This is a genomic window from Streptomyces sp. NPDC029014 (assembly GCF_055564695.1).
Genome location: NZ_JBVHVT010000030.1, coordinates 41,225 through 93,658 on the forward strand (window position 1 = coordinate 41,225; position 52,434 = coordinate 93,658).

The window sequence follows — 52,434 nt, forward strand, 5'->3', positions numbered from 1 at the left end:
ACCGGGACGGCCGACGGGCCGGGACGGCCGACGGGCCGGGACGGCCGACGGGCCGGGACGGCCGACGGGCCGGGACGGCCGACGGGCCGGGACGGCCGACGGGCCGGGACGGCGGCTGTGGAAGGGGCCGTGGGCCTGGCCGCTGCGGGTGCAGCCGCCAGGCCCGGCTACTTCTCCGTGACGCCCGCCGAGTCGAACGTGGCGACCTCGTGCATCGCGCGGGCCGCGCTCTGGACCAGCGGGAGGGCGAGCAGCGCGCCCGTGCCCTCGCCGAGGCGGAGGTCCAGGTCGACCAGCGGGCGCAGGCCGAGCTTGTTCAGGGCGGCGACGTGTCCGGGCTCCGCGCTGCGGTGGCCGGCGATGCACGCCGAGAGGGACTCGGGGGCGATGGCCCGGGCCACCAGGGCGGCCGCGCCGGCGCTGACGCCGTCGAGGATCACCGGCGTGCGCAGCGACGCACCGCCGAGGATCATGCCGACGATCGCCGCGTGCTCCAGGCCGCCGATGGCCGAGAGGACGCCGATCGGGTCCGCCGGGTCGGGCTGGTGGAGTTCGAGGGCGCGCCGGACCACGTCGACCTTGCGGGCGTGCGTCTCGTCGTTGATGCCGGTGCCGCGGCCCGTCACCTCCGACGGGTCGGTGCCGGTGAACACGGAGATCAGGGCGGCGGAGACCGTGGTGTTCGCGATGCCCATCTCGCCGGTCAGCAGGGCCTTGTTGCCGGCGGCGACGAGGTCGCGGGCCGTCTCGATGCCGACCTCGATGGCCGCGACCGCTTCCTCGCGGGTCATGGCCGGGCCGGCCGTGAGGTCGGCGGTGCCGGGGCGGACCTTGCGGGGCAGCAGGCCGGTGGTGGGCGGCAGCTCGCCGGCGACGCCGACGTCGATCACGCAGACCTCGGCGCCGACCTGGTTGGCGAACGCGTTGCAGACCGCGCCGCCGCCCAGGAAGTTGGCCACCATCTGCGTGGTGACCTCCTGGGGCCAGGGGGTGACTCCCTGGGCGTGGACGCCGTGGTCGCCCGCGAAGATCGCGACGGCCGCGGGCTCCGGGATCGGCGGCGGGCAGACCCGGGACAGGCCGGCCAGCTGCGCCGAGATGATCTCCAGCATGCCGAGGGCGCCGGCGGGCTTCGTCATGCGCTTCTGGCGCTCCCAGGCCTCGCCCAGCGCCTTCGCGTCGAGCGGGCGGATGCTGGCGACGGTCTCGGAGAGCAGGTCGTGCGGTTCCTCGCCGGGCAGCGCGCGGCGCCCGTACGTCTCCTCGTGCACGACCCACGCCAGCGGCCGGCGCTGCGACCAGCCGGCCTGCGCCAGTTCGGGCTCGTCCGGGAACTCGTCGACGTAGCCGACGCACAGGTAGGCGACGACTTCGAGGTGCTCGGGGAGGCCGAGCTCGCGCACCATCTCGCGCTCGTCGAAGAAGCTGACCCAGCCGACGCCGAGGCCTTCGGCGCGCGCGGCGAGCCAGAGGTTCTCGACGGCGAGGGCGGAGGAGTACGGGGCCATCTGCGGCTGGGTGTGCCGGCCGAGGGTGTGGCGGCCGCCGCGGGTGGGGTCGGCGGTGACGACGATGTTGACCGGGGTGTCGAGGATGGCCTCGATCTTCAGTTCCTTGAACTGCTTCGCCCGGCCCTTGGGCAGCGACTTCGCGTAGGCCTCGCGCTGGCGCTGGGCGAGTTCGTGCATCGCCCGGCGGGTCTCGGCGGAGCGGATGACGACGAAGTCCCAGGGCTGGGAGTGGCCGACGCTGGGCGCGTGGTGGGCGGCTTCGAGGACGCGCAGCAGCACCTCGTGCGGGATCGGGTCGGTGCGGAAGCCGTTGCGGATGTCGCGGCGCTCGCGCATGACGCGCAGCACGGCCTCGCGCTCGGCGTCGGCATAGCCGGGGGCTGCCTCGCCCGGGGACGGCTCAACGAGCCCGTCCTCGGCGGCCTGCTCCTCGGCGGCCTGCTCGTCAGTGGCCTGCCCCTCGGCGGCGGGCTCGGCAGCGGCGGACTGCTCGACCGCCGCGGCCTCGTCGCCCGAACCCTCGGCGGGGGCTGCGGCCGGCTCCTCGGCCGCAGCCGCATCGGTCGCAGCCGCATCCGCGTCCGCAGCAGCGGCGACGGGCTCGGCTCCGGCCTGCTGGGTCACGCCCTCCTCGGGCGCGGGAACGGCCACGGGCTCGGGCTGCGCCGCTGCTTCGGCCTGGACGGGGGCGGCGGGCTCCGCACCAGCGGCAGCATCGGCCGCCACCACGACGGCTTCGGCGGCGGCGGGCTGCACGGCGTCCGCGGGCTGGGCGGGGGCTGCGTCGGCGGGGGCGGCCTCGGCGGGCCCCGCCGGGGCCGCGACCGGGACCTCGGCCCCGGGCTGCTCGGCCGCGGCGACGGGCTCGGCCTGCGACTGCGGCTGCGGCTCGGCCTGGGGCGCCTGCGGGGCCTCGGGGCTCTCGACGGCCTCGGGGGCCACCGGCACCTCGACGGCCTCGGGGGCGGCTGCCTGCTCCGGCGCGGGCACGACGGTGGCCTCGGCCGCCGGTACGGCTTCCGGCGCGGGCGCGGCGACCGCCTCGGCAGCGGGGGTCTGCGGCGCGGCCGCGACGGCGACGTCGTCAGCGGGGGCAGGGACAGCGGCAGGGGCCGGCTCCGCCGCGGCGGCGGGCTGCGGCTGCTCCGCGGGTACGGGCTGCGGCTGCTCGGGCTGGGCCGGAGCCGCGTCGGCGGCGGCCGCCTGCTCGGGCCCGGCGGCGACCACGGGCTGACCGGACTGAGCGGGATCGACGGGCTGGGCGGCAACAACGGGCTGGTCGGCGGCCACAGGCTGACCGGCCTCGACGGGCTGGCCGTCGGCGGCAACAGACTGACCGGCGGCTTCGACCGGCTGGCCGTCGCCCGCGGCAACCTGACCGTTCTCTACGGCCTGGGCCAGCTGGGGCTCGCCCTGAACAGGCGGAACGGGCTGAACAGGCGGAACGGGCTGAGCGGCCTGGACGGGCTGTTCCGGCTGGTCGGTCTGGGGCGCGGACTGGCCGGCCTGGGCGGGAACGACGGCCTCGGCGGCGGCGACCGGCTGCGGCGTCGCGGGGGCCTGCTCGGCCGCCCACGGGGCGCCGGCCTGCGGCGGGATCTCGCCGAGCTGCGGCCCGGCGGGTACGCCGCCTTCCGCGCGCGGCACGTCGAGGTACTCGGGACCGAGGGTCGGCGGCCCGGCCTGGGCCATCGGCACCGGCATCGGCTGCGACGTGGGCATCGGCGTCGGCACCGGGGTCACGGGCGTGCCGGCCGGGGGCGTGGCGGTGGCGACCGGGGCGCCGGGGGCGGCCTGCATCGGCGCCGTCTGGGGCATGGGAGCCATCGGGGCGGCCGGCCCGCGGTCGGCGAGGGAGCGGACGATGCCGGCGCCGTTGGTGGCTTCGGGGACGGGCGGACCCATGTGCAGCGGCCGGCGGGCGTGGGCCGCGGGCGCGACCGGGGGGACGGGGCCCAGCGGGGAGGCCGGGGCGCCCGTGGGCGGCGGCACGAGGCCGCCGAGGTTCAGGGCGCCGGAGTCGCGGCCGCCGGCCTCGTGGGCGCCGAGGCTGTACGCGGCCTCGCCGGCGGCCGGGTCGGGGAAGCCGGGGGCGGGCTGGCCCGGGTCGGGGAAGCCGGGGGCGGTGTGGCCGGGGTCCACGTAGCCGGTCTGCGCCATGGCCTGCGCCTGGGCCTGGGCCATGGCCTGTGCCTGGGGGTCGGCGTAGTCGGCGTACTCGGCGTAGGGCGCGTCGCCGTACGAGGTTTCGACGGGGTAGGCGGGCGCCGGCGGGACGATCTGCGGGTCGCTCCAGGCTCCGCCCTGGCCGTGTCCGCTCGGCATCAGCAGCAGTTCCTCGTCCTCCGGCTCGGCCGGGTTGTCCACGAGGTCCTGGAAGGCGTAGCCCCCCGGGACGGGAGCGGGGACGGAGCCCGGGTGCGGGACCGCAGCGGGAATGCCCTGCTGATCCACCATGCCCGCGTTGCCCGCGTTGTCCGGGAGCCCCTCGCCCGGTACCTGGCCGGTGTCAGTCATGCGTACCCCTCGCCCATCGTGTTGCCTCTTCGATCGCCCGGCGCCCACATGACCCAACGAGCGGAGTTGCCGTGGGACGCGTGCGTCGTGCGTACGCCCCGTGCGACAACCAGTAAGCATTGTCGCGCCCGTTCGCCACCATGGCGGCCATTACCGCCATGGTCTGCTGTGGACTGCGCCACGTCGCGCGTCTTGTCGTGCCGCCGCCCCAGGACGTGCCCGAGACGTTCCGGGGACGTACCCGGGACGTTCCAGGCACCTACCCGAGACGTACCAGGGCAGTACCAGGGCAGTACGACGATCGGCCAGCCTACCGCGGGCTCAGGCCTGGCGGTTCACCGGGCGCTCGGCTGCCAGGAGGAACACGACGGTACGGTCCTGTTCGCTCCAGGAGCGGGTGTCCAGCCCGACGGACTGCAGCAGGGCGCATTCGACGGTGTAGCCGCCCTCGGCCAGGACGCGTCCGATGGCTTCCGCTTCGTCGCGGGTGGAGGCGTGGCTGACGATCCGCTCGGGGCGCCGGTCTGCGACGGCCGCGACGACCGCGGCTCCCCCGCCGCCGACGCGGACGACGTCCGGTTCGGGGAGGTCCTCCAGGACGTGGGGGGCGCGTCCGGCGACGACTTGGAGCTGTACGGCGCGGGCGCGGGCGGCTGCGCCGGCGCGTTCGCAGGCGCGCGGGTCGGCGTCGACGGCGATGACGGCGGCGCCGAAGGCGGCGGCTTCCACGGCGAAAGCGCCGGAGCCGGAGCCGATGTCCCAGACGAGGTCGCCGGTGCGCGGGCCGAGCCGGGCGAGCTGGGCGGCGCGCAGCGGGGCGGATTCCCCTTCGGTGGCGTGGGGCAGGGGGTGGGCCCAGCCGCGTTCGGTGGTGCGGGCGGGGTTCAGGCCGAGCAGCCAGGGCGGGTCAGCGGCGATGGTGCGGCCGCCGATGACGATGACGACGTTGGGGTTGCGCCAGGTGTGGTCGGGGGCCTTGTCGGAGGTGACGACGGTGACCTGTTCGCGGTCGGTGCCGAGTTCCTCGCAGATGACGAAGGTGCGGTGGACGGGGCCGAGGAGCAGGGCGAGTTCGGCGGGGCCGGCGCCGGGCGAGGTGAGGACGGCGACCTTGCCGTGGGCGCGGCAGACGTTGACGGCGCGGCGCAGGGTGCGCGGGTGGGCGACGACGACCTGGGCGTCGTCCCAGGGCATGCCGGCGCGGGCGAAGGCGGCGGCGACCGACGAGACGGCGGGGACGACTTCGACCTCGAGTCCGTGCTCGGGGGCGCGCAGGGTGCGGACGGCGCCGAAGAAGCCGGGGTCGCCGTCGGCGAAGACGACGGCGCTGCCGCGGTGGCGGGCGATGCGGCGGGCGGCGAGGTCGAGGCTGCCGAGGCGGATCCGTTCGGCGGCGGGCGGGACCTCGGGGAGTGCGAGGTGGTGGGCGGCGCCGGCCACGAGGGTGGCGGCGGAGAGCGCGGACCGGGCGGCCGCGGTCAGGGGGGAGCCGTCCCAGCCGATCACCGTGACCCGGTCGGCCATCGTCGTCTGTCTCCTGCTGCGGTGGGGGGCGGGCGAAGTGTCGTCGGGGGGACGGGCAGGTCGAGAGTACCCGGCCGGCGGTTCAGTTCCAGTCGGCGCAGACGCGGTGGCCGCCTGCGTCGGCCCGGTGCACGACGGCGTGTCCGTAGCCCTCCTGGCCGGCGTAGTCGTCGGCGTCCTCCAGGTCCTCGGGGAGGAGGCTCCAGACGATGAGGTCGGTGCGGGTGCCGGCCCAGGTGCCGTCGGTGTTCTGGGCGCGCACTATCCACGCGTTGCGCAGGACGCCCTCGCTGATGCAGCCGATCTTCTGGGCGACCTGCTGGGAGGCGGTGTTGTCGGCGGCGGTGCGGATTTCGAGGCGTTCGAAGCGCTGGTCGTGGAAGAGCCATTGGGCGACGGCGAGTACCGATTCGCTGGCGTAGCCCTCGCCGCGGGCCCAGGGGGCGGTGACGTAGCCGACCTCGGTGGTGCGGGTGCGCCAGTCGGTGTTCTTCAGGTGCACGCTGCCGACGAGGCGCTGGGTGAGGAACTCGGAGACGGCGAAGGCGATGCCGCGGCCTTCGGTGCGCTCGGTGTGGGAGTGGCGGGTGGCCCAGGCGTGGGCGTCGGCGTGGGTGTAGGGGTGGGGCAGGGAGGTCCAGGCGGTGACCTGCTCGTCGTTCATCATCTCGGCGAGCGCGGTGACGTCTTCCAGTTCGAAGGGGCGCAGCACCAGCCGGTCCGTGCTGATGGTGACGTCCGGGAAGGTGGTAGTCATGCGCAGCTCCATGCCTGAGAGGTGGGGCGACCGTGGTGCGGGACCGAGTGTGCGGGGCGCCGTCGTGCGGGCCGTTCAGCCACAGCATGCAGCATCGCCCGACGGATGTGCATGGCCGCCCCTGCCCGGAAGCGGGCAGGCCGCGGCCCCGCGCGCCGGGGAGGGCGTGCGGGGCCGTGTGCACTGGTGGCGCGGGGCGCGCCGGGTGCGGTGGGTACCGCGGGTCAGGAGGTCGGGGTGCCGGCGGCGGGGACGACCGAGCCCTGGTACTTGTCCTCGATGAACTTCTTGACCTCGGGGGAGCCGAGGAGGCGGGCGAGCTTCTCGATCCGCGGGTCCTTCTCGTTGCCGGCCTTGACCGCGAGGAAGTTGGCGTACGGGTTGCCCTCGGCCTTCTCCAGGGCCAGGGCGTCCTTGGCGGGCGAGAGCTTGGCTTCGAGGGCGTAGTTGCCGTTGATGACGGCGGCGTCGACGTCGTTCAGGGCGCGCGGGACGGTGGCGGCCTCCAGCTCCTTGAACTCCAGGCCCTTCTTGTCGGTGATGTCGGACAGCTTGGCGCTGGTGCCGACGCCTTCCTTGAGGGTGATCAGGTTGTTCGCGGCGAGGAGCTGGAGGGCGCGGCCCTCGTTGGTGGTGTCGTTGGGGACGGCGACGGTCTGGCCGGGCTTGAGGTCGGCGAGGGCCTTGACCTTCTTGGAGTAGAGGCCGAGGGGCTCCAGGTGCACGTTCACGACGGGCACGATGTGGGTGCCGTTCTTCTTGTTGAAGTCGTCGAGGTACGGCTTGTGCTGGAAGTAGTTGGCGCCGACCTGGCCCTGCTCGGTGGCGGTGTTGGGCAGGACGTAGTCCGTGAACTCCTTGACCTCCAGCTTGAGGCCTTCCTTGGCCGCGAGCTTGTCCTTGACGAAGTTCAGGATGTCGGCGTGCGGGCTCGGGGAGGCCGCGACGACGAGGGGCTTGGTCTCGTCGGCCTTGCCGTCGCCGCTCGCGGAGGAGGGGTCCGAGGAGCTGCCGCAGGCGGTGAGGCCGAGGGCGAGCGCGGCGGAGGCGGCGGCGATGGCGGTGAGCTTGGTGTTCTTACGCACGAAGAGTGCCTTTCATGTGGTGCAAGTGCGCAGGGGGTGCGCGGGTCTTGCGGGTGGTGGCCCAAGCACGACAAGTGCGGGCTCTGTGGGGTGGGGGGTCGTGGGGGTGAGGGGTGGGGGGCGTGGGGGCCGTGAGGGCCGTGGGGGCCGCGTGGGAGTGGGGGGTGGCGGGTCCCCGGGTGGCGGCCGGGCGGTCAGGCCGTGCGGCCCCGGCGGGCGAGGAGGCGGACCAGGACGTCACCGGCGAGCTGGATCACCGTGACGACGGCGATCAGGATCACGACGGTGGCGATCATGAATCCGGTCTCGAAGCGCTGGAAGCCGTAGGTGACGGCCTTGGAGCCGAGGCCCTCGCCGCCGACCGCGCCGGCCATGGCGGAGTAGCCGACGAGGGTGATCAGGGTGGTGGTGACGCCGGCCACCAGCGAGGGCAGGGCCTGCGGGAGGAGCACCTTGCCGACGATGGTGGGGATGCCGCCGCCCATGGACTCGACGGCTTCGACGAGACCGTGGTCCACCTCGCGGACGGCCGTCTCGACGAGGCGGGCGAAGAAGGGGACGGCGCCGATGGCGAGCGGGACGATCATCGCGGTGGGGCCGATGAAGGTGCCGACGACGGCGGTGGTGACCGGGATCAGGGCGATCAGCAGGATGATGAACGGCAGCGAGCGGCCGATGTTCACGATCACGCCGATGGCCTTGTTGAGCGGCTGGTTCTGCAGGAGGCCGCCCTTGTCCGTGAGGACGAGGAGGATCCCGAGGGGCAGTCCGCCGAGGACGGTGACCAGGGTGGACCACAGGACCATGTAGAGGGTGTCGTACGTGCCCTGGGTGAGCAGGGGCTGCATCTCGGACCAGGTCACTGGGCACCATCCTTGACGAGCTGGGCGAGCTCGGCGTCTACGTCTGTGTCTTCGGCGGCTGCGTCTTCGGCGGCCGCGGCTGCGGCCACGGGGGTGTCGGCGTCGTCGACGACCTCGATCTGGAGGCCCTGCTCGCGCAGGAAGCCCACCGGGACGACGTTGTCCTCGTACCGGCCCGGGAGTTCGATGCGCATGCGACCGATCTGGCGGCCGGCGACGGTGTCCATGGCGGCGCCGAGGATCGAGATGTCGATGTTGTAGGTGCGCGACAGCTGGGAGATGACCGGCTGGGTCGCGGACTCGCCGTGGAAGGTGACGTCGACGACGGTGCGGTCCGGGCCGGTGGCCTCGCCGCTGACCGGGAAGAGTTCGGCGGCGAGTTCGGAGCCGGGGGTGGCGAGCAGTTCGGCGACGGTGCCGGTCTCGACGACCCGGCCCCGCTTCATGAGGGCGGCGGAGTCGCAGATCGTCTTGACGACGTCCATCTCGTGCGTGATGAGCAGGACGGTCAGGCCGAGCTGGCGGTTGAGGTCGCGCAGCAGCTGGAGGATGGAGCGGGTGGTCTCGGGGTCCAGGGCGCTGGTGGCCTCGTCGGAGAGGAGCACCTTGGGGTCGCCGGCGAGGGCGCGGGCGATGCCGACGCGCTGCTTCTGGCCGCCGGAGAGCTGGCCGGGGTAGGCCTTGGCCTTGTCGGCGAGGCCGACGAGGTCGAGGAGTTCGAGGGCCTTGCGGGAACGTTCGCCGCGGGGGTGGCCGAGGATCTCCAGGGGGAGCTCGATGTTGGCCTGGACGGTGCGCGAGGACAGCAGGTTGAAGTGCTGGAAGACCATGCCGATGCGGCTGCGGGCCTCGCGCAGCTCGCGGCCGGCGCGGCGGCCGCGGCCGGCCAGGGCCGTGAGGTCGACCCCGTCCACGGTCACGGTGCCCGAGGTGGGGCGCTCCAGCAGGTTGACGCAGCGGATGAGGGAGGACTTGCCGGCTCCGCTCTGGCCGATGACTCCGAAGACCTCGCCCTCGCGGACGTGGAGGTCGACGCCGTCGAGGGCGGTGACCTCGCGGCCGCGGGACTGGTAGACCTTGGTGAGGCCCGATGTGGTGATCACAGGAATTCCGTCGCTGTCGAGTGCGCGGCGCAGGCTGGTGCCGGCCGGGCACGGGGCAAACATCTGGGGACGCGATACGGGTCGAACCGGAAGTTTTCGGCGGTTTCCACGCATGCGCGGGGCGGGAGCTATCCGTTCCGTTTCCTGCCGCTGCGGTGCAGCGGCGGGCCGGACGGGCTCGGCCGGTCTCGCTTCGGGGCGCGAGACGGGAGGAGAGGGGCCCTCAGAAGGCGCACATTCGACACATACAACGAGCACCGGGCGTCATCGTCGCCTCGGTCGCAAGGGTGCGGCTGCTCGTCGTGGTCATGGGCCCCAGTAAAGCAGACATGCCCCTTCTGCGATCAAAACTGTCCGCATAGCGGACATTATTCGGCCGCATACCGGACGGGCCGGTACATCCCAGCCCCTGCCCGACGCACCGCTCCGACCCGCTGACCTGCACGGATCCTCGGCGTCCCGGACCCGCGGCAGGACCCGCGCCGGGCCCGCCGGCGGGCCGCCCTGTGGTCAAGACCACTGCCGGGGACGGGCGGGGGCCGGGTGCGGGGCACGGGGGCGGGCACGGGGGGGCACGGGGGCGGGCGCAGTGCCCCGGGCGGCCCGTAATACGCTCCCTGCATGCTCGACGCCCTGACGGTCGCCCTCGGCGCGGCCGCCCTCGCCCTCGCCGCCTGGTGCGGCTTCGCCGCGCTGCGGGACCAGCCGACCAAGGACTGGCACTTCATCGGCATGGGCGTGGTGAGCCTGCTGGCCCTCGCCCAGCTGGTGGTCGGCGTGGTCATGCTGGCCTCGGGCGGGAAGCCCGACGAGGGCTCGGTGATCTTCGTGGCCTATCTGCTGGGCGCCTTCGCCGCGGTCCCGGCCGCAGGGCTGCTCTCGCTGACCGAGCGGACCAAATGGGGTTCGGTGACGGTGGCCGCCGGCGCGGTCGTCCTCGCCGTGCTCGAAGTACGGCTCTACGACATCTGGGGGACCCCCGGTGCCTGACACCGACACGACCACCGGGCCGGCCGACGGCGGCGCCCCCGCGGCGCGCAAGCGGCTGGTCTCCGGACCGGGGCTGCTGCTGGTCTGGGTCTACGGCGTGATCACGGTCGGCGCGGTCTCGCGCTCCGTCTACCAGATCTCCACCGAGTTCGACCGGGCGCCGCTGCCGTACACGCTGACCGGTCTGGCCGCCCTGGTCTACTGCTTCATCACGTACTCGCTGGTGCGCGGCGGGGAGACCGCCCGCAGGGCGGCGCGACTGTGCTGCGCCGCCGAGCTCGCCGGCGTGCTGGTCGTGGGGACGTGGACGCTGGTGCGCCCCGAGGCCTTCCCCGACTCCACCGTGTGGTCGCAGTTCGGGATGGGGTACCTGTTCATCCCGGTGGTCCTGCCGGTCACCGGGATGCTCTGGCTGCGCGTCAGGCGCTGACCGCGAAGTCGGCGGCGCCCGCGTCCTTCTCCAGGATCAGCAGCTGCACGCCGTCGCTGGCGGTGCGTCCGCCGACCTGTACGTAGCCGGCGTTGTGGTAGAGGCGCAGGTTGGACTCGCTCTTGTGGCCGGTGTGCAGCCGGAAGCGGGCCGGGGCCCCGTCGCGGGCCGCGAGGGCCTCCTCGACGGCGCGCAGCAGCCGGGCGCCGAGGCCGTGGCCCTGCATGCGGGGGTGCACGCAGAGCTTGGCGATCCGGCCGGTGCCCTCCTCGTCGATGCTGCCGCGCACGGCTCCGACCACCTCGTCGCCGAGCCGGGCGACGAGCACGGTGCCGGACGCGAGCTCCGTCCTGAGGGAGTCCAGGGACTGGGTGAGCGGCTGGATGCGGTAGTTGCCGTACAGCTCGGCCTCGCGCTGGAAGGCCAGGTACTGGAGTTTGAGGATCTGCTCGCCGTCCTCGTCCACCGCCGCCGAAATGGTCACGCTCATGCCCATATGCGCACGCCTCCTGCTCACCTGGTAGCCCGTTGGTCTACCGCTCCCTTCCCCGAAGGCGAGGAGCCGCAACCTCCGCCGCGAGCATTCTGCGCAGACATCCCAGGCAGCGGGAACGGACCGGCCCCAAACTTCCTTGTGAGATACCCAACTCCCCTGCGATTTCACGGTATGTCAAGTCTCTGGGCGAGAGAAGTGCCTGCATCAGCTCCGGACAGCGCCCGGGCAATCGGGCGACCGCCGATCGGAGGGCCCGCTTCTCCTCCCGGTGCAGCAGGGCCTCTTCGGGTGCGGCGCCGGCGTTCCCGGGGCGGCAGCCGTACGGGATCTCCCGGCGGGCGCGCCGCCGGGCGACGCGGGCCTCGGCGCGCACGGCCCGGCGCAGCCAGCGGGCCGGCTCGGCGGGAGCGGGGCCGTGTTCCAGCAGCCTGACCCAGACGGCCTGTTCCAGGTCGGCCGCGTCCACGCCGGTGCCCGGGGCTTCTGCGGCCGCCTCGGCGGAGAGCAGCGGGCCCAGTTCGTTCAGCAGATCGGAGTCCTTCAGCAGGTCCATGCCGGGCGGGACGCGCGGGGCGTGCCGGGCGGTTTCCCCGCCCGGCACAGCTCACCCGAAGGCGGTGTTCCGGTTGTTGGTCGACGCCTGCGGCTAGCGGCCGCGGCCGGGGCGGAAGGCCTCCGCCGCGAGCAGCCCGGTGTCCGGGTTGTCGGTGAAGATGCCGTCGATGCCCTGCTCGAAGTAGGTCCGGAAGGCGCCGAAGGCGTCGCCGTACGCGGCCGGGTCGGTGCCCTTGCGGTACTCGGCGGGCAGGAAGTTGTTCTCGTTGCGCGCGGTGTAGGGGTGCAGCACCAGGCCCTGCGCGTGGGCGTCCTTGACCAGGGTGGTCGGGGTGCCGAGCCGGCCGGCCGCGTCGCGGGGCAGGATCAGGTCCAGGGTGGGGCCGATGCCCTGGGCGAAGCGGGCGATCCACTTCAGCCCCTCGGGCTTGACCAGGTCCGCGACCGTACGGGGGTCCTTGGCCTGTTCGAAGTCCCAGGGGCGGGTGTTCGCGGCCCCGAGCAGGACCACGCGCGGCGCCGACACCAGCCGGCCGAGGCGCTGGATGCTGGACGGTTCGAAGGACTGCAGGAACACCGGGGCGCCCCGGCCGTCGCGGCCGTAGCGGCGCAGGAGCCGGGCGAGCGGCTCCTCCAGGCCGAGGCCGAGGGAGCGGAAGTAGCTGGGGTGCTTGGTCTCGACGTGCAGCCAGACGCGCCTGCCGCGGCGCCTGCCCTCCCGGTCGGCCCAGCGCAGCACCTCCTCGAAGGTGGGCACGTCCCAGCGGCCGTCGTAGAGGGTGCCCCGCTGGCGCAGGGCGGGGATGCGCTCCTTGGCGCGGAGGGTCTTCAGCTCGGCGAGGGTGAAGTCCTCGGTGAACCAGCCGGTGACGGCGACCCCGTCGACGGTCTTGGTGGTCCGCCGGGAGGCGAACTCGGGGTGGTCGGCGACGTCCGTGGTGCCGCCGATCTCGTTCTCGTGACGGCACACCAGGTGGCCGTCGCGCGTGGGCACGAGGTCCTGCTCGACCACGTCGGCGCCCAGGTCGAGGGCGAGGGCGTACGAGCCGAGGGTGTGCTCGGGCCGGTAGCCGCTGGCCCCGCGGTGGCCGATGACCAGCGGGACGGGCAGGTCCTCGTACCCGCCGCCGTGGCGCGCCTGCCCGGCTGCCGCCGCATCCGCGGACCCGCCCGGCTCGGCGGGCTCCGCCGCCTGCGCGGCTCCCGTGCCGAGCCCGGCCATGCCGGTGCCCGCCGCCAGGACGGCCGCCCCCAGGACCGTGCGCCGTGCTGCCCCACCCTGCGTCATGAGTGCCACTCCCGTCGTCTGAGGGCCCCGGCGCCCGGTCCGGCGGTCCGGCGGCCCGGCGGCCCGGATCGGACTGCCGATCGTAGGCAGGAGCCGGTGGCGGACAGGGGGGTACCGGCCGAACATGGCGCGAACGTGCGTCAACACGAGGTTTCGACCTCGTGAACCCGATGTGCGAGCGCACCTGACCCACGAGTATCGTCCTCACCTGCACGACCGCCGTGTCGTGCGAAGCCGCTTCTCGATGCCGGAGGGCTCACGTTGTTCCGTACCGCGCTCATCAAGGCCACTGTCGGACCGGTCATGCGCATGATGTTCCGCACCCGTGTGGAGGGCATCGAGAACATCCCCGGCTCCGGCCCGGTGATCCTGGCAGGCAACCACCTGACCTTCATCGACTCCATGATCATGCCGCTGATGTGCGACCGCACGGTCCACTTCATCGGCAAGGACGAGTACGTGACCGGCAAGGGCATCAAGGGCCGCGCCATGGCATGGTTCTTCACCGGCGCCGGCATGATCCCCGTGGACCGGGACGGTGCCAACGGCGGCGTCGCCGCCCTGATGACCGGCCGCCGGATCCTGGAGGAGGGCAAGATCTTCGGGATCTACCCGGAGGGCACCCGCTCCCCCGACGGCCGTCTCTACCGCGGCCGCACCGGCATCGCCCGCCTGACCCTGATGACCGGCGCCCCCGTGGTCCCGTTCGCGATCGTCGGCACGGACAAGCTCCAGCCCGGCGGCAAGGGCATGCCCCGCCCGGGCCGGGTCACCATCCGCTTCGGCGCGCCGATGGAGTTCTCCCGCTACGAGGGCATGGACCGCGACCGGTACGTGCTGCGCGCCGTCACCGACTCGGTGATGGCCGAGGTCATGCGGCTGTCGGGGCAGGAGTACGTGGACATGTACGCCACGAAGGCGAAGGCCGCCTGACCCCCGCCCGGCCCGCGGGCCCTGCCCGGGGCCGTACCGCGGCCCGGCCCCGGGCCGCGGTACGGCCTACTGCCGCTGGAGCGAGCGGCTGACGCCCGCCGCGGTCGTCGTGGCGAGCACCCAGCCGGTCACGATCAGCAGGTACGACAGCCACTGGCCCCAGCCGCGGGGCGCGAAGGCCTGCTCCTGGCCGAAGCCGATGATCGGCAACAGCAGGTCGAGGGTGTAGAACACCGGGTTGAACTCGGGAGCCTCGCCCGCCTTCAGCGGCGGGGGCGGCCGCAACCCGTACGCGAGCGAGCCCGTCAGCAGCAGGGCCAGCAGCCAGCCCGCCGCGCGCAGCGGCCGGAACCCGTAGCCCACGGTGGCGTCCTGGAGCAGCCCCCACAGGCGGGTGTGCCGGGGCAGGGTGCGCCGGTGCCGGCGCAGCTTGGCGAGCTGCACGGTCCGGGCGGCGGCCTCGTCGCCGGTCGTGCGGTAGGCCGCGGCGAGCTGCTCGTAGGCGTACGGCAGGTAGCCGGACTCCTCGCGCTCCAGGGCGGGCAGCCGCTCCCCGGGCGGCAGGTGCGGGGCGAGGGTGCGGTAGGTCAGGCCGTCGATGCGGATCCGGTCGGGCCAGGTCCCGGGTTCGACGTGCAGCAGGTCGAGGGTGGAGCGGCGCAGGTTCACCGCGCCCTGCACCGGCTCGCAGCGGTTCAGCCAGAGCTCGCCGATGGTGCAGCTGGAGGCGCGCAGGGCGGTCTCGCCGGGGGCGTGGAATCGGGCCCGGGCGAAGTAGGCCTGGCCGGGGATGCGGGAGCCGGTGAGGTTGACCATGCCGCGGGCGTCGAGCCGGTGGGCGCGCAGGTCGGTGCCGACGGTGAGGGTCTCCGCGTGCAGGGCGATGCCGCCGGGGGCGTGGAGGCGGGCGTCGTCGAGCTGGATCTGGCCCTTGACGGTGGCGCCGTTGATGCGGGTCTGGCCGTGCACGGTGAGGCCCATGGCGATGACGTCGGTGCCGATGTCGGCATGGTTGAGCTGGAGCGGGGGCCCGTCCGCCGCCTCGGCGGCGTCGGGGGTGCCGGAGGCGTCGGGGGTGCCGGGATCGCCCGGGGCGTCGGGGGTGCCGGAGGCGTCGGGGGTGCCGATCACGGCCCGTTCGAGGAAGAGCCCGCCGGATATCCGCGCGCCCTGGAGGCGCAGGCGTCCGGTGATGCGGCAGCCGGTGAGCCGGAGGACGAGGTCGACGCGGAGGTTGGCGGCCATCAGACCGGGCAGGACCGAGTCGGACAGGACGAGGGCGCGGAGCTGTGCCCCGTACAGGACGGGGGTGCGTTCGAACCAGCAGGCCTGGAGGCGGATGCCGTGCTCGATGGTCGCGTACATCCAGTCGATCGTGCCGGTGATGCGGGCGCCCTTGACCGTGAGGCCGGAGACCAGACCCTCGGCGGTGCTCCTGCTGAGCAGGAGTGCGGTGAGCACCTCGGCGCGCAGGGTCCGCTCGGGGCCCCGGTCCGCGCCGTCGGCGGCGTCCTCGTCCGGGTGTTCCCGGAAGTCGACGCCCTCGCCGCGCGGGAAGGCCTCCCAGACGCGGCGTTCGGCGGGGGTCAGGTCGTTGATCTCCATCGCGGGGATGGTGCCGCGCACGCCGACGGAGTGTCAACTGCGTGCACGACACCACCCATTGGGGGTACGGATCAGTGGTGGGCGGCGGCGCCCTCCTGCAGCTTCTGCCCCTTGAGCAGGAACCAGGCGGCCACGGCGGTGGTCAGCAGGACCAGGGCGCTGACGCCGGAGGCGTAGTGCAGGCCGTCCACGAAGGCGTCCCGGGCGGAGTCCAGCAGCGCGTGGCCGGTCTGCGGGTCCAGGGCGCCGGAGGTTTCGACGGCGCCGCCCAGCGATTCGTGCGCGGCGTGGGCGAGCGGCACGGGCACCCCGGCGGGGGCGGTGAAGCCCTGGTAGACGCCGGTGACGATGGATCCGAGGAGGGCGATGCCGAGGGCGGCGCCCAGCTCGTACGCGGTCTCGGAGACGGCCGAGGCGGCGCCGGCCTGCTCCTTGGGAACGCTGGAGAGGATCACGTCGGCGGTGACGGTGAAGGAGAAGCCCGCACCGAGGCCGACGACGAGCAGGGACGCGCCGAGCAGCGGGTAGCCGCTGTCCTGCCGGACCAGGGTGAGCGCGCCCAGGGCCAGGCCTATCGCGCCGAGGCCGCCTGCCACGACGGACCGGACGGAGAACCGGCGGGCCCACTGGCCCGCGACCAGTCCGGTGACGACCGCCCCGATGGCGGCGGGCAGTTCGGCGAGGCCGGCCTCCAGCGGCTCGCGGCCCTGGACCAGCTGGAGGAACTGGGACAGGAAGAACAGCAGGCCGGAGAGGCCGAAGACGGTGAGGAGGTCGGCGACGACCGCGCCGGAGAAGCCGCGGTCCTTGAACAGCCGCATGTCGAGCAGCGGCGCTGGCAGCGTGAACTGGCGGCGCACGAACGCGTACAGGGCGCCCGCACCGATCACGACGGCGAGGCCGGCGTCCCAGGTGGGGCCGTGGGTGGCGGCTTCCTTGACGGCGTAGACGACGCCGATGACGCCGACGAGGGAGAGGGCGACGCTGACCAGGTCCCAGGGCCCGGCGACCGGGTTCTTCGACTCGGGCAGGAGCTTGATGCCGACGAGGACCAGGACGATCATCACGGGCAGGTTGATGAGGAAGACTGAGCCCCAGTAGAAGTGCTGGAGCAGCGCCCCGCCGACGACGGGGCCGACGGCCGCGCCCGCGGAGGCGGTGGCGCCCCAGATGCCGATGGCGAGGCTGCGCTCGCGCGGGTCGGTGAAGATGTTCCGGATCAGCGCGAGGGTGGACGGCATGAGGGTCGCGCCGGCCACGCCGAGCAGGGCCCGGGCCACGATCATCATCTCGGGGCTGGTGGCGTAGGCGGTGAGGACGGACACGGCGCCGAACGCGGTCGCACCCGTCAGGAGGAGCTTCTTGCGGCCGATGCGGTCGCCGAGGGAGCCCATGGAGACGAGCAGGCCGGCGATGACGAAGGAGTAGATGTCGCCGATCCAGAGCAGCTGGGTGCCGGACGGTTCGAGGTCTTCGGAGAGGGACGGGGTGGCGAGGCCGAGGACGGTGGCGTCGACGGCGACGAGGAGGACGGCCAGTACCAGCACGGCCAGCGCGAGCCAGCGCCCGCGGCTGCCGCCCGCGCCGGTCTCCACCCCCGTCCGGGGCTTCAGCTGCTCGGTTGCGGTCATGTCCTATCACTCCGTTGCGCGCCACCGAGCAAGAGCTCGATGATCATGTGTTGGAAGTCCTTGGAGGCCACGCGACCGTCCATGACGGCCCAGGCGCAGGTGCCGATGAGCCCGTAGAGGGCCTCGGTGAGCCAGGCGGGGCTCAGGTCGATCCGGATGTCGCCCTCGGCCTGGCCGCGCCGGAACAGTGCGCTGACGCGGGCGTCGAGCCGGGCCCATCCCTCGTTGACCTGGTCGCCTTCGAACAGCTGGTTCTCGGTGACGAGGAAGGCCAGCAGCTCGGCGTTGTCCTCGCTCTCGGCGACGAGCCGACGCAGCGCCTCCGGCGCGGTGCCCTCGTCGAGGCGCGCCCGGTCGAAGGCGTCCTCGAACTCGCGGATGCCGAGTTCCTCCAGGGCCCGTACGAGGGCGTCGCGCCCGGCGAAGTGCCGGTGGAGGGTCGCGCGGCCGATTCCGGCGGCGCGGGCGACCTCGTCCATCGTGGCGGTCGACTTGCGGGAGAGCAGGGCTGCGGCGTCGCGGAGCACCTGGTCACGATCCATGGCCATGAGACAACGATACACCAAATGAGACGTTGGTGTCTCATTTTAATGCGGTGCCCTCCGGCACCGGGGAACGGAAGACTGCACCGATGACGACGAAGCCCCTGCTCCTGATCGACGTGGACGGCCCGCTGAACCCGTACGCGGCACAGGCCGAGCGCCGCCCCGAGGGGTACACCACCCACCGGATGCGGCCGACGGGCTGGTCGCTCTCCGAGAGCCGACGGCCCCTGCGCGTCTGGCTGAACCCCTCGCACGGCGCGGAGCTGCTCGCGCTGGCGGACGCGTACGAGCTGGTCTGGGCGACGACCTGGAAGGACGAGGCGAACGACTGGATAGGCCCGCAGCTCGGCCTGCCGCGGCTGCCCTTCGTCGACTGGCCGCAGATGCACGGCCGGGCGCCGCGCGGGACGTTCTGGAAGACGCAGTACGTGCTGGAGTACGCGGGCGGGCGCGCGTTCGCCTGGATCGACGACGACATCACGGACCTGGACCGCGAGTACGTCGACCAGCGCCACCCCTTCCGGACCCTTTTGATGCGGATCGACGAACGGATCGGGCTGACCCGGCCGGACTTCGACAGGCTCGCCGACTGGGCGGCGTGACGGCGCGGCGGCTTTGACCGTGATCATCGGCCTATCTAGCATGCCCATGCCACTCCCGCCGACCTGCCGCCGACGAAAGCGACCCATGCGCATCCAGCGGATCCTCGCCACGACCGCCGCCCTCACCTGCTTCGCCACCCTCTCCGCATGCAAGGGAGGCGGCCAGGCGGCCCCACCGGGCGCACCCGCCTCCTCCGCCTCGGCCTCCGCCGGCGCGGCCGAGGGCGCGCCCACCGAAGGCCCGCTCGTCAAGGCGCAGCAGTACATGCGCCAGTGGGCCGGGTGCGAGAACCTGAGCGCGAAGGCCGACGACCCGAGGGTTCCGAGCGGCGACTTCCCCAAGGTCGGGCAGTGGTCGGTGACGGAGATCGGCGTCTGCAGCAACACCTCCGAGAAGAGCGACATCGTCATCGCCGTCCCCCGGGACATGAAGGAGTTCCAGGCGGGCTACAAGAAGTACGTCATGGACAGGATCTCCGGCGGCGACGGGGCGTACGGGCTCTTCAGCAACGTCATCGTCGGCAAGGGCTTCGTCGCCTTCCCCACCCTGCCGAAGACCTCCATGGCCCTGGTCCGCTCCGACATGCGCGTCCTCGTCTGCAACCCGAGCGGCAGGACACCGGACGGGTACAAGTTCGAGAAGCCCCTCGTGGAGGGCTGCGGCCTCACCGACTTCGTCTCCGCCGAGGACGGCACGGGCAGCCCGAACTTCGAAATGCCGCAGAACCCCTCCGGAGGGGACGGGAAGCTCGGCCAGCCGAAGAACGGCAGCCTCGGCCTCCCCCGCGCGGGCAGCATCGCCGAACTGCGCAAGCTCGTCGGCAACAGCCTGGACTGCCAGAAGAACTTCTCCACCGATCCCGGGGCGGTGGCCATCGAGTCGATCGACTACCAGCCGGTGATCAAGGGCAACGCGCTGGACTGGGGCGTGACGGGCCGCGCCCTGTGCGGGCAGCCGGCCGGCGAGCGGCGCGCCCACGACCTGAGCTGGCTCGACACCGTCGGGGACATGAAGAAGCTCCAGACCAGGGCCAAGGCCGCGCAGCAGGCCGACCTGAAGGACGACGGCAAGCTGCGGGCGACGGGGAGCCTGCTGCTCGTCGGCGAGAACATCGCGGTCGAGACCAACAGCCCGTCGTCCCGGTTCGGTCTCTACCAGTTGCAGTTCCTCTACCTGAACTGCACGCCCGGCTTCTCCGCCCCGTCCGGGTACCGGCTGGAGAAGTCACAGGTCGAGGGGTGCGTCCTGACCAACTACGAGCCGGACCACCCGCTGCGCTGAGCGGGCTGCGCACCCGCGCGGCGGAGGACGGACGCACCGGAGCGGCACGCGCGACGGAGGGGCGGACGGAGCACCGGGCTCCGTCCGCCCCTCCGGGCTTCCCGCGGCGTGCGGACGTACATGCCCCGGGCCGTGAGGCGTACGGGGGTGCGGGCCGCAGGGCCGCGGGCGTACGGGGGCGGCAGCGTGCGGAGGCGGCTGCCGCGGTCGGGCTACTGCTTGTGCAGGGCCCAGGCGTGCTGGATCACCAGGTCCGCCTTGAGCTCGGTGAGCTGGAGGGCCACCGCCGAGGGGGCGGTGCCGCCGCGGCCGTTGCGCGAGGCCAGCGCGCCGGGGACGTTCAGGACCGTCCGGACCTCGGGCGTCAGGTGCTCGGAGATCTTCCCGAACTGCTCGTCGGTGAGCTCGTCGAGCTCGATGCCGAGCCCCTCGCACTCCTTGACGCACTCGCCGGCCACCTCGTGCGCCACCCGGAACGGCACGCCCTGCTTGACCAGCCACTCCGCGATGTCCGTGGCGAGGGAGAAGCCGGCCGGAGCCAGTTCCTCCATGCGCTCCCGGTTGACGGTGAGCGTCGCCATCATCCCGGTGAAGGCCGGGAGCAGGACCTCGAGGGTGTCGCAGGAGTCGAAGACCGGCTCCTTGTCCTCCTGGAGGTCCCGGTTGTAGGCGAGCGGGAGGGCCTTGAGGGTGGCGAGCAGGCCGGCCAGGTTGCCGATGAGCCGGCCGGACTTGCCGCGCGCCAGCTCGGCGATGTCCGGGTTCTTCTTCTGCGGCATGATCGAGGAGCCGGTGGAGAAGGCGTCGTGCAGGGTCACGAAGGAGAACTCCTTCGTGTTCCAGATGATCACCTCCTCCGCGATCCTGGACAGGTTGATCCCGATCATGGCGGTGATGAAGGCGAACTCGGCGACGAAGTCGCGGGAGGCCGTGCCGTCGATCGAGTTGCCGACCGAGCCGCGCTCGAAGCCGAGGTCGGCGGCGACCGCCTCCGGGTCCAGCCCCAGCGAGGATCCGGCGAGGGCGCCGGATCCGTACGGGGAGACCGCGGTGCGGGTGTCCCACTGGCGCAGCCGCTCGGCGTCCCGGGACAGCGACTGGACGTGGGCGAGCACGTGGTGCGCGAAGAGCACCGGCTGGGCGTGCTGGAGGTGGGTGCGGCCGGGCATGGCCACGTCCGGGTGGGTCTCGGCGAGGCCGACCAGCGCGTCCTGGAGCTCGGCGATCAGGCCGCCGATGATCCGGGCGTGGTCGCGCAGGTACATCCGGAAGAGGGTGGCCACCTGGTCGTTGCGGGACCGGCCGGCGCGCAGCTTGCCGCCGAGCTCGGCACCGAGCCGCTCCAGCAGGCCGCGCTCCAGGGCGGTGTGCACGTCCTCGTCGGCGATGGTGCCGGTGAACGAGCCGTCGGCGACGTCCGCCTCCAGCCGGTCGAGGCCGGCGATCATGCGGTCGAGCTCGTCGGCGGTGAGCAGCCCGGCCTTGTGCAGCACGCGGGCGTGGGCGCGGGAGCCGGCGATGTCGTAGGGGGCGAGGCGCCAGTCGAAGTGGACGGACGCGGAAAGCTTCGCCAGGGCCTCGGCGGGGCCGTCGGCGAACCGGCCGCCCCAGAGCCGGACGTCACCGTTGTTGCTGCTCACTGCTGATGCTCCTCGATCGCTGCATGGCTTCGGGTGGGGAACGGCCTCCCCGCCGCGCAGGTAACGGGGAGGCCGGCCGTCACGGGGTGCCCGCGCCGCGGGCACCGGGGTCAGCCCAGGTCGCGCTTGGCAGCGATCTTCGCGGAGAGGGCGAAGATGTCGATGAAGCCCTGGGCCTTGGACTGGTCGAAGGTGTCGCCGGTGTCGTAGGTGGCGAGGTTGAAGTCGTACAGCGACTCGTCCGACTTCCGGCCGGTGACGACGGCGCGGCCGCCGTGCAGGGTCATCCGGATGTCACCGGTGACGTGCTGGTTGGCCTCGTTGATGAAGCCGTCCAGCGCCCGCTTGAGCGGGGAGAACCACAGGCCGTCGTAGACGAGCTCGCCCCAGCGCTGCTCGACCTGCCGCTTGTAGCGGGCCAGCTCGCGCTCGACGGTGACGTTCTCCAGCTCCTGGTGGGCGGTGATCAGCGCGATCGCACCCGGGGCCTCGTAGACCTCGCGGGACTTGATGCCGACGAGGCGGTCCTCGACCATGTCGATCCGGCCGATGCCCTGGGCGCCGGCCCGCTCGTTGAGCTGCTGGATGGCCTGGAGGACGGTGACGGGCCGGCCGTCGATGGCGACCGGGACGCCCTCCTTGAAGGAGATGACGACCTCGTCGGGCTCGCGCGGGGTGGCCGGGTTGGAGGTGTACTCGTAGATGTCCTCGATCGGCGCGTTCCAGATGTCCTCGAGGAAGCCCGTCTCGACGGCGCGGCCGAAGACGTTCTGGTCGATGGAGTACGGGGACTTCTTGGTGGTGGCGATCGGCAGGTTCTTCGCCTCGCAGAAGGCGATGGCCTTGTCCCGGGTCATCGCGTAGTCGCGGACCGGGGCGATGCACTTGAGGTCGGGGCCGAGGGCCTGGATGCCGGCCTCGAAGCGGACCTGGTCGTTGCCCTTGCCGGTGCAGCCGTGGGCGACGATGCCGGCGCCGTGCTTCTTCGCGGCGGCGACCAGGTGCTTGACGATGGTGGGGCGGGAGAGCGCCGAGACCAGCGGGTAGCGGTCCATGTAGAGGGCGTTCGCCTTGATCGCCGGAAGGCAGTACTCGTCGGCGAACTCGTCCTTGGCGTCCGCGACCTCGGCTTCGACGGCACCGCAGGCGAGCGCGCGCTTGCGGATGACGTCCAGGTCCTCGCCGCCCTGGCCGACGTCCACGGCAACGGCGATGACCTCGGCGCCCGTCTCCTCGGCGATCCAGCCGATGGCGACGGAGGTGTCCAGGCCGCCCGAGTAGGCGAGTACGACGCGCTCGGTCACGGGTTTCTCCTTACGGTGCATTCCAGCGATGGGCATAACTATGCACTGCTCCGTATGTTTCGTCAATCGGCCGGATGGGCGTGCGTCTGACCAGCGGAAATATCGGCGGTGCCTTCCGCCACCCACCGAGTACGCTCCCGCTGCCGGGCGGCGGATCCCGCCACGGCGGGGCACAGGTCGGGCCGGGAGGGCACGTGACGGAGAGACGGGCGTGGGACGCGGAGGCGGGGCGCACCGCGGCGCAGGCGCTGCTGTACGGCGGCGAGGCCCCGGTCGGCGGGGTGCTGCAGAACCGCGGCCCGGAGGCCTGGCTCGCCTTCGACGCGCACGTACGCAGGACACTCGCCGGCCGGACCGGCGCGGGCTGGGCCGGCGCTGCGGGACCGGGCGGACCGGGCGCGGTGGAGCCGGGCGGGCCCGGTTCCGCCGGGCTCAGCGAGCCGGGCGGGCCGGTGCGCCGGCGCCGCGGGCTGCTGCGCCGCACCGCCCGGCCCGTCGGGACACCGCTGGAGGTGCTGCTGTGCCACCCCGACGGCCGGGTGCGGGAGGATGCGCTCGGTGCGGGGCACGCCCCGCTGCCGCTGCCGCTGCCGCTCGTGGTGGTCCGCTGCACCGACCGGGTCCCGCAGGTCCGTGCGCAGGCCCGCCGGGTGCTGGTCAGGGCGCTGGCCGCCGACGCCCGGTACACGGTCTCCACCGGGGTCCCGCTCGTCCTGCGGCTCGCCGGACGGGAGCAGGGAGCCTGGGCGGTCGAGCTGTTCGAAGCCGCCCTGCGGCTCCGGCCGCCGCGCCTCGGACAGTGGTGGGAGGTCGGCCTGCTCACGGGCCCGCCGTCCCGCAAGGAGGCGGACGGGATACTGGCCGGACTGCGCCGCGCGGCGCATCTGCCGACCCGCCGCTTCGCCGCCCGCATCAGCCTCGCCCGTGGTGTCCTGGACCTGCCGGAGCTGGCCCGGCACGCCGGCGCCGAACGCGATCCGGCGACGGCACGGATGTGGACCGACGCCGCCCTCAAGGCACTCGCGGCGGCACGAGCCGGCACCCCGGCGGCCCACGCGGCGATCGACGCACTGCTCGGCAGCCCCCTGCCCGGGGTGCGCGCGGCCGGGGTCACCGCCCTGCGCGCGGCCGGGCGGACCGCCGAGGCCGACCGGTACCTCGCCGACCGCTCCGCCCCGGTCCGGGCCTGCGCGCGGTGGCTCGTCGGCCAGGACGGCGGTGACCCGCACGCCCGCTACCGCCGGCTGGTCACCGACCCGGCCGGCCCGTCCCCGTACGCGGTGGCCGGCCTCGCCGAATGCGGCCGCGCCGACGACGTACCGCTGCTGCGGGAGCTGCTCGGGCACCCCGTCGGCCGGGTGCGCGCCGCCGCGCTGGCCGGACTGCGGCAGTTGGGCGCCGTCCCCGACGACACCGAACTGCTGGCGCTGCTGGACGACCCGGCCCCGTCCGTGGCCCGCGAGGCCTGCCTGGCCCTGCTCCCGGTGGCCGGCCGGCTGGACCCCGGCCCGCTGGTCGCCCGCTGCACCCCGCAGGCAGGCCTGCACGTCCGCCGGGCGGCCTTCCGGGTGTTGCGGGCGCGGGGCGGGATCGAGGTGCTGCGGGCCGCGGTGGCCCTGTCCTCGGACTGGGAACCGAGGCTGCGCGGGGTGGCGCGGGGGACCGTACGCGGCTGGGACTGGCGGCTCGCCCGGTTCGCCGGGCAAGCGGACCCGGCGGAGCTCGCCGCCCTGCTCCGCAGGTCCGCGCACCTGTTCAGCGCGGCAGAGCTGGCGGACCGACGGGCCCACCTGCGGTAGGCCGAATGAAATCCCGTTCCCCGGGAAGGCGTTCGGCCCGGGACAATGGCCCCATGGGAAAGCTATACGAACGCATGGACGGCCGGCTGCGCACCTTCATCGAGGAGCAGCCGGTCTTCTTCACCGCGACGGCCCCGCTGACGGCGGACGGCCACGTCAACCTGTCCCCCAAGGGCCGCAAGGGGACCCTCGTCGTCATCGACGACCTGACGCTCGCCTACCTCGACTTCGGCGGCAGCGGCGCCGAGACCATCGCCCACGTCCGGGAGAACGGCCGGATCACCCTGATGTGGTGCGCGTTCGACGGCCGGCCGACCATCGTGCGGGTGCACGGCCGGGCCGAGGCCGTCTTCCGTGACGACCCGCGCTGGGGCGAGCTGATCGGCCGGTTCGCACAGGCCGACGGGCCGAGCGCGCGGGCGGTCATCGTCGTGCACGCGAAGCGGATCTCCGACTCCTGCGGGTTCGCCGTCCCGTTCATGGAGTACGGGGGCGAGCGCTCGCTCCATGCGGAGTACTTCGGCCGCCAGACGGACGAGGAGTTCGCCGCGTACTGCGAGCGGAAGGAGTACGTCGGGGTGAGTGTCGACGGCCTGCCTGCGCTTCCCCTGCCCCTTCCTCCGCGTACCGTCTGACATGTGCTGCGTACCGCTCTCGCCACCGGCTCACTGATCGTCACCGCCCTGCTCCCCCAGAACAGTCCGACGCTGCCGGACCAGCTCGCCGACACCGGCGGCGGCAGCCAGCTCATCACCGCCGTCGCACCCGCCCCCGGTTCCACCACCGGGCGGGTGGTCTGGTGGGAGCTGTTGGCGGGGCACTGGATCGAGAAGGGCAGCGCCGATGCCCGGTTCGGATCCAAGGGCCTGACGGACGGCGCGACCCGCGTCCAGGGCACGAACACCACCCCGACCGGCCTGTACGCCCTCCCGTACGCCTTCGGCATCCGGCGGGCCCCGGCCGGGACGGAGTACACGTACCGGCGGGTGAAGGCCAACTCCTGGTGGTGCCAGGACATCGCCTCGACCAGCTACAACCGCTGGGTGGAGCCGTTGCCGGCGGACTGCGCGCCCGGCGAGTCCGAGCACCTGGTGGCGTACGCGCGGCAGTACGCGCACGCCATGGTCATCGCCTACAACTACGACCAACCGGTCCGCGGCCGCGGGGCGGGCATCTTCCTGCACGTCAACGGCAGGGGCGCGACGGCGGGCTGCGTGTCTGTCCCGGCGGAGGCGATGCGCGCGATCCTCCGCTGGGCCGATCCGGTGCGCAAGCCGCACATCGCGATCGGCACGGCGTCCGGCGACCTGGCGATCACCCGCTACTGACGGCCGTCCGGCGCCCGGACTGCCGGACCGTACCGGTCCCGCGGTCCGGGCCGGAGGCGTCAGCCTTCCTTCTGGGCCAGGCGGAGCAGGTGGTCGGCGAGGGCCTGGCCGCCCGCCGGGTCGCGGCTGATGAGCATCAGCGTGTCGTCGCCGGCGATGGTGCCGAGGACGTCGTGCAGTTCGGCCTGGTCGATCGCCGAGGCGAGGAACTGCGCGGCACCCGGCGGGGTGCGCAGGACGACGAGGTTCGCGGAGGCCTCCGCCGAGATCAGCAGTTCACCGGAGAGGCGCCGCATGCGCTCCTCCTTCGCCGACTCGCCGAGCGGGGCCTGCGGGGTACGGAAGCCGCCCTCGCTGGGCACCGCGTAGATCAGCTCGCCGCCGGTGTTGCGGATCTTCACCGCGCCCAGTTCGTCGAGGTCGCGGGAGAGCGTCGCCTGGGTGACGCTCAGTCCGTCGTCGGCGAGCAGCTTGGCCAGCTGGCTCTGGGAGCGGACCGGCTGCCGGTTCAGGATGTCCACGATCCGGCGGTGGCGGGCGGTGCGCGTCTGGGGAACGGAAGGACCTCCACCGGCATCCGCCTGGGAGGACCCCCACTGCTCGTTGTCCTGCGCCTGGCTCATCGTCGTCTCATTCCCCGGTTCGTCCGTCCCCGTTGGCTGCGTCGAGGATGCCGGGCAGGGCCTGGAGGAACGCGTCCGCCTCGGCCTCGGTGAGCACGTACGGGGGCATGAGCCGTACGACGTCGGGGGCGGGCGCGTTGACCAGGAAGCCGGCGTCCTGGGCCGCCTGCTGCACCTGCGGTGCGTACGGCCCGGTCAGCACGATACCCAGGAGGAGGCCCTCACCACGGACATGGGAGACCAGCGGGTGGCCGCTGCCGCCGCCGAGGCCCTCGATTCCGGAGCGCAGCCGCTCGCCGCGGGCCTTGACCTCGTCGAGGAGTCCGTCGGCGGCGATGGTGTCGAGGACGGCGAGGCCGGCGGCGCAGGCGACCGGGTTCCCGCCGAAGGTGGTGCCGTGCTGGCCGGGCTGCAGGAGGTCCGCGGCCGGCCCGAAGGCGGCCACGGCGCCGATCGGGAGACCGCCGCCGAGGCCCTTCGCGAGTGTGACGAGGTCGGGGTCGACGCCCTCGTGGGCCTGGTGCTCGAACCAGTGGCCGCAGCGCCCGATGCCGGTCTGCACCTCGTCGAGGACGAGGAGGGTGCCGGTGGCACGGGTGATCTCGCGGGCGGCCTTGAGGTAGCCGGGGGGCGGGACGACGACGCCGTTCTCGCCCTGGATCGGCTCGATGACGACGAGTGCGGTCTCCTCGGTGACGGCGGCCCGCAGGGCCTCGGCGTCGCCGTACGGGACGTGCGTGACGTCGCCGGGCAGCGGGCGGAACGGGCCCTGCTTCGCGGGCTGGCCGGTGAGCGCGAGTGCGCCCATGGTGCGGCCGTGGAAGCCGCCCTCGGTGGCGACCATGTGGGTCCGCCCGGTCAGCCGGCCGATCTTGAAGGCGGCTTCGAGCGCCTCGGCGCCGGAGTTGCAGAAGAAAATCCGGCCGGGGCGGCCGAAGAGCTGGAGCAGCCGCTCGCCGAGGGCGAGGACGGGCTCGGATGCGTAGAGGTTGGAGACGTGGCCGAGGGTGGAGACCTGGGCGGTCACGGCGGAGACGATCGCGGGGTGGGCGTGGCCGAGGGCGTTGACGGCGATCCCGCCGACGAGGTCGGTGTACTGCTTGCCGTCGGCGTCCCAGACCTGGGCGCCTTCGCCGCGGACGAGGGCCACGGCGGGCGTGCCGTAGTTGTTCGTGAGCGCGGCCTGCCAGCGCGCCGCGTACTCCTGATTGGCGGTCATGACGTCCTCCCTCCCGGGGTGGTGAGCGGCTTCGGGTCCGGCACGACCATCGTGCCGATCCCTTCGTCGGTGAAGATCTCCAGCAGGATCGAGTGCTGGACGCGCCCGTCGATCACCCGGGCGGTGCGCACCCCGTTGCGCACGGCGTGCAGGCAGCCCTCCATCTTGGGGACCATGCCGCTGGACAGTTCGGGCAGCAGCTCTTCCAGCTGGCTGACGGTGAGCCGGCTGATCACCTCGTCGCTGTGCGGCCAGTCGGCGTAGAGGCCCTCGACGTCGGTGAGGACCATCAGCGTCTCGGCTCCGAGCGCGGCGGCGAGCGCGGCGGCGGCGGTGTCGGCGTTGACGTTGTAGACGTGCCCGTCGTCGGCGCTGCGCGCGATGGAGGAGATCACCGGGATGCGGCCGTCGGCGAGCAGGGCCTCGATGGCGCCGGTGTCGATGGCGGTGATCTCGCCGACCCGGCCGATGTCCACCTGCTCCCCGTCGATCTCGGGCATGTGCCGGACCGCGGAGATGGTCTGGGCGTCCTCGCCGGTCATGCCGACGGCGAGCGGGCCGTGCTGGTTGAGCAGGCCCACCAGCTCGCGCTGGACGCGGCCGGCGAGCACCATCCGGACGACGTCCATGGCTTCCGGGGTGGTCACCCTCAGGCCGGCCTTGAACTCGCTGACCAGGCCCTCCTTGTCGAGCTGGGCGTTGATCTGAGGGCCGCCCCCGTGCACGACGACCGGGCGGATCCCGGCGTGCCGGAGGAAGACCACGTCCTGTGCGAAGGCGGCCTTGAGCTCGTCGTCGACCATGGCGTTGCCGCCGAACTTGATGACGACCGTCTTGCCGTGGTGGCGGGTCAGCCAGGGCAGCGCTTCGATGAGGATCTGCGCCTTCGGGAGGGCGGTGTGCTTCCGCGCGGGGCCGGTCATGAGCTGTAGGCGCTGTTCTCGTGGACGTACTCGGCGGTCAGGTCGTTGGCCCAGATGACGGCGGACTCCTCGCCGTGGGACAGGTCGGCGGTGATGCGCACCTCGCGGTCCTTCATGCTGACCAGGTCGCGGTCCTCGCCGACCGAGCCGTTCCTGCAGACCCACACGCCGTTGATGGCGACGTTCAGCCGGTCGGGGTCGAAGGCGGCCCCGGTGGTGCCGATGGCGGAGAGCACCCGGCCCCAGTTGGGGTCCTCGCCGTGGATGGCGCACTTGAGGAGGTTGTTGCGGGCGATGGACCGGCCGACCTCGACGGCGTCGGCCTCGCTGGCCGCGCCGACGACCTCGATGCGGATGTCCTTGCTCGCGCCCTCGGCGTCGCCGATGAGCTGGCGGGCGAGGTCGTCGCAGACGGTCCGCACGGCCTCGGCGAAGTCCTCGTACGCCGGAACCTGCGCGGAGGCTCCGGAGGCGAGCAGCAGCACGGTGTCGTTGGTGGACATGCAGCCGTCGGAGTCGACCCGGTCGAAGGTGGTGCGGGTGGCGGAGCGCAGGGCCCGGTCGAGGGTGGCGCTGTCCAGGTCGGCGTCGGTGGTGAGGACGACGAGCATGGTGGCCAGGCCCGGGGCGAGCATGCCGGCGCCCTTGGCCATGCCGCCGACGGTCCAGCCCCCGCGCGTGACCGCGGCGGTCTTGTGGACGGTGTCGGTGGTCTTGATGGCGATGGCGGCGGCCTCGCCGCCGTCCGTGGAGAGGGCTGCGACGGCGGTGTCCACGCCGGGCAGCAGCCGGTCCATGGGGAGCAGGACGCCGATCAGGCCGGTGGAGGCGACGGCCACCTCGCCGGCGTTGTGCTCGCCGCCGAGGGCCTCGGCGACCTTCTCGGCGGTGGCGTGGGTGTCCTGGAAGCCCTTGGGGCCGGTGCAGGCGTTGGCACCGCCGGAGTTGAGGACGACCGCGCTGACGGCGCCGCCGCGCAGGACCTGCTCGGACCAGCGGACGGGGGCGGCCTTGACGCGGTTGGAGGTGAACACACCGGCCGCGGCCAGGCGGGGCCCGTTGTTGACCACGAGGGCGAGGTCCGGGTTGCCGTTCTCCTTGATCCCCGCGGCGATGCCCGCCGCGGTGAATCCCTGTGCTGCCGTGACCGTCACTGCGTCTCCTCGTTCGCTTCTTCCGTCGTCGTCCGCAGCCCGGCGGCTGCGTGCAGGGCGCTCGATACGGCGCTCACGGTGCGACTCCGATCGTGGACAGCCCCAGGCTCTCGTGGAGCCCGAGGGCGATGTTCATGCTCTGGACCGCGCCGCCGGCGGTGCCCTTGGTGAGGTTGTCGATGGCGCTGATCGCGATGATCCGCTGCGCGGCCCCGTCGTGGGCGACCTGGATCTGAACGGCGTTGGAACCGTAGACGGATGCCGTGGCCGGCCACTGGCCCTCGGGCAGCAGGTGGACGAAGGGCTCGTCCGCGTACGCCTTCTCGTACGCCGCGCGCACCGCGTCGGCCGTGGTGCCGGGGAGAGCCCTGGCGGAGCAGGTGGCGAGGATGCCGCGGGACATGGGCGCCAGGGTGGGGGTGAAGGAGACGGAGACGCGCTGCCCGGCGATCGGGGACAGGTTCTGCACCATCTCCGGGGTGTGCCGGTGGCCGCCGCCCACGCCGTACGGGGTCACCGAGCCCATGACCTCGGAGCCGAGCAGGTGCGGCTTGAGGGCCTTGCCGGCGCCGGAGGTGCCCGTGGCGGCCACGATCACGGCTTCCGGCTCGGCGAGCCGAGCGGCGTAGGCCGGGTAGAGGGCGAGGGAGACCGCGGTGGGGAAGCACCCGGGAACCGCGATGCGCTTGACCCCCTCCAGTGCGGCCCGGCCCCCGGGCAGCTCGGGCAGGCCGTAGGGCCAGGTGCCGGCGTGCGGGGCGCCGTAGAACCTGTCCCAGTCCGCGGAGTCCTTCAGCCGGTGGTCGGCGCCCATGTCGACGACGAGCACGTCGGGTCCGAGCTCGGCGGCGACGGCGCCGGACTGTCCGTGGGGCAGGGCCAGGAACACCACGTCGTGGCCGGCGAGGACCTCGGCGGTGGTCGACTCCAGGACGCGGTCGGCGAGCGGGAGCAGGTGGGGCTGGAGCGAACCGAAACGCTGGCCGGCGTTGGAGTGGCCGGTGAGCGCGCCGATCTCCACCTCGGGATGGGCCAGGAGCAGGCGCAGGAGCTCACCGCCCGCGTATCCGCTCGCTCCGGCCACTGCTGCACGTACCACCATCGGACCCTCCTCTTGGATGGCATGACTATACGTAGCGCCGCAGTTTTATGCAATGTTGGTGATGTTGCCTCCCCCGGCCGCCGCCCCGCTGACCTGCGGCTGTGCTGGGCGGCGGCCCGGGGAGCATGTCAGGCGCAGGTGACGGCACGGCGAATCGCCGCCAGCGAGCGCGCCACGTCCGTGTCGGTGGTCGACCAGTTGCTCACCGAGATCCGCATGACGCGCCGGCCGTGCCAGGTGGAGCCGCTGATCCAGGTGTCGCCTTCGGCGAGCAGCCGCGCGAGGACCCGGTCGGTGCGGTCGTCGCTGCCGAAGGAGGCGCAGACCTGGGTGAACACCACCTCGTTGAGGACGGTCGCGCCGTCGATCGCGGCGATCCCGTCGGCGAAGGCGCAGGCGTGCCGGCACAGCCGGTCGACGAGGTCGGCCACCCCCGAGCGGCCGAGCGACCTGAGGACCGCCCACACGGGGAAGGCCCGGCCGCGCCGGGACAGCTCGGGGACCTTGTCGACCGGGTCGCCCTGCTCGTCGTGTATGAGGTAGTCGCCGCGCTGGCCCATCGCCGCCCGCAGCGCGGACGGGTCGCGCACGACGGCGAGGCCGCAGTCGTAGGGGACGTTGAGGGTCTTGTGGGCGTCGGTGGCCCAGGAGTCGGCGTCCGCGCAGCCGGCCGTCAGGTGCGCGTGCGCCGGGGAGACGGCCGCCCACAGGCCGAAGGCCCCGTCGACGTGCACCCAGGCGTCCGCCCCGCGGGCGGCGCGGATCGCCTCGGGGAAGGGGTCGAAGGCGCCGGAGTGGATGTCCCCGGCCTGGAGGACCACGATCGTCGGGCCCGGTCCGCGCCCCGCCAGGGTGCGGCGCAGGGCCTCGGGGTCCATGCGCCCCTGGTCGTCCGCCGGCACGGTCTCGGGTGCGCCGAGCCCCAGGTAGCGCAGGGCCAGGTCGACGGCGATGTGGCGGTCGGCGCCGGCGACGACGCGGACGGGCGGGCCGCCGGCGAGCCCGTCGTGGGCGGCGTTCCAGCCGGCGGCGCGCAGCACCGCGTCGCGGCCGGCGGCGAGGCAGGTGAAGTTCGCGGTGGTGGCGCCGGTGGTGAAGCCGACCGCGCTGCCGCCGGGCAGGCCGAGCAGGTCGAGCAGCCACCCGCTCGCGATGTCCTCGGCCGCCGCGTAGGCGGGCGAGGCTGCGCGCATCACGCAGTTCTGGTCCCAGGCGCTGACCAGCCAGTCCGCGGCCAGCGCGGCCGGCTCCGTACCGCCGACCACGAATCCGTGGAAGCGGCCGCTGGGGAACGCCGTCAGGCCCGGCTCGCAGGCCTCGGCCATCAGGTCGACGACCTCGGCGGGTACGCCGGGGCCGTCGGGCAGCTCGGTACCGAGCGCCCGCACGACCTCGTCGGCCGAGGCGCGGGCGGGCACCCGCCGCTCGGAAAGGCTCGCCAGCCAGCGCACGGCGTGCCCGTGCGCCCGTCGGAGCGCGGCCTCGCGCGCGTCCATACCTCGGACTATGGGACGGTCGCCGCCCCGTTGCAAGCCGCGGCCGCGGTCGGCCGCCCCGTCAGGTCAGCGGGTGGCGGACCCAGACGTTCGGCTCCACGTACGCCGCGTAGCCCTGGACCGGGTCGCAGTGGACCGGGGTGAGGGCCCCGGGCACGTGGACCGGGCCGGCCGTGTCGAAGGGCAGGCCCGTCCAGGCGCGCCACTCGTCCAGGGAGCCGGTGACCGTCATCGACAGCGGCGCGATCGAGTCGATCACCGCGCCGGCCCGGACGTGGACGCGCAGCCACGGGTCGTACGGCAGGCCGTCCTCGCGGGTGCGGTACGCGTACTCCTGCATCGGGGTGTCGGGCTCGGCCGGCTTGCCGCTCGGCCGCACCGGGGCCACCACCTCGGCGAAGCCGCGCGCACGGGCGTTGTCCCGCATCGCGGCCAGCATCCGCCCGGACAGGCCCTCGCCCTGCCGGCCGGTGTCGACGCTGATCTCGACCGCGCTCACCGTGTCGGGCTCGATCCCGCGCCGCAGGTCGGAGAAGGCCCACATGACGACCTGGTCCCAGCCGCGGGCCGGCAGCACCCCGTCCCGACCGGGCGCGTGCAGCGCGAACGGCACGCTGAACCCGCGGGCGACCACCGTGTCGCCGTCCAGGGCGACCAGCACGTACTCGGGCAGCTCCGACACCATCCGCGGGTACAGCAGCCAGGCGAGCGAGTCGTTGCCCGAGAACGCGGGCCACGAGTCCTCCATGTCGTAGAGCCGCTCGGCGAGTTCGGGGCGCCCGGCGATCGTGGTGATCTCTGTTCCGTTCATGTGCGCAGGCTAGGGGGGTTGCAGCGGCGACTCCACCGGATTAGGCGGGGGCCTGGAGCGAGAGGTGCCAGTGCCCCGACCAGCCGGTCAGGGTGATGGTCGACAGCGGTCGGACGTCCACGTTCCAGTACGTCTGCGGGGCGGCCCCGAGCGCGTACACCAGGGCCGCCCGCACCACCGAGGGCTCCGCGACCGCGACGATCGCGCCGCCGTCGTCGGTGGGCCGGGTGTCGAGCCAGCCGCCGATGCGGGAGATGAAGGCGAGGAGGGACTCGCCGCCGTGCGGGGTGGCGAGCGGGTCGCTGAGCCAGAGCTCCACCGCGCCGGGTTCGCGGGTGGCGACCTCGGCCAGGGTCAGGCCCCGCCAGCGGCCCATGTCGCACTCGCGCAGCGCCGGTTGGGCGAGCGGCGCGTAGCCGAGGGCCCGGCCGGTGGCCCGGCTGCGCGGGCCGGGCGAGCAGTAGCGCAGTCCGGCGGCGCCCAGCGGCACGAGGCCGTGCGCGGCGGCCGACAGGGTGCGCCAGCCCTCGTCGTCGAGCGGGCGGTCGTCGTCGAAGCGCTCGGCGAGCAGTGCGGAGCCGCGGGCTGCAGCGACGAGCGAAACCCGAACGTTCATGCGGCGATGGTGGGCCGCGGGCCGCACCGGGTCAAGCGTCCGGACCGACGGCGCCGGCCGGCTCCTGCCCCAGCCCGTCGCGCAGCCGGCGGACGGCCTCGCCCAGTTCCGCCGCGCCCGAGACCCCGGCGAAGCTCAGCCGTACGTACGGACCGGGGGGCTCCGCGCAGAAGTACGGGCGCCCGGGCGTGACCGCGACCCCGGCCCGCAGGGCGGCGGTCGCGAAGGCCGCCTCGTCGACCTCGCCGCCGGGCCGGGCCCACAGCTGGAAGCCGCCGGACGGCAGCCGGTCCGGCCGCAACCCGGGCAGTCCGCGGCGCAGCGCACCGGCCAGCACGTCGCGCCGGTGCCGCAGTTCGGCGGCGACCGTGCGCAGGTGGCGGGGCCAGGCGGGGGCGCCGACGAGTTCGAGGGCGGCTTCCTGGAGCGGGCGCGGCACGAAGAAGCTGTCCACGACCTGGATGGCGCGCAGCCGGTCCAGGACGGGGCCGCGGGCGGCGAGCGCACCCACCCGCAGGCTCGGCGAGGTGATCTTGGTGAGTGACCGGACGTGCACGACGACCCCGTCGTGGTCCTCGGCGGCCAGGGTCGGGGGCGGCGGCGCGGCGTCCTCGTGGGCGAGGGCGCGGGCGTAGTCGTCCTCGACGACGAACGCGCCGGCCGCCCGCGCGATGCGCAGCACCTCGGCCCGCCGCTCGGGGGCGAGCACCGCGCCCGTGGGGTTCTGGAAGAGCGGCTGGCATACGAACACCCGCGCTCCGGTGGCTTCGAACGCGGCGGCCAGCAGCTCCGTCCGGACACCGTCCGCGTCGACGGGGACGGGCACGGGCCGGCACCCCGAAGCCCGGGCGATCGACAGCAGCCCGGGGTAGGTCGGTGACTCCACCAGGATCGGCGCCCCCGGCGGGGCCAGCGCCCGCACGGCGGTGGTCAGCGCGCTCTGCCCGCCCGCGGTGACCAGCACGTCGGCGGCGGAGACGGAGCCGCCGATCTCGCGGGCGAACCAGTCGCGCAGCTCGGGCAGCCCTTCCACGGGCGGCCGCCCCCAGGCGCCGGGGCGCCGGCCGGCCCGGGCCAGGGCGGCGGCCATGGCCCGCTCCGGCTGGAGGGAGGGGTGCAGGTAGCCGCCGTTGAGCTCGATCACCCCGGTCGGCGGGGTCGCGAGGGAGCCGAGGACCCCGGAGGCGTCGACGGAGCGGGGGATGACCTCGCCGGCTCCCTCGGCGCTGAGGGCGACCTCCTGCCAGGAGGTGTCGCCGGGCGCGGGCTCGGCCGTGCGGGGGGCGGCCCGGAAGGCGCCGGCGCCGGGCCGGGTGACCACGAGGCCCTCGGCGGCGAGCTGGGCGAGGGCGCGGGAGACGGTGACGGGACTGACCCGGAAGCGCTCCACGAGGGCCCGGCTCGACGGCAGCTTTCCACCTACCGAGTAGCGGTCCAGTTCGGAGCGCAGAACATCCGCCAATTCCGCCACACTGCTACGCTCATACATGAGAGCACAGAATAGCGCTACCCCCTCCACCACGATAGCGGTCGGCACCCCGGGCGGAACACGGCCCGGCACCCCGACCGACACCCCGGCCCGCCGGACGGGCGGCGCCCCGGCCCGCCCGACGACCGGCACCGCGGGTCGTGCGGGGACCGGGACCGCGGCCGGCACCGCGCTCGCCTGCCTCGGGGTCGTCGCCTTCTCCCTGACCTTCCCCGCCACCGCCTGGGGCCTGGAGGGCTTCGGCCCCTGGAGCTTCGTCGCGCTGCGCAGCGTGCTCGCCGCCCTGATCGCGGGTGCCTTCCTGCTGGCCGGGCGGGTCCCGCTGCCCGCCCGCGAGCACTGGGCGGGGCTGGCCGTGGTCGTCGGGGGCGTGGTCGTCGGATTCCCGCTGCTCACCACCCTGGCGCTGACCACCTCCACCACCTCGCACGCCGCCGTCGTGGTCGGGCTCCTCCCTCTCACCACGGCGGCCCTGTCCGCCCTGCGCACCGGCGTGCGGCCCTCGCGCCGGTTCTGGGCCGCGGCCGTCGCCGGGGCCGCCGTCGTCCTCGGCTTCACCCTGGCGGAGAGCGGCGGCTCGCTCTCCGCCGGTGACGGCTACCTGTTCGGAGCCCTGTTGGCCTGCGCCGCCGGGTACACCGAGGGCGCGCGGCTGGCCCGCGCCATGCCGGGCTGGCAGGTCATCGGCTGGGCGCTGGTGCTGACCCTCCCGCTCACCCTCGCCGGTTCCGCGCTGGGGCTGGCGTACGAGCCGGTGCGGCTGACCGCCCACGGGCTGGCGGGGCTGGCGTGGGCTGCCGCGGGCTCCACCTTCCTCGGCCTGTACGTCTGGTACCGGGGCATGGCGGAGATCGGGGCCCCGCGGGCCAGCCAGCTCCAGTTGGCCCAGCCGCTGCTGACGCTCGTGTGGTCGGTGGCCCTGCTGGGCGAGCGGCTGTCGCCGGCCGCCCCGGCGGCCGCCTGCGCGGTGCTGGTCTGCATCGCCCTGACCCAGCGGGCTTAATCGGGACAATCGGCCGTAAACTGTCGTCACCGGATCGAGACCGCCTCCGAGGAGGTCAGCTTATGCGCGCGACCGAAGGCGACCAGCTGCTGCAGCACGGCAGAGTCGTGGGGCAGCACGACAAGGTCGGCGAGATCACTCAGGTACTGGGCGAAAACGGCAGCCCGCCCTACCGGGTCCGTTTCGCCGACGGCCACGAAGCCCTGATGTCCCCGGGCCCCGACTGCGTCGTGAAGCACCCGGAGGAACCCCGGCACTGATGCGGCGCACCGGCGGCCCCGCGCCTCAGCGGGGTGGCACCGTCGTCGGGTAGTGGTCGGCGACCACCCTGGCCATCGCTCCATTGGGGTCCGCGGCCACCTGCTTCGCGGAGAAGTAGGCGTGGCCGCGGACCTCGGCGTACCGGCGCGCGAGGGTCAGGTGCCGGGACAGCTCGGCCGGATCGCGCCAGGCGGCCGTCGCACTGTCGCGTTCACAGCGGTACAGCGCCTCCCCGATGTACAGGTCGACGCCCGTCCCCGCGACGGTCTGCGCCCACCACGGGACGAGCTTCGCGTAGTCGGCCGCCGGATGGCCGATGTGCCAGTACACCTGCGGCACCACGTAGTCGATCCAGCCCTCCCGCACCCACATGCGGGTGTCCGCGTACAGGTCGTCGTAGGTGGCCAGGGACTGGGTGTCCGAGCCGAGCGGATCCCGGTCCCGGTTGCGCCACACCGCGAACGGGCTGATGCCGAACCGGGCCGAGGGCCGCGCCGACCGCAGCTTCTCGGACATCTCCCGGACCAGCGCGTCGATGTTGGAGCGGCGCCAGTCCGCGCGCGTGGCGAAGCCCGATCCGTGGCGCGCGTACGCGTCGTCGTCGTCGAAGTACTCCCCGGCGACGGGGTACGGGTAGAAGTAGTCGTCCCAGTGCACCCCGTCCACCGCGTAGCGGGAGACGGCGTCGAGCATGGCCTCCTGCACGAAGGCGCGCACCTCGGGCAGCCCGGGGTTGTAGTACAGCTTGCCGCCGTACGGGACCGTCCAGCCCGGGTTGCGGCGGGCCGGGTGCGAGGACGCCAGGCGCGTGGGATCGGTGTGGTTGTTCGCCACCCGGTACGGGTTGAACCAGGCGTGCAGCTCCAGCCCCCGGGCATGGGCGTCGGCGACGGCCGTGCCCAGCGGGTCCCAGCCCGGGTCGGCGCCCTGCCGGCCCGTCAGCCACTGCGACCAGGGCTCCCGGGCACCGGGCCACATCGCGTCGGCGGTGGGCCGGACCTGGAGGAACACCGCGTTCAGTCGGTTCGCGACGGCGGCGTCGAAGAGGGAGGACAGCTCGTCGCGCTGCTCCCCGGCGCCCAACCCGGACGCGGAGGGCCAGTCCACGTTCTCCACGGAGGCGATCCACATGCCGCGGAACTCCGGGGCGGCCTTCCGTCGCACTCCCGGCCGCTGCGCCGCCGCTGCCACCGGCTGCGCTGCCGCGGGCTGCGCCGCTCCCGCACCCCGCGCCGCCTCCGCCGCCCGCGCCGGACCCCCCGCGGCGGCGGCGATCACCCCCGCGGCTCCCGCCAGCAGTCCCCGCCGACCGATGTACGTCATGTGACGACTCCGTTCCGTTGCGTGACATCCCCTGTCTGCGCCCAGCATGCCCGCCCCGGCCCGCCACCACCGGCAAGATCGGGGGTAACGTCGGGGGGCGTGGCGGGCGCCGGATTGCAGTGACCACTGACGACAACGGGGGACCCGCCGACGACGGAGCAGCGAAAGGCACGAAGTGACTGACCTCCCTTCCGACATCACACGGGTCGGCGTAGTGGGCTGTGGCCAGATGGGTGCCGGCATCGCCGAGGTGTGCGCCCGCAGCGGTCTCGACGTGAAGGTCGCCGAGACCACGGGCGAGGCCCTGGAGCTCGGGCGGGCCCGGCTGCACAACTCGCTGACCAAGGCCGCCGCCCGCGGCAAGATCAGCGAGGAGGAGCGGGACGCCACCCTGGCCCGCCTCTCCTTCACCACCGACCTCGGCGAGTTCGCCGACCGCGACCTGGTCATCGAGGCGGTCGTCGAGAACGAGCAGGTCAAGACGGAGATCTTCCAGGTCCTGGACCAGGTGATCACCCGCCCCGACGCCATCCTCGCCTCGAACACCTCGTCGATCCCGCTGGTCAAGCTGGCCGTGGCGACCTCCCGGCCCGACCAGGTCATCGGCATCCACTTCTTCAACCCGGCCCCGGTGCAGAAGCTCGTCGAGCTGATCCCGGCGCTGACCACCGGCGAGGAGACCGTCAAGCGGGCCGAGGCCCTGGTGCAGAACGTCCTCGGCAAGCACGCCATCCGCGCCCAGGACCGCTCCGGCTTCGTCGTCAACGCGCTGCTGGTCCCGTACCTGCTGTCCGCGATCCGGATGTTCGAGTCGGGCATCGCGAGCCGCGAGGACATCGACAACGGCATGGAGTTCGGCTGCGCCCACCCGATGGGCCCGCTCAAGCTCTCCGACCTGATCGGCCTCGACACGATCGCCTCGATCGCCGACTCGATGTACTCGGAGTTCAAGGAGCCCCTGTACGCCGCTCCCCCGCTGCTCCAGCGCATGGTCGACGCCGGCCGCCTCGGCCGCAAGACCGGCTCGGGCTTCTACGCCTACGGCTGAGCCGCCCCGCCCGCCCCGCCCGCCCCGGCGCCCGGGCCGGGACCCGGCGCAGTGTGAGAAGAGCCTCGGTCGTCCTCGCGACGGCCGAGGTACCGCTAGGGTCCTGCGGTGAAGTCGTCCCCCTCCTCCCCCACCAGGCTGGGCGCCCGGCTCGGCTGGCTCGACGCGCTGCGCGGTGTCGCCGCCCTCATCGTGGCCCTGCACCACTTCAACGTCCTGCGGATGTTCCCCCACAGGGACACCATCACGCAGCACTTCGACATGGGCCTGTTCGGCGTGATGCTCTTCTTCATCGTCAGCGGCTACATCATCCCGGCCTCGCTGGAGCGCCGCGGCGACGTCCGGGCGTTCTGGATCGGCCGGATCTTCCGGATCTACCCCGCCCTGATCGCCGCCCTGGTCGTCTCGATCATGATGCTGCCGGAGGGCGACGGCGCGGTCTCGCTGCTGAGCACCGGCGACGACACTGCCTCGCTGGTCGCGAACGGCCTGATGCTCCAGGACATGCTCGGGGTCACCAACAGCATGAACGTCACCTGGACGCTCTGCTACGAGATGGTCTTCTACTTCTTCGTGACCGCCCTGTTCACCCGCGGACTGCACCGCCACAGCGGCCCGATCGCCGTGGCCTGCGCCGCCGCGGCCCTGGGGGTCGGCACGGCCGTCGGCACCGGGCTGCTGTCCACCGGACTCGGCTCGACCCGACTGCTCCTGCTGCTCGTCACGCCGGTCGCGCTCGCCGGCCTCGCCGGGGTGCTCAGCGGCAGGCGGTGGGCGACCGGCGCGGGCGCCGCGCTGCTGGCCGGGCTCGGCCTGGTGCTGACCACGCTGAACGGCCGGGCCCCGTGGTTCGAGACCTGGATGATCTTCGCCACGATGTTCGCCGGCACGGCCGTCCACCGGGCGCAGCACGCCGCCCCCTCCGGCCGGATGCGCACCCTGTCGCTGCTGTCCTGCGGGTTCGTGGTCGTCGCGGGCGTGCTCGTCGGATGGCTGTACAACCGGGGCGGCCACGCGCACGACACCTGGACGGCGAGCTGGAAGGCCTGGTCCCTGTCCTACCTGGCCGCGTGGGCCGTGTTCGGGCTCGGGTTCCTGCTGCGCGGGCGCCGCTTCCCGCGGGTGCTGACCTGGCTGGGTGCGGTCAGCTTCTCGGTGTACCTGCTGCACTTCCCGCTGCTGCGCACGATCGGCCCGCTGGTCGGGGTGCCGCCGCAGCCCTCGTCCGCGCTGGGCCGCCTCGTGTGGACCGTGCTCTTCCTCTCGGTGGTGCTGGTCGCGAGCCAGCTGCTGTACCGCCTGGTGGAGCTGCCGGTGCAGAACCTCGGCCGGCGCGTCCAGCGGGCTGCCGACCGGCGGTGGCCCCGTGCCGGGGCCGACACCCGGGCCGGTCTGGTGCCCCCGCAGCGGGCTGCCGCGGAGGAACCGGTCCGGGCGGGTGCCGGCGGGCGGAGCGGCGGCTAACCCAGCCGCAGGTGGTGGAGGAGGAGCAGGCCGGCGGCCATGTTCGCGGCCGGGACCTCGCCGCGGGCGATCATCTCCGGCACGAGCTTCAACGGCACCCACTCGCGCCGCGAGGACTCGAAGTCGTCCTGGGGCCGGCCCGTGTACGTGGCCCCCTCCGCCCAGAAGAGGTGGTGGCGGGCGTCGGTGAGCCCGTTGGAGGGCTCCACGGTCATCAGCTGGTGCAGCGGGCCGGGCCGCCAGCCCGACTCCTCCTCCATCTCCCGGGCCGCCGCCTGCGCGAGGTCCTCGCCGTCCTCGACCACGCCCGCGGGCAGTTCCCAGCCCCAGCTGTCGGTGATGAAGCGGTGCCGCCACAACAGCAGCACCTCGTCGGCCTCGTTGACGGCCGTGGCGGCCGCGACCGGCCGCAGCCGGATCACGAAGTGGTCCAGGTGCCGGCCGTCGGGAAGTTCCACATCGGCAAGGTTCACGTCGAACCAACGGTTCTTGTACACGGTCTGCTCACTCAGGTTCGTCCACTGCACGGTTCTGCCACCTTCCGGATCGTCGGTGGCAACATGGCAGCAGCCGCGGCGGTCACAGCGGAACGCGCAGCGCCTCGTCGATGAGCCGTGCCGTCTCCGCGGCACCCGGGCAGCCGCTGCTGAGCAGCTGTTCGCGGACGGCCCGCAGCCGGTCCCGCAGCCGCAGCGACTCCATCCCCTTGGCCCGTTCGGCCATTTCGGCGGCCGTGGCCGCCGCCCCGTCCGCTTCCCCCTGCCGCAGCTGGACCTCGCACAGCATCGCCAGCCGGTGGACCCGGCCGCGGTCGTGGGCGGGGGTGCCGACCGCGGCGGCCGCCTGCTCGTGCGCGGCGTCGAGGTCGCCGAGGCTCAGCAGGGCCTCGGCCACCTGGACGTTCACCAGCCCGGGCTGGACGTATCCGGTCTCGTCCGGCTCCGAGCCCGGCCGGATCCGTCCGGCGGCCCCTTCGGCGTGCCGGATACAGGCCAACGCGGCTGCCGGGTCGCCGAGTTGGGCGTACGCCTTGGCCTGCATCGCGTACAGGTCGGCGGTCAGGGCCGGGGTGGTGTCCCGGCTCGCGCAGCGCAGTGCCGCCTCGGCGAAGGCGACGGCCTGGCGGTGCTCGCGCAGGTGCAGGGACTGGTTGACGAGCAGCGCGATGACGTACGCGCCGAGCCCCCGGTCCCCGCTGGCCTTGGCCAGCCGCAGCGCCTGGTGGAAGTAGCGCTGGGCGAGGCCGTGGGCGTCCGAGTCGTACGCGCAGATCCCCGCGACGGCCACCAGGGATCCGGCGGCCCGGTGCAGCCTGCGGCCCAACTCGTCGGGGTAGCTGCCGCGCAGCATGGGCGCGGTCTCGCTGCCGAGGAAGCGGACGATGCGGGCCCGGGTGGCGACCCCGCCGGCCCGGCGGTACATCAGCTCGTAGTGGGCGCGGGCGGCCCGCAGGATCTCGATGTGCTCGGGCCCGATCCGCAGCGGCCCGTCGCGGGACACGTCGGCGTCCTCCGGCGGGTTCTCCCACTCCCAGACGGGGATCACGGCGGGGGTTCCGGTGACCGCCTCGGTGGTGAGCAGCGGGAAGCGCCCCTGCTGGTCGGAGCGCCACAGGGCGGCGGCCCGGTCGACGAAGCCCTGGAGCGGGGAGGAGTGCGGGCCGGTGGGCTGGCCGGGCAGCCCGAGGCCGACGTCGTCCAGGGAGACCGGGCGGCGGAGCCGGCCGCCGAGCACCTCGCAGATCAGGTCGGGGACCTGGCCGCGCGGCCGCTGCCCCTTCAACCACCGGGTGACGGCGGTGTGTTCGTAGCGCAGGGCGAGACCGCGGGACCGGCCCGCCTGGTTCACGTGCGCGGCGAGTCCGGCGTGGGACATGCCCGCCTCGGCGAGGAGGGCGTCGAGCAGGGCGTTGGGCTGCATGGGCCCCTCCAAGGGCTCGTCGGTCTCAGGCTAGTGGGTGCGGGGTTCACACGGGGTGTGAACCGAGTACGCGCATAAATGCGATACGCACTCTGCCGCTGGGGGCCCCGGGAGCGGTTCACTGAAGAGCCTCGCCAAAGAGGCAGCCCGGGTCGTCGGCTCCCCCTCGTACAGTGCGACGACCCGCACCGCGCCGCCCGTCGTGCTGTCTGCCCGACACTCCACGGCAGGCGGGCGGCGCGCCTCGGCTCCGCCGGCGCCCGGTTGGTCACCGGGTCCCGGCGGGGGCCGGGAGGAACGCGCGCCGGGCCCTCCCACCGGGGCCCGGTGTGCGGTTCCGGTCGCCTCCCCGGTACGGGGTTCAGGCGCAGCGGTCGCTGCGGAGGACCAGCAGGGCGACATCGTCGGTGAGCCGCCCGCCGGTGTGCCGCAGCAGTGCGGCATGGACGCCCGCGACCAGCCGCGCGGGCGTGGGCGCCGGCTGCCTGGCCAGGATCCCGGCCAGGACGCGGGGCAGCGGGAAGAACCGGCCGGCGGCATCGCGGGCGTCCTCGGCGCCGTCGGTGTGCAGGAACAGGAGGTCTCCGGGGCGCAGTTGGCCGCAGTCCCCCGCCACCAGCCCGTCGGGCACGGGCACCACCCCGAGCGGTGGCAGGGGCTCGCCCCCGTCGAGCACCCGCACCCCCTCCGCCGCGGGTTCCCCGTCCGCTTCCCGTCCCGGCGCCGGCCGGAGCGCACACCCCCTCCTCGTCCGGGGCGCGGCCCCCGCGGGCCCCGCCGACGGGTACGCCACCGGTCCGGGCCGTGCCGGCACCGGGGACGCGGCGGCGGGGACGGCCCCGCAGGGCTCCAGGGCCCCGTCCGGCCGGCGCAGCAGAACGGGCCACGGGTGCCCGCAGTTGAGGGCCGTCACGGCGCCGTCCCGCCCGATCTCCAGCAGCAGCACCGTCACGAACTCCTCCGCGGAGGGCGATTCGGGCTCGGCCGGGCAGGCCGACGGGTGTTCCGCCCGGGCCCGCTGCCGCACGTGCCGGGCGAGCGCCCGCTCCATGCGCCGCAGCACCCCGGCCAGCGCGGCCTCGTCGTAGGCCGCCTCACGGAAGGCGCCGAGCACCGCCGCCGCGGCCGCCAGTGCCGGCAGGCCGTGGCCGCGTACGTCCCCGATGACGACCCGCACCCCGTACGGGGTCGGGACGGCCTCGTACAGGTCGCCGCCGACCGCCGCGCCCCGGCTCGCCGACAGCTGGGCCGCCGCCACCGCGAGTCCCTCGATCCGCGGCGGCAGGGGCCGCAGCAGCGCCCGCTGGACGGCGCCGGCGATCTCCTGGGAGCGTCTGAGCCGGGCCTTCAGGCCGCGCCGGACGTGCAGGGCACAACCGGCGGCGAGGAGCAGGAAGGCGGCGCAGCTGGCCAGCCCGGCCCACAACGGCCGGCCGGGCGTGGACAGCTCCCATGACACCGCGGCGCCGCCCCACGTGAGGACGCCCGCCCGGCGCAGCTGGGGCATCTCCCCATGCGTGATCATCCCTGGGACTCCCGTGTCCGGCCCTGGGCACCCGGCCGCCCCGATTCTTTCGACCCGGCCCGCCCCGGGGGCACGGCTGGAGGGGGTTCTCACCCGAATGAGTGAGGGGCGCATCCGGTTCCCCGGATACGCCCCTCACCTGGCCCTACGTCTGCCGACGGCGTCGCCTACGCGCCGCGCAGCACCGCCCCCGTGCGCTCGGCGGCCAGCGCCACCGCCGCGTCGCGGGCGGCCGTGGACTCCTCGACCGTCAGCGTGCGGTCGGCCGCGCGGAAGCGCAGCGCGTACGCCAGGGACTTCTTGCCCTCGCCGACCTGCTCACCGGTGAACACGTCGAACAGCCGCAGCGATTCGAGCAGTTCGCCCGCGCCCTTGCGCAGCGCCGCCTCGACGCGGGCCGCCGGGACGGACGCGTCGACGATCAGCGCGACGTCCTGGGTCGCCACCGGGAAGGAGGAGATCCGGGGCGCGCCCACGGCCTCGCCGCCGGCCGCCGCGAGACGGTCCAGGTCGAGCTCCATCGCGCTGGTGCGGGCCGGCAGGCCCAGCGCCTTCACGACGCGCGGGTGCAGCTCACCGGCGTGGCCGATGACCTGCTCGACCCCGTCGAGGGTGACGACGAGCTCGGCGCACCGGCCCGGGTGCCAGGGGCCGTACTGGCCCTGGCGGACCACCAGCTCCGCACCGGCCTCGACGGCCAGCGTGCGCGCGGCCTGGACGGCGTCCGCCCAGTCGGCCGGACGGCCCGTGCCCCACCAGCCGGCCTGCTCGCGCGCACCGGCCAGCACGACCGCGGCGTACCGCGGCTGGGCCGGCAGGGCGGCGTCGAGCGTCGCGATCTCCTCGTCCGTGGGACGGCGGTCGACGGGCAGCCGCACCGCGACGCCCGCCCGGTCACCGGCCCGGAAGACCGAGCCGGTCTCGAACAGGGCGAGGTCGTGGCTGCCGCGGCTGTCGTTGCGGCGCAGCGCGTGGAGCAGGCCCGGCAGCAGCGTGGTGCGCAGCGCCGGCTCCTCGTCGGAGAGCGGGTTGACCAGCTTCACGACCTGGCGGGCGGCGTCGTGCGCGGGCAGCTGGAGCTGGTCGAAGACCTGCTCGCCGAGGAACGGGTAGTTCAGCGCCTCGACGTAGCCGGCGCCGGCCAGCGCCCGGCCGACCCGGCGGTGCAGCTGCTGGCGGGCGGTCAGACCGCGGCCGGACGGCACCTGGGGCAGGGTCGACGGGAGGTTGGCGTAGCCCTCCAGCCGGATGACCTCTTCGGCGAGGTCGTTCGGCGCGGCGAGGTCGGGCCGCCACGACGGGACGGTGACGACGAGCTCGTCCTGGCCGTAGACGTCGCAGCCGACCTCCTGGAGGCGGCGGACGACGGTCTCGCGGCCGTAGTCCATGCCCGCGACCTTGTCCGGGTGGTCCGCGCGCATCGCGATGGTGCGCGGGGCGCCCGGGGCGACGAGCTCGGTCACGCCGGCCTCGGCGGTGCCGCCGGCGAGCAGCACCAGCAGGTCGACGGTCCGCTGCGCGGCCGCGGAGGCCGCCTGCGGGTCGACGCCGCGCTCGAAGCGCTTGGAGGACTCCGAGGACAGCTTGTGGCGGCGGGCGGTGCGGGAGATCGCGATCGGGTCGAAGTGCGCGGCCTCGATGACGACGTCCGTGGTGCCGGTGACCTGGCCGGTCTCCGGGTCGGTGACGGAGTCGGCGATCTCGGTGTCGGCGCCGCCCATGACACCCGCGAGGCCGATCGGCCCGCTGTTGTCGGTGATCACCAGGTCCTCGGCGTCGAGGGTGCGCTTGACCCCGTCGAGGGTGGTGAACTTCTCGCCCTGCTCGGCCCGGCGGACGCCGATGGCGCCGTCCAGGCGGGAGCGGTCGTAGGCGTGCAGCGGCTGCCCCAGTTCGAGCATCACGTAGTTCGTGACGTCGACGGCGAGCGAGATCGGGCGCATGCCCGCCTTCTGCAGGCGGCGCTTGAGCCAGATCGGGGACTTCGCCTCGGGGTCCAGGCCCGTGACGGTGCGCGCGGTGAAGCGGTCGCAGCCGGCCGGGTCGTTGATCTTGACGAGGTAGCCGTACGAGTTGGGCGCCGGGACGTCGAGCAGCGCCGGGTCGCGCAGCGGCAGGCCGTACGCGGTGGCGGTCTCGCGGGCCACGCCGCGCATCGACAGGCAGTAGCCGCGGTCCGGGGTGACGGCGATGTCGAGGACCTCGTCGACGAGCTGGAGCAGCTCGATCGCGTCGGTGCCGACCTCGTGCTCCGGCGGCAGCACGATGATGCCGTGCGTGCCGTCGTCGCCCATACCGAGCTCGTCGCCCGAGCAGATCATGCCGTGCGAGTTCCTGCCGTACGTCTTGCGCGCGGCGATCGCGAAGTCGCCGGGCAGGACGGCGCCGGGCAGGGCCACGACGACCTTGTCGCCGACGGCGAAGTTGCGGGCGCCGCAGACGATCTCCTGGGGCTCGCCGGTGCCGTTGGCCCGGCCGACGTCGACCGTGCAGAAGCGGATCGGCTTCTTGAAGCCCTCCAGCTCCTCGATGGTCAGCACCTGGCCCACGGCGAGGGGGCCGGTCAGATCGGCGCCGAGCTGCTCGACGGTCTCGACCTCCAGACCGGCGTCGATGAGCTTGGCCTGCACGTCACGACCGGTCTCGCCCGCAGGCAGGTCGACGTACTCCCGCAGCCAAGAAAGCGGGACCCGCATCAGATCTCCATCCCGAAGGGCCGGGTGAACCGGACGTCACCCTCGACCATGTCTCGCATGTCTTCCACGTTGTGCCGGAACATCAGCATCCGCTCGATGCCGAAGCCGAAGGCGAACCCGCTGTACTTCTCGGGGTCCACACCGCAGGCGGTGAGCACCTTCGGGTTGACCATGCCGCAGCCGCCGAGCTCGATCCAGCCCTCGCTGGAGCAGGTGCGGCAGGGACGGTCGGGGTTGCCCACCGACGCGCCGCGGCACACGTAGCACTGCATGTCCATCTCGGCGGACGGCTCGGTGAACGGGAAGAAGTTCGGGCGCAGCCGGGTGGTCACGTCGTCGCCGAAGAGCGCCTTGACCATGTGGTCGATGGTGCCCTTGAGGTCGGCCATGGTCAGGCCCTCGTCCACGGCGAGCAGCTCGACCTGGTGGAAGACCGGGGTGTGCGTGGCGTCGAGCTCGTCGGTGCGGTACACGCGGCCCGGGCAGACGATGTAGACGGGCGGCTCGCGGCGTTCCAGCAGCGAGCGGGCCTGCACGGGCGAGGTGTGCGTGCGCAGCACGACGCCGGACTCGTCGCCCTCGACCCCCTCGGGGCCCTGGACGAAGAAGGTGTCCTGCATCTGCCGGGCCGGGTGGTCGGGCGTGAAGTTGAGGGCGTCGAAGTTGAACCACTCCGCCTCCACCTCGGGGCCCTCGGCGACCTCGTAGCCCATGGCGACGAAGACGTCCGCGATGCGGTCCATCAGCGTCGTCAGGGGGTGGCGGGCGCCTGCGGGGACGCGGTCGTACGGCAGCGTGACGTCCACGGCCTCCTCGACCAGCACGCGCTCGTCGCGCTCGGCCTCCAGCTGGGCGAGGCGCTCCGCGTACGCCTTGTTCACGGCGCCGCGGGCCTGGCCCACGCGCTTGCCCGCCTCGGCCTTGGCCTGCGGGGGCAGCGCGCCGATCTCGCGGTTGGCGAGGGCGAGCGGCGAGGTGCCGCCCGCGTGGGCCGTCTTCGCGTGCGCCAGTTCGTCGAGGTCGCCGGCGGCCGCGAAGGCGGCGAGCGCCTCGTCCCGCATGCGCTCGATCTCTTCCGGTTTCAGTGCCTCGACCTCGACAGGGTCGTAGGACTTGTTGGGTGCCGACATCTCTTCCCGTACTTCCGATGGGCTGGCTGGAGGTCCCCGCTCGACACAAGAGCTCGACACAAGGACACAAAGGTGCCAAAGGACGAGTCTACGGGCCGCGGGGGAGGTGAGGAGCCCGAGGGCCGCCTGGCGAGACGCTCCGCAGTGCTGGTGCTACTGCGCGAGGTACGCCGGCGCGCCGACGGGCAGGATAAATCGGAACTCTGCGCCGCCGTCTGGGCCGCGGCCGACCGTGATGGCGCCGCCGTGGGCTTCCACGATGCCCTTGACGATGTACAGGCCCAGGCCGGTTCCGCCGCGTTTGCTGCCCCGCCAGAAGCGGGTGAAGACGCGGCCCATCGACTCCTCGGGGATACCGGGGCCCTCATCGGTCACGGTGACGGCGGTTCCCTTCTCGGTCTTGCCCGCGGCGTTCGTCAGGCTGGTCGGCGATACGTCGATGGTGACCGTTCCCTCGCCGTGGCGCACGGCATTTTCCAGGAGGTTGCCGAGGATCTGGTCGATCTTGTCCGGGTCGGCCCACAGCGCGGGCAGGGAGCGGCTGACGCGGACGAGGAACCGGTCGGGGGCCTGGCCGTTCGCGGTGAGGGCCTGGACGTGCCGGCCGACGGCCGTGGCGATGTCGACGGGCTGGCGGCGGACCTCCAGACGCCCGGAGTCGATGCGGGAGATGTCGAGGAGTTCGGCGATGAGGCGGGTGATGCGGCCGGCGTCGGCGTCTACGGTCTCCAGCATCAGGCGCTTCTGGTCGTCGGTGAACCGCTCCCATTTGGCGAGCAGGGTCGCGGTGAACCCCTTGACGGAGGTCAGGGGGGAGCGCAGTTCGTGGGCGACGGTGGCGATCAGCTCGGCGTGGCTGCGCTCGGTGCGGCGGCGGGCCTCGGTGCCGCGCAGGGTGACGACGAGGCGGCGCAGCGGGCCGGTCGGGTGGGCGCGGACGTACCGGGCGGAGACGAGCACCTCGCGGCCGCCGGGGAGCAGCAGGTTCCGCTCGGGCTGGCCGCGCCGGGTGGCGAGGCCCCCGTACGGGTCGGTGAGCGCCCACCAGCGGCGGCCGTCGAGGTCCTCCAGCGGCAGCGCCCGGTCGATGCGGGCGCCGAGGGCCTCGGCGGGGGCGAGGGCGGTGATGCGGGCGGCGGCGGTGTTGAAGCAGATGACCCGGCCGGTGTCGTCGGCGATGACGAGCCCGTCGGGCAGGTCGTCGGGGTCGACCCCGAGGCCGGCCAGGTCGGCGGCGGCGTCCGGGCCGGTGCGGCCGCCCGGGGGCTGCGCGGGCACCGCTCCCAGGGAGGGCGTCCCCGGCGCGTTCGTGGCCGCTGGCGAGCTGTTCGTACCGACGGTCATGTCCCCGTACCCCACATCTCCGAGTAGCGCAGTGGGCCCCCCGGGCGGCCACACTACTAGCTGGGGGTCACGGAGCGGCACCCTCCGGGCGCCCGCTGTGCACGCGCGGAAGCATAGAGGCACACGGCGGCGGCCGTTGCGAGGTTCAGGCTTTCCGCCTTGCCGTGGATCGGGACGCGTACGACGGCGTCGGCGAGCGCCCGGGTCTCCTCCGGCAGGCCCCAGGCCTCGTTGCCGAAGACCCAGGCCGTGGGGCCGCCCATGGTGCCGGCGTCGAGCTCGGCGTCCAGGTCGTCCTCGCCGGCCCCGTCGGCGGCCAGGATCCGCACCCCGGCCGCCCGCAGCCCCTCGACGGCCCGCTCCACGGGCACGCCGACGGCGACGGGCAGGTGGAAGAGGGAGCCCACGGAGGCGCGCACGGACTTCGGGTTGTACAGGTCGACGGAGGCGTCGGTCAGCACGACCGCGTCGGCGCCGGCGGCGTCGGCGCAGCGGAGCACGGTGCCGGCGTTCCCGGGATCGCGGACGTGCGCGAGGACGGCGACGAGCCGGGGCCGGGCGGCGAGGATCTCCTCGAACGGCGAGTCGAGGAAGTGGCAGACGCCGACGATCCCCTGCGGGGTGACGGTCTGGGAGACCTCGGCGAGCACCTCGTCGGAGGCGTGGTGGACGCGGACGCCGGCGGCCCGGGCGGCGTCGATGATCTCGCCGTAGCGCTCGGCGGCCTCGACGGTCGCGAACAGCTCGATCAGGGTGGGGCCGGTGGCCCGGCGGTGCTCCACGGCCTCGCGGACGGCCTGCGGGCCCTCGGCGAGGAAGCGGCGCTCCTTGGTGCGGAAGTTGCGCCGTGCCAGCCGCCTGGCGGCGGCCACCCGCGGGGACCGGGGGGAGATCAGCTCGGCGGGGGCGGGGGTTCCCATGGTCGGTCGGCTCGCTTCCGTGCGTACTGCGGGTGTGCTGCGGTCTGACAGGGGCGGTGCGTGGTGCGGCGCGGCGTGGCGCCGTGCGGGCCCCACACGCACCGGACCCGCAGGCACAGGGCCTGCGGGTCCGGGCTGAAGCCAGTGAAGGCCTGCTGCGTAAGCGCGGTGCTTAGGCGGCGGCGGGGGCCTTCGGGGCGTTCACGTCGGCCGGGAGCGCCTTCTGGGCGACCTCGACCAGCGCGGCGAACGCGTTGGCGTCGTTGACGGCCAGCTCCGCGAGGATCTTGCGGTCCACCTCGATGTTGGCGGCCTTCAGACCCTGGATGAGGCGGTTGTACGTCATGCCGTTCTGGCGGGCAGCGGCGTTGATGCGCTGGATCCACAGCTGACGGAAGTCGCCCTTGCGCTTCTTGCGGTCGTTGAAGTTGTAGACCAGCGAGTGGGTGACCTGCTCCTTGGCCTTGCGGTACAGGCGCGAACGCTGACCGCGGTAGCCGGAGGCCGCCTCGAGGATCGCCCGGCGCTTCTTGTGGGCGTTTACTGCCCGCTTGACGCGTGCCACTTTTTAACTCCTTGTAGCGGGGCCGCGGGTGTGTTCACGCGGCCCGAAAGTTCGATGGGGTACCGGTCTTGGCATCCCGCCCCGGTGGGGGCAGGGGATGTCAGATGCCGAGAAGCTTCTTGATCTTCGCGGCGTCGCCCGGGGCCATCTCGGCGTTGCCGGTGAGGCGACGCGTCAGCTTGGACGACTTGTGCTCGAGCAGGTGGCGCTTGCCGGCGCGCTCACGGAGCACCTTGCCGGAGCCGGTGACCTTGAAGCGCTTCTTGGTACCGCTGTGCGTCTTGTTCTTCGGCATGGCGCCGTTATCTCCTCGTCAGTGGCGTTCCCACCGGTCCGGTACCGGACCGGCCTGCGGGAACGTCATGGTGTGTCGGTGATCCGGGACCGGGTGCCCCGGGATCAGGCCTCGGCCTGTGCCTCGTCGGAGGCGTCAGAGGCGTCGGCGGCCTCGGCGGCTTCGGCAGCCTCGGTGGAGGCGACCTCGTCGCCCTCCGCGGCGTCCGCGTCCTTGGCGGCGGCCGCACCCTGGCGCTCGGCCTTGCGGGCGGCCTGGGCCTCGCGGGCTTCGGCCATCGCCTCGGTCTTCTTCTTGTGGGGACCGAGAACCATGATCATGTTGCGGCCGTCCTGCTTCGGGTTCGACTCGACGAAACCGAGCTCCTGGACGTCCTCCGCCAGACGCTGCAGCAGTCGGTAGCCGAGCTCCGGCCGGGACTGCTCGCGACCACGGAACATGATCGTGATCTTGACCTTGTCGCCCTGCTTGAGGAACCGAACGACGTGACCCTTCTTGGTGTCATAGTCGTGCGGGTCGATCTTCGGCCGGAGCTTCATCTCCTTGATGACCGTGTGCGCCTGGTTCTTGCGCGCCTCACGGGCCTTCATGGCCGACTCGTACTTGAACTTGCCGTAGTCCATGAGCTTGCAGACCGGCGGCCGGGCAGACGCTGCGACCTCGACAAGGTCCAGGTCGTACTCCTGCGCGAGTTCAAGCGCCTTCGCAAGCGGGACGATACCCACCTGTTCGCCGCTGGGACCGACGAGTCGCACCTCAGGGACACGAATCCGATCGTTGATGCGGGGCTCGGTGCTGATGGATCCTCCTCGGTAGCACCACACGGCTGTCAGGCAGACAGCCGCTGACGTCTGTGTCGTCACGACCAACCGCGGCAGGGAAACAAAAATGCCCCGCCGGGCACAGGCAGGGGCTCCAATGACAACCGGAGCACCGCCGCGTGCATACCGCGGGGCGCAGACTCGGGCGGCTTCCCATCGTCCGTACGGAACGATGGATGCCGCCTGACCGGTGACCCGCCGCCCCGGAGGGTGGTCAGGTGGGAGAACGGAGCCTCCACTTGTGGGCCGGTGACATGCGTCTCCGGCCGGTCGTTAGCCCAATATAGCATTCCGCGCCAGGGCCGCTCACCCGGTGCCGGGTCGGGGGCCCGCACGGCCCGGCTTATCGTGTGGGACATGACTGACGCGACCCCCTCCCCCACCGCCGAGGCCGACCAGGCCCCCGACTACGACGCCCTGACGCGTGACATCGCGGACGTGCCCGCCGTCGAGGTGATCACCACGGTGGCCGTTCACCTGCTGAGCGCCGCGGCGGTCAACCTGGGCCTGGACAAGCCGGACTCCGAGCACAAGGACCTCGACGAGGCCCGCAAGCTGATCACCGCCCTGGCCGGCCTGGTCACCGCCAGCGCCACCGAGATCAGCTCCTTCCACGCGGCCCCGCTGCGTGACGGCCTGAAGTCGCTCCAGCTCGCGTTCCGCGAGGCGTCCGTCGTCCAGGACGAGCCGGGCCAGGGTCCGGGCGAGAAGTTCACCGGACCCGTCTACGCCTGACGGGCGGACGCCCGGTCGGCAGGCCGGGGCCGCGCTGCGGGAACGGCATCGGGGAGGGGGGGGGGGGGGGGCCCCATCCCTCCCCCACTTCCTTCTTCTTCTCCCCCCCCCCGCCCCCCCCCCCCGGCCGAGGGGAGGTGGCAGGCCAGGCAGCGAGTGGAGA

The 52,434-nt window shown here is 73.5% G+C and carries 47 protein-coding genes; 13 read left to right on the forward strand and 34 right to left on the reverse strand.

The features are described from left to right. Nucleotides 1–167 precede the first annotated feature (167 nt). The 6 genes from cobT to ACZ4VL_RS18370 form a co-directional block, all read right to left on the reverse strand. Nucleotides 168–4,028 (reverse strand): nicotinate-nucleotide--dimethylbenzimidazole phosphoribosyltransferase, encoded by a 3,861-nt coding sequence (cobT, locus tag ACZ4VL_RS18345; RefSeq protein WP_468200724.1) that lies wholly within the window; start codon nt 4,026–4,028, stop codon nt 168–170. 321 nt (nt 4,029–4,349) lie between these two features. Then, nucleotides 4,350–5,552: a precorrin-6y C5,15-methyltransferase (decarboxylating) subunit CbiE gene (cbiE, locus tag ACZ4VL_RS18350; RefSeq protein WP_468200726.1), complete on the reverse strand. Its 1,203-nt coding sequence runs from the start codon at nt 5,550–5,552 to the stop codon at nt 4,350–4,352. Between the two features lie 82 nt (nt 5,553–5,634). After that, nucleotides 5,635–6,309 carry a GNAT family N-acetyltransferase gene (locus ACZ4VL_RS18355; protein WP_468200729.1) on the reverse strand — a complete coding sequence of 225 codons (675 nt, stop codon included), beginning with the start codon at nt 6,307–6,309 and terminating at the stop codon, nt 5,635–5,637. A 224-nt stretch (nt 6,310–6,533) separates the two neighbouring features. After that, nucleotides 6,534–7,394 carry a MetQ/NlpA family ABC transporter substrate-binding protein gene (locus ACZ4VL_RS18360; protein ID WP_468200731.1) on the reverse strand — a complete coding sequence of 287 codons (861 nt, stop codon included), beginning with the start codon at nt 7,392–7,394 and terminating at the stop codon, nt 6,534–6,536. Between the two features lie 194 nt (nt 7,395–7,588). Continuing rightward, nucleotides 7,589–8,257: a methionine ABC transporter permease gene (locus tag ACZ4VL_RS18365; protein ID WP_468200734.1), complete on the reverse strand. Its 669-nt coding sequence runs from the start codon at nt 8,255–8,257 to the stop codon at nt 7,589–7,591. Then, nucleotides 8,254–9,360, reverse strand: a complete 1,107-nt coding sequence (locus ACZ4VL_RS18370) for a methionine ABC transporter ATP-binding protein (RefSeq protein WP_468200736.1) — start codon at nt 9,358–9,360, stop codon at nt 8,254–8,256. The genes ACZ4VL_RS18365 and ACZ4VL_RS18370 overlap by 4 nt, the downstream gene beginning before the upstream one ends. Nucleotides 9,361–9,981: 621 nt before the next feature. Between ACZ4VL_RS18370 and ACZ4VL_RS18375 the strand changes: the two genes are divergently transcribed. After that, nucleotides 9,982–10,350 (forward strand): hypothetical protein, encoded by a 369-nt coding sequence (locus ACZ4VL_RS18375; RefSeq protein ID WP_468200738.1) that lies wholly within the window; start codon nt 9,982–9,984, stop codon nt 10,348–10,350. Beyond that, nucleotides 10,343–10,780 carry a hypothetical protein gene (locus ACZ4VL_RS18380; protein WP_468200741.1) on the forward strand — a complete coding sequence of 146 codons (438 nt, stop codon included), beginning with the start codon at nt 10,343–10,345 and terminating at the stop codon, nt 10,778–10,780. The genes ACZ4VL_RS18375 and ACZ4VL_RS18380 overlap by 8 nt, the downstream gene beginning before the upstream one ends. Here the strand turns inward: ACZ4VL_RS18380 and ACZ4VL_RS18385 are convergent. From ACZ4VL_RS18385 to ACZ4VL_RS18395, 3 genes are all read right to left on the reverse strand, one after another. Next, a complete protein-coding gene (locus ACZ4VL_RS18385; protein ID WP_468200744.1) occupies nt 10,770–11,276 on the reverse strand; it encodes a GNAT family N-acetyltransferase in 507 nt (168 codons plus the stop codon). The genes ACZ4VL_RS18380 and ACZ4VL_RS18385 overlap by 11 nt on opposite strands. A gap of 37 nt (nt 11,277–11,313) precedes the next feature. Beyond that, the gene (locus ACZ4VL_RS18390) at nt 11,314–11,829 is read right to left on the reverse strand and encodes a sigma-70 RNA polymerase sigma factor region 4 domain-containing protein (RefSeq protein WP_404241475.1); all 516 of its coding nucleotides are present in this window, start codon (nt 11,827–11,829) and stop codon (nt 11,314–11,316) included. Nucleotides 11,830–11,922: 93 nt separating this feature from the next. Further along, nucleotides 11,923–13,119 (reverse strand): glycerophosphodiester phosphodiesterase, encoded by a 1,197-nt coding sequence (locus ACZ4VL_RS18395; protein ID WP_468200747.1) that lies wholly within the window; start codon nt 13,117–13,119, stop codon nt 11,923–11,925. A gap of 303 nt (nt 13,120–13,422) precedes the next feature. Between ACZ4VL_RS18395 and ACZ4VL_RS18400 the strand changes: the two genes are divergently transcribed. Continuing rightward, nucleotides 13,423–14,052 carry a lysophospholipid acyltransferase family protein gene (locus ACZ4VL_RS18400; RefSeq protein ID WP_468200750.1) on the forward strand — a complete coding sequence of 210 codons (630 nt, stop codon included), beginning with the start codon at nt 13,423–13,425 and terminating at the stop codon, nt 14,050–14,052. Between the two features lie 66 nt (nt 14,053–14,118). Here ACZ4VL_RS18400 and ACZ4VL_RS18405 read toward each other — a convergent pair whose 3' ends face one another. From ACZ4VL_RS18405 to ACZ4VL_RS18415, 3 genes are all read right to left on the reverse strand, one after another. Further along, nucleotides 14,119–15,657 carry a membrane-associated oxidoreductase gene (locus tag ACZ4VL_RS18405; protein WP_468200815.1) on the reverse strand — a complete coding sequence of 513 codons (1,539 nt, stop codon included), beginning with the start codon at nt 15,655–15,657 and terminating at the stop codon, nt 14,119–14,121. 71 nt (nt 15,658–15,728) lie between these two features. Next, entirely contained in the window at nt 15,729–17,288 is a 1,560-nt protein-coding gene (locus ACZ4VL_RS18410; protein WP_468200752.1) for an MFS transporter, read from the reverse strand. Next, nucleotides 17,285–17,836: a TetR/AcrR family transcriptional regulator gene (locus ACZ4VL_RS18415; protein ID WP_468200754.1), complete on the reverse strand. Its 552-nt coding sequence runs from the start codon at nt 17,834–17,836 to the stop codon at nt 17,285–17,287. The genes ACZ4VL_RS18410 and ACZ4VL_RS18415 overlap by 4 nt, the downstream gene beginning before the upstream one ends. Nucleotides 17,837–17,919: 83 nt before the next feature. On the opposite strand from ACZ4VL_RS18415, the gene ACZ4VL_RS18420 reads away from it, so the two are divergent. Next, a complete protein-coding gene (locus ACZ4VL_RS18420) occupies nt 17,920–18,435 on the forward strand; it encodes an HAD domain-containing protein (protein ID WP_468200756.1) in 516 nt (171 codons plus the stop codon). Between the two features lie 85 nt (nt 18,436–18,520). Continuing rightward, nucleotides 18,521–19,717 (forward strand): hypothetical protein, encoded by a 1,197-nt coding sequence (locus ACZ4VL_RS18425; protein WP_468200758.1) that lies wholly within the window; start codon nt 18,521–18,523, stop codon nt 19,715–19,717. A gap of 212 nt (nt 19,718–19,929) precedes the next feature. Here the strand turns inward: ACZ4VL_RS18425 and argH are convergent, their stop codons facing one another. Both argH and ACZ4VL_RS18435 read right to left on the reverse strand, forming a co-directional pair. Continuing rightward, nucleotides 19,930–21,357, reverse strand: coding sequence for an argininosuccinate lyase (gene argH, locus ACZ4VL_RS18430; protein WP_468200760.1), 1,428 nt, complete (start codon nt 21,355–21,357; stop codon nt 19,930–19,932). A 110-nt stretch (nt 21,358–21,467) separates the two neighbouring features. Beyond that, nucleotides 21,468–22,661: an argininosuccinate synthase gene (locus ACZ4VL_RS18435; protein ID WP_468200763.1), complete on the reverse strand. Its 1,194-nt coding sequence runs from the start codon at nt 22,659–22,661 to the stop codon at nt 21,468–21,470. A gap of 194 nt (nt 22,662–22,855) precedes the next feature. Here ACZ4VL_RS18435 and ACZ4VL_RS18440 point away from each other — a divergent pair, with 194 nt between their 5' ends. The 3 genes from ACZ4VL_RS18440 to ACZ4VL_RS18450 are packed head-to-tail and all read left to right on the forward strand — an operon-like array spanning nt 22,856 to nt 25,788. Continuing rightward, nucleotides 22,856–24,460, forward strand: a complete 1,605-nt coding sequence (locus tag ACZ4VL_RS18440) for a HEAT repeat domain-containing protein (RefSeq protein WP_468200765.1) — start codon at nt 22,856–22,858, stop codon at nt 24,458–24,460. Between the two features lie 53 nt (nt 24,461–24,513). Further along, nucleotides 24,514–25,095 carry a pyridoxamine 5'-phosphate oxidase family protein gene (locus tag ACZ4VL_RS18445; RefSeq protein WP_468200768.1) on the forward strand — a complete coding sequence of 194 codons (582 nt, stop codon included), beginning with the start codon at nt 24,514–24,516 and terminating at the stop codon, nt 25,093–25,095. A gap of 6 nt (nt 25,096–25,101) precedes the next feature. After that, the gene (locus tag ACZ4VL_RS18450) at nt 25,102–25,788 is read left to right on the forward strand and encodes a L,D-transpeptidase family protein (RefSeq protein WP_468200818.1); all 687 of its coding nucleotides are present in this window, start codon (nt 25,102–25,104) and stop codon (nt 25,786–25,788) included. Nucleotides 25,789–25,847: 59 nt separating this feature from the next. Here the strand turns inward: ACZ4VL_RS18450 and ACZ4VL_RS18455 are convergent, their stop codons facing one another. From ACZ4VL_RS18455 to ACZ4VL_RS18495, 9 genes are all read right to left on the reverse strand, one after another. Next, nucleotides 25,848–26,411 (reverse strand): arginine repressor, encoded by a 564-nt coding sequence (locus ACZ4VL_RS18455; RefSeq protein ID WP_385849490.1) that lies wholly within the window; start codon nt 26,409–26,411, stop codon nt 25,848–25,850. A 7-nt stretch (nt 26,412–26,418) separates the two neighbouring features. Further along, nucleotides 26,419–27,630, reverse strand: coding sequence for an acetylornithine transaminase (locus tag ACZ4VL_RS18460; RefSeq protein WP_468200771.1), 1,212 nt, complete (start codon nt 27,628–27,630; stop codon nt 26,419–26,421). Then, nucleotides 27,627–28,553 carry an acetylglutamate kinase gene (gene argB / locus ACZ4VL_RS18465; protein ID WP_468200773.1) on the reverse strand — a complete coding sequence of 309 codons (927 nt, stop codon included), beginning with the start codon at nt 28,551–28,553 and terminating at the stop codon, nt 27,627–27,629. Before argB ends, ACZ4VL_RS18460 begins: the two co-directional genes overlap by 4 nt. After that, nucleotides 28,550–29,707, reverse strand: coding sequence for a bifunctional glutamate N-acetyltransferase/amino-acid acetyltransferase ArgJ (argJ, locus tag ACZ4VL_RS18470; RefSeq protein ID WP_468200774.1), 1,158 nt, complete (start codon nt 29,705–29,707; stop codon nt 28,550–28,552). The genes argB and argJ overlap by 4 nt, the downstream gene beginning before the upstream one ends. Nucleotides 29,708–29,780: 73 nt before the next feature. Beyond that, entirely contained in the window at nt 29,781–30,809 is a 1,029-nt protein-coding gene (argC, locus tag ACZ4VL_RS18475) for an N-acetyl-gamma-glutamyl-phosphate reductase (protein ID WP_468200776.1), read from the reverse strand. Between the two features lie 128 nt (nt 30,810–30,937). Further along, nucleotides 30,938–32,305 carry a pyridoxal phosphate-dependent decarboxylase family protein gene (locus tag ACZ4VL_RS18480; protein WP_468200777.1) on the reverse strand — a complete coding sequence of 456 codons (1,368 nt, stop codon included), beginning with the start codon at nt 32,303–32,305 and terminating at the stop codon, nt 30,938–30,940. Between the two features lie 61 nt (nt 32,306–32,366). Next, nucleotides 32,367–33,116, reverse strand: coding sequence for an N-acetyltransferase (locus ACZ4VL_RS18485; protein WP_404241494.1), 750 nt, complete (start codon nt 33,114–33,116; stop codon nt 32,367–32,369). A gap of 40 nt (nt 33,117–33,156) precedes the next feature. Further along, on the reverse strand, nt 33,157–33,732 hold the full coding sequence (locus ACZ4VL_RS18490) for a histidine phosphatase family protein (protein ID WP_468200780.1): 576 nt from the start codon (nt 33,730–33,732) through the stop codon (nt 33,157–33,159). A 31-nt stretch (nt 33,733–33,763) separates the two neighbouring features. Beyond that, nucleotides 33,764–35,221 carry an aminotransferase-like domain-containing protein gene (locus ACZ4VL_RS18495; protein ID WP_468200781.1) on the reverse strand — a complete coding sequence of 486 codons (1,458 nt, stop codon included), beginning with the start codon at nt 35,219–35,221 and terminating at the stop codon, nt 33,764–33,766. On the opposite strand from ACZ4VL_RS18495, the gene ACZ4VL_RS18500 reads away from it, so the two are divergent. Beyond that, on the forward strand, nt 35,220–36,224 hold the full coding sequence (locus ACZ4VL_RS18500; RefSeq protein ID WP_468200783.1) for a DMT family transporter: 1,005 nt from the start codon (nt 35,220–35,222) through the stop codon (nt 36,222–36,224). The two genes, ACZ4VL_RS18495 and ACZ4VL_RS18500, sit on opposite strands and share 2 nt — an antisense overlap. A gap of 62 nt (nt 36,225–36,286) precedes the next feature. After that, complete coding sequence (locus ACZ4VL_RS18505; RefSeq protein ID WP_361102186.1) at nt 36,287–36,484, forward strand: DUF1918 domain-containing protein; 198 nt, start codon at nt 36,287–36,289, stop codon at nt 36,482–36,484. A gap of 25 nt (nt 36,485–36,509) precedes the next feature. Here the strand turns inward: ACZ4VL_RS18505 and ACZ4VL_RS18510 are convergent, their stop codons facing one another. Beyond that, nucleotides 36,510–37,808 (reverse strand): glycoside hydrolase family 10-like protein, encoded by a 1,299-nt coding sequence (locus tag ACZ4VL_RS18510; protein ID WP_468200786.1) that lies wholly within the window; start codon nt 37,806–37,808, stop codon nt 36,510–36,512. A gap of 175 nt (nt 37,809–37,983) precedes the next feature. Between ACZ4VL_RS18510 and ACZ4VL_RS18515 the strand changes: the two genes are divergently transcribed. After that, nucleotides 37,984–38,856 (forward strand): 3-hydroxybutyryl-CoA dehydrogenase, encoded by an 873-nt coding sequence (locus tag ACZ4VL_RS18515; protein WP_468200789.1) that lies wholly within the window; start codon nt 37,984–37,986, stop codon nt 38,854–38,856. A 108-nt stretch (nt 38,857–38,964) separates the two neighbouring features. Continuing rightward, on the forward strand, nt 38,965–40,320 hold the full coding sequence (locus ACZ4VL_RS18520; RefSeq protein WP_468200792.1) for an acyltransferase family protein: 1,356 nt from the start codon (nt 38,965–38,967) through the stop codon (nt 40,318–40,320). Here the strand turns inward: ACZ4VL_RS18520 and ACZ4VL_RS18525 are convergent. From ACZ4VL_RS18525 to infC, 10 genes are all read right to left on the reverse strand, one after another. Then, nucleotides 40,317–40,847 carry an NUDIX hydrolase gene (locus ACZ4VL_RS18525; protein ID WP_468200794.1) on the reverse strand — a complete coding sequence of 177 codons (531 nt, stop codon included), beginning with the start codon at nt 40,845–40,847 and terminating at the stop codon, nt 40,317–40,319. The genes ACZ4VL_RS18520 and ACZ4VL_RS18525 overlap by 4 nt on opposite strands. A 52-nt stretch (nt 40,848–40,899) precedes the next feature. Then, complete coding sequence (locus ACZ4VL_RS18530) at nt 40,900–42,240, reverse strand: transcriptional regulator (RefSeq protein ID WP_468200797.1); 1,341 nt, start codon at nt 42,238–42,240, stop codon at nt 40,900–40,902. A 361-nt stretch (nt 42,241–42,601) separates the two neighbouring features. Further along, the gene (locus ACZ4VL_RS18535; protein ID WP_468200799.1) at nt 42,602–43,765 is read right to left on the reverse strand and encodes a PP2C family protein-serine/threonine phosphatase; all 1,164 of its coding nucleotides are present in this window, start codon (nt 43,763–43,765) and stop codon (nt 42,602–42,604) included. 167 nt (nt 43,766–43,932) lie between these two features. Then, the gene (gene pheT, locus ACZ4VL_RS18540) at nt 43,933–46,461 is read right to left on the reverse strand and encodes a phenylalanine--tRNA ligase subunit beta (RefSeq protein WP_468200801.1); all 2,529 of its coding nucleotides are present in this window, start codon (nt 46,459–46,461) and stop codon (nt 43,933–43,935) included. Beyond that, nucleotides 46,461–47,591, reverse strand: a complete 1,131-nt coding sequence (gene pheS / locus ACZ4VL_RS18545; protein WP_468200803.1) for a phenylalanine--tRNA ligase subunit alpha — start codon at nt 47,589–47,591, stop codon at nt 46,461–46,463. Before pheS ends, pheT begins: the two co-directional genes overlap by 1 nt. Before the next feature lie 153 nt (nt 47,592–47,744). Next, nucleotides 47,745–48,935, reverse strand: coding sequence for a sensor histidine kinase (locus ACZ4VL_RS18550; protein ID WP_468200805.1), 1,191 nt, complete (start codon nt 48,933–48,935; stop codon nt 47,745–47,747). Nucleotides 48,936–48,991: 56 nt separating this feature from the next. Beyond that, on the reverse strand, nt 48,992–49,855 hold the full coding sequence (locus ACZ4VL_RS18555) for a TrmH family RNA methyltransferase (protein ID WP_468200807.1): 864 nt from the start codon (nt 49,853–49,855) through the stop codon (nt 48,992–48,994). Between the two features lie 172 nt (nt 49,856–50,027). Further along, nucleotides 50,028–50,420: a 50S ribosomal protein L20 gene (gene rplT / locus ACZ4VL_RS18560; protein WP_008741875.1), complete on the reverse strand. Its 393-nt coding sequence runs from the start codon at nt 50,418–50,420 to the stop codon at nt 50,028–50,030. Between the two features lie 100 nt (nt 50,421–50,520). Beyond that, complete coding sequence (gene rpmI / locus ACZ4VL_RS18565; protein WP_114056849.1) at nt 50,521–50,715, reverse strand: 50S ribosomal protein L35; 195 nt, start codon at nt 50,713–50,715, stop codon at nt 50,521–50,523. A 104-nt stretch (nt 50,716–50,819) separates the two neighbouring features. Next, nucleotides 50,820–51,539, reverse strand: coding sequence for a translation initiation factor IF-3 (gene infC / locus ACZ4VL_RS18570; protein WP_468200821.1), 720 nt, complete (start codon nt 51,537–51,539; stop codon nt 50,820–50,822). A gap of 354 nt (nt 51,540–51,893) precedes the next feature. On the opposite strand from infC, the gene ACZ4VL_RS18575 reads away from it, so the two are divergent. Next, entirely contained in the window at nt 51,894–52,271 is a 378-nt protein-coding gene (locus tag ACZ4VL_RS18575) for a DUF1844 domain-containing protein (RefSeq protein ID WP_468200811.1), read from the forward strand. Nucleotides 52,272–52,434: the final 163 nt, after the last annotated feature.

Bases quoted from the DNA above. Each gene is read 5' to 3' on its own strand.
- cobT (WP_468200724.1), bottom strand. From the start codon at position 4,028: ATGACTGACACCGGCCAGGTACCGGGCGAGGGGCTCCCGGACAACGCG.
- cbiE (WP_468200726.1), bottom strand. From the start codon at position 5,552: ATGGCCGACCGGGTCACGGTGATCGGCTGGGACGGCTCCCCCCTGACC.
- ACZ4VL_RS18355 (WP_468200729.1), bottom strand. From the start codon at position 6,309: ATGACTACCACCTTCCCGGACGTCACCATCAGCACGGACCGGCTGGTG.
- ACZ4VL_RS18375 (WP_468200738.1), top strand. From the start codon at position 9,982: ATGCTCGACGCCCTGACGGTCGCCCTCGGCGCGGCCGCCCTCGCCCTC.
- ACZ4VL_RS18385 (WP_468200744.1), bottom strand. From the start codon at position 11,276: ATGGGCATGAGCGTGACCATTTCGGCGGCGGTGGACGAGGACGGCGAG.
- ACZ4VL_RS18390 (WP_404241475.1), bottom strand. From the start codon at position 11,829: ATGGACCTGCTGAAGGACTCCGATCTGCTGAACGAACTGGGCCCGCTG.
- ACZ4VL_RS18395 (WP_468200747.1), bottom strand. From the start codon at position 13,119: ATGACGCAGGGTGGGGCAGCACGGCGCACGGTCCTGGGGGCGGCCGTC.
- ACZ4VL_RS18400 (WP_468200750.1), top strand. From the start codon at position 13,423: ATGCGCATGATGTTCCGCACCCGTGTGGAGGGCATCGAGAACATCCCC.
- ACZ4VL_RS18405 (WP_468200815.1), bottom strand. From the start codon at position 15,657: ATGGAGATCAACGACCTGACCCCCGCCGAACGCCGCGTCTGGGAGGCC.
- ACZ4VL_RS18410 (WP_468200752.1), bottom strand. From the start codon at position 17,288: ATGACCGCAACCGAGCAGCTGAAGCCCCGGACGGGGGTGGAGACCGGC.
- ACZ4VL_RS18415 (WP_468200754.1), bottom strand. From the start codon at position 17,836: ATGGCCATGGATCGTGACCAGGTGCTCCGCGACGCCGCAGCCCTGCTC.
- ACZ4VL_RS18420 (WP_468200756.1), top strand. From the start codon at position 17,920: ATGACGACGAAGCCCCTGCTCCTGATCGACGTGGACGGCCCGCTGAAC.
- ACZ4VL_RS18425 (WP_468200758.1), top strand. From the start codon at position 18,521: ATGCGCATCCAGCGGATCCTCGCCACGACCGCCGCCCTCACCTGCTTC.
- ACZ4VL_RS18445 (WP_468200768.1), top strand. From the start codon at position 24,514: ATGGGAAAGCTATACGAACGCATGGACGGCCGGCTGCGCACCTTCATC.
- ACZ4VL_RS18455 (WP_385849490.1), bottom strand. From the start codon at position 26,411: ATGAGCCAGGCGCAGGACAACGAGCAGTGGGGGTCCTCCCAGGCGGAT.
- ACZ4VL_RS18460 (WP_468200771.1), bottom strand. From the start codon at position 27,630: ATGACCGCCAATCAGGAGTACGCGGCGCGCTGGCAGGCCGCGCTCACG.
- argB (WP_468200773.1), bottom strand. From the start codon at position 28,553: ATGACCGGCCCCGCGCGGAAGCACACCGCCCTCCCGAAGGCGCAGATC.
- argC (WP_468200776.1), bottom strand. From the start codon at position 30,809: ATGGTGGTACGTGCAGCAGTGGCCGGAGCGAGCGGATACGCGGGCGGT.
- ACZ4VL_RS18480 (WP_468200777.1), bottom strand. From the start codon at position 32,305: ATGGACGCGCGCGAGGCCGCGCTCCGACGGGCGCACGGGCACGCCGTG.
- ACZ4VL_RS18485 (WP_404241494.1), bottom strand. From the start codon at position 33,116: ATGAACGGAACAGAGATCACCACGATCGCCGGGCGCCCCGAACTCGCC.
- ACZ4VL_RS18490 (WP_468200780.1), bottom strand. From the start codon at position 33,732: ATGAACGTTCGGGTTTCGCTCGTCGCTGCAGCCCGCGGCTCCGCACTG.
- ACZ4VL_RS18500 (WP_468200783.1), top strand. From the start codon at position 35,220: ATGAGAGCACAGAATAGCGCTACCCCCTCCACCACGATAGCGGTCGGC.
- ACZ4VL_RS18495 (WP_468200781.1), bottom strand. From the start codon at position 35,221: ATGTATGAGCGTAGCAGTGTGGCGGAATTGGCGGATGTTCTGCGCTCC.
- ACZ4VL_RS18505 (WP_361102186.1), top strand. From the start codon at position 36,287: ATGCGCGCGACCGAAGGCGACCAGCTGCTGCAGCACGGCAGAGTCGTG.
- ACZ4VL_RS18510 (WP_468200786.1), bottom strand. From the start codon at position 37,808: ATGACGTACATCGGTCGGCGGGGACTGCTGGCGGGAGCCGCGGGGGTG.
- ACZ4VL_RS18530 (WP_468200797.1), bottom strand. From the start codon at position 42,240: ATGCAGCCCAACGCCCTGCTCGACGCCCTCCTCGCCGAGGCGGGCATG.
- ACZ4VL_RS18535 (WP_468200799.1), bottom strand. From the start codon at position 43,765: ATGATCACGCATGGGGAGATGCCCCAGCTGCGCCGGGCGGGCGTCCTC.
- pheT (WP_468200801.1), bottom strand. From the start codon at position 46,461: ATGCGGGTCCCGCTTTCTTGGCTGCGGGAGTACGTCGACCTGCCTGCG.
- pheS (WP_468200803.1), bottom strand. From the start codon at position 47,591: ATGTCGGCACCCAACAAGTCCTACGACCCTGTCGAGGTCGAGGCACTG.
- ACZ4VL_RS18550 (WP_468200805.1), bottom strand. From the start codon at position 48,935: ATGACCGTCGGTACGAACAGCTCGCCAGCGGCCACGAACGCGCCGGGG.
- ACZ4VL_RS18555 (WP_468200807.1), bottom strand. From the start codon at position 49,855: ATGGGAACCCCCGCCCCCGCCGAGCTGATCTCCCCCCGGTCCCCGCGG.
- rpmI (WP_114056849.1), bottom strand. From the start codon at position 50,715: ATGCCGAAGAACAAGACGCACAGCGGTACCAAGAAGCGCTTCAAGGTC.
- ACZ4VL_RS18575 (WP_468200811.1), top strand. From the start codon at position 51,894: ATGACTGACGCGACCCCCTCCCCCACCGCCGAGGCCGACCAGGCCCCC.